The sequence below is a fragment of the Vibrio sp. TRT 21S02 genome (assembly GCF_050113675.1).
GTDB lineage: Bacteria > Pseudomonadota > Gammaproteobacteria > Enterobacterales > Vibrionaceae > Vibrio.
This window is the reverse complement of record NZ_JBNJOI010000006.1, coordinates 285,494-340,178: the sequence shown is the minus strand read 5'-3', so window position 1 is coordinate 340,178 and position 54,685 is coordinate 285,494. Positions and strand designations below refer to the sequence as shown.

The window sequence follows — 54,685 nt, the reverse complement described above, 5'->3', positions numbered from 1 at the left end:
TGAGAAGCCGTTTTTAAAACAAGCCTATCAAACACACATCAATCAACAAAAGTTGGCCACAGAGCTACCAACAAGCTCTCCTGAACACATACAGGACGTGAGGTTTATGCATGTTCTGTCAGAACAAGTTTATAAAGATCCGTATTACTTGCCTTTTTTTAAACGGCTTTACCAAGACAGTTACAACTCGATTGCTCGCGTGGGCATTTCCTCGACTCCAACGATCAGTGTTAGAAACTTACCTATCATAAAAACAGGTGCAAAGGTGTCGGGGGAACAAGGTACAGGTATTCCAAATTTCCATTTTGTCGATCGTCATGAGGATCGTGCGTATTACTTTTTTGGCAATGACGCCTTGCAACTGGATAGATTGATGCAAGCCAACAAGGTGCAAACCATGTTTGATCGCTTAGTCCATTTAAAAACACTCAATTGCAACGCACAGTACGATTGGAATGCACATATCAGCTATGACGGTTTAGTCAACCTAGGCGCTGGTGAAGCACTGCGTGATTTTGGGGAAAAGCGTTGTTTACGAGAGCTGGAAGAGCGTGCGCAAATAGAGCAGCAACTGACAGTGGTTCGGAATAAGTTGATTGAGGATGTGCAACGCTACCAACAAATTCCTTTTTGGGATATATACACAAAGCTGACACGCAAATGGAAGTTAAAGCAAGAACTTGAAGCTTATGCAAAACTCGATAATTTTGGGATGCCAGATTACACATTGATTTACAATCCTTGGCCGGATCATTTTGCGCATTTTGTTGGCCCATTTAGTGATGAAATCATCATGCCTTCCGGAGAGCTGAATCGTTTGGATTATTGGTTAGGTCGAGTCGAAAATACCTACAAGGAAGCGGGTGTTTATGAACGAACGCTATGGGGTATGGCAGGAGATCATGGTTTAGCACCAGTTTATTATTCGCTCAACCCAGAGAAGGCCATTTTTACACCATTAGAAACAAAGCTAGGCTATTCACTGATCATCAAGAAAATATCGTCTGATGAAGGGGAAGGCCCGAAAATTACTAATGCGCTTAACTCACCATCAAATAAGCATATTGATGTTGTGGTTGCCTCTACCGCTGGTGGTAATTTTATGATGGATTTCTTTAACTCATCATCCGGCTGGCAAGTCCAGCCAACATACGCAGAGCTAACGCAGTGGCGACCACTGAACGCAGCTAACAATAACGCCGTTAATATCGTGCAAGAAAGTCTTGATTACTTAAAAGATACGCTCGACTACATGGTTATTAGAGAGACGGCCTGCGATGACAAACAGTGTGAAATACGCTTGATCGCAAATCGTGATGGACAGAGGATTGACGAGCACATTATTCGAAAAGGTGAGCGATTCTACTATGGGAAGCTTGATGGCCGTTCAGGAGAACTGTTGCAAACTCAACAGTTAAATCATTACCTGCCACCTCCAACGGAGAAAGAGTTGAATCAGTTTAGTGAGTTGGTTGAACGATGTATTCAAAGGGTGAAGCAAGAAGATCCTATGACGTGGTGCACCGCGCAAGAGTGGCGCAATTTAACGCGTTACACGCCGAGACCAGACTCTGTGGTGCAACTGGCCTATTTATATGCGGAGGATCGGGCGGGCACCATCAACCTCTTTCCACGAGAAGGTATTGGCTATAATACCAAAGTTCCCGGCCGTCATGCTGGAGAAAGCTACTTAGAGAAGGATGCATTTATCGGTTTCTGGGGCAAGCCAATCGGAGCGCAGGCAATACCATTGATCTCTGAAGCAAACGGGTCACTCGCACCGACGCTTTATCAATATCTAACAGGAGAGCAAGTGCAAGTGGGTGAACGTGGCTGGGGATACCCATCTTTAATAGATAAGTTGGACATTCAATAGCTTAGAAAAAAATGCGTGTCTCCTTGTTCTGAGAGGTTGGTAGCTAGGGTATTGCCAACTAGACTGAGTAAGTAATACTCAGTCTAAACTTTCGTTCAGGGAGGTATCATGGCCACGCAAGATATTCATCATTTCTTCCATCCTGAATCCGGCACCATCAGCTATGTGGTGTCTGATACCAGTACTGGTGAAGCCATCATTATTGATCCTGTCGCTAACTATGACCCTCATAGTGGAAAAGTTACTTTTGAATCTGCTGATGAGATCATTGGGTACATAGAAGAAAACCAGCTGCATGTGACTGCCATTATGGAGACGCATGTTCATGCGGATCATCTTACTGGCGCTTTCTATTTAAGTGAAAAGCTTAGCGCACCAATTAATGTGGCTGAAGGGGTCAAAGATGTGTATTCGGAATGGAAAGATGAGCTGCTTCTGAAAGAGTTGTACGAATTTGAACATTTCCTTTTGGATCATGAACACCTAGAGTTTGGTGATTCTGACTTAGAAGTACTGACCACACCGGGCCATACACCTTCAGATTTGACCTTTAAAATTGGTAATGCCGTGTTTGTTGGTGATGCATTATTGCACCACGGGACAGGACGTGCAGATTTTCCCGGTGGAAGCGCACATAAGATGTTCGAGTCGATATCCCATCTCTATGAGATGGATGATAAAACCGATGTGTATCTTTGCCATGATTATCCGGAAGACCCTCACAGCTTGCACCACAAAACCACAATAGGTGAAGAGAAGCATGAGAATGTGTATCTAACAGAGGAAACATCTGAAGCGCAGTTTGTCCATTTAAGGGAAGAGCGAGACAGTCATCTACCTCCTCCAAAACTGCTCAAACCCGCACTGATTTACAATTTAACAGCCCATTTGCCTGAGTCAGATAAGCGTATTAACAACTAATTTTAACGTACTTGGGTTAGCAGAAAATAGATGGCGATTTTCAAAAATAAATTGAAAATGAATCAATTAAGGAGTGGTTTTTCTTATTTGTTCAGTTAGTTATTGTAGCGCAACAATTCGAACATTCATTCAGTTTCAAATTAATGGAGAAAATTATGAGCATTGTTCGCGCTGCACAAGCCCGCTATTCAACCAAAGCTTTCGATTCGAGCCGAAAAATCACCGACGATAAAGTGGCAGAACTAAAAGAGTTGATTCGCATGAGTCCATCAAGCGTTAACTCACAGCCGTGGCATTTTATTTTGGCGAGTACTGAAGAAGGTAAAGCACGAATCGCAAAAGCGGCTCAAGGTGGCTTCTCCTTTAATGAACGTAAGATCCTTGATGCCTCTCACGTGCTGGTTTTTTGTGCCAAAACAGATATCGATGAAGAGTATTTGCTAGAGGTACTACAAAGTGAAGAGGAAGCGGGTCGTTTTGCTGATGAAGAGTCAAAGCAAGCGATGCACGGTGGACGTTCGTACTTTGTAAATATGCACCGCTATGACTTAAAAGACGTAAAGCATTGGATGGAAAAACAAGTGTATCTCAATGTGGGTACCTTGTTACTGGGTGCAGCAGCGATGGATATTGATGCGGTTCCAATTGAAGGGTTTGATGCTAATGTACTTGATGAAGAGTTTGGTCTTCGTCAGCAAGGCTTTACTGGTGTTGTGATTGTTCCGTTAGGCTATCACAGTGAAGATGATTTTAATGCGAAGCTACCAAAGTCCCGTTTTGCTCAAGAGCAAGTTTTTACGGAGTGTTAAGCAATGGTTCATTTGTTAGCGGAAGTAAAGGCGCATAACGAACACATTGCCCAAGTTGAGGTATTACTCCGAGGGTTGCTCGAACCAACCCGCAATGAGAAAGGGTGTTGTCAGTATGAGCTGCATGCTGACTCAAAAATCCCTGGTCTTTTCTTGCTTCAGGAAATTTGGTGTTCTCAAGAAAGCTTAGATACTCACATGCAGACGGAGCACTTTCAAAGCTTTAAGCAGATCTGTGAAGATCGCGATCTCCTAGAATACGTTCAACTGCGTCCTTTGCAGTTTCTTGGTTAGATCTCCATGGTTGCCAGTACTTGTTTTCGTTGCTGGCAACACTTCTCTTGCACAAAATCACGAAACTTGCGGATTGTTGGGTTTAGCAGTCGGCGATCTGCACACATCATGTAGAGAGGCACAGGTCCACAATCCCACTCGGGCAAGACCCTAACCAAACGTCCATCCAAAATATCTTGGCTGATGTCCATTAGTGATTTATTGGCAATCCCTTTTCCTTTCAAAGCTTGGCGGTGAACGACTTCGCTGTCGTTACTGGTTGGATTTCCGCTGACAATCAGTGTTTCTTGATGGCCATTTTGTGTCAATGTCCATTTGTTATACAGAGTATCGGAAACCATATAACACAGGCAGTTATGTTCAATCAGATCTTGTGGTTGGGTGATGGTTGGATGGTTTGCTATGTATTCAGGTGAGGCACAGAGAATGCGTTCATTTTCATTACACACCGCAATAGCGACTAAATTGGAATCTGCTGGCTCTCCATAGCGTATCGCAATATCTACAGGTTTGCTGTACATGTCCGTTAAGCTATCGGAAAGCTCCAGTTTAATCGTCACTTTTGGATGGCTTTCGATGAACTCATCAATCCAATTGAGCAGCAGATTGCGACCAAAATCTGATGGGGCGGTAATGTAGAGTTGTCCGGCAAGTTCTCCGCGATGACAGGCGATTTGATCTAACCCTTCCTGCAGTATGCCGAGTGCCGTTTGGGTTTTTTCGAGAAAGATCTCTCCTTCTCCGGTCAGGCGCAAGTTGCGGGTAGATCGGACAAATAAAGGGAACCCAACTTGTTGTTCAAGGCGCTTAATTGTGGCACTAACAGCCGCAGGCGTGACATCTAATCTGTTGGCGGCTTTAGAAAAACTACCTTGGCGGGAAGTTTCAACAAAAATATTGAGATCGTTGAGGGCTTTCACAACCTGTCCTCAGAACGTAATAGCTTTAGTATAACCACACTATACGCTCACAAACGCTGGCTGCAAATAAAGATTAGTTGTTGCTAATGTTAATTATTTGTGAATCTCGATCATGATTTATCGTCACGTAACTTTACCTTATTTGTGACGGGGAGTAGGTTTAATGTTAGGTAATCCATAGGAGGTACTGCAATGACAGAACTCAGTGGTTTTAACCGAGCTATTGTAGAAAAGCGTATTGAATGGACGCCTGAGCTATTCAGTTTACGACTCAATGGAGCGCACCTCGACTTTAAGGCCGGCCAGTTCACTAAACTGGCGTTGCATGGTGAGGACGGCAAGGTGATTAGCCGTGCTTACTCATTAGTGAATGCACCTTTTGCCAGTTGTGATTGGCTCGAATTTCTTATCGTGGCAAACCCGCAAGGACAGCTCAGTCCCAAGTTACAAGAATTGCAAGAAGGGCAAACACTTTATGTGGGAGCAACGGCCCATGGAGAGCTAATTTTTGACTCGATACCTAAAACGACGAAAGACTTGTGGCTTATTTCAACAGGGACGGGGATTGGCCCGTTTCTTTCTCTATTAGACGACATCAATATGCGGCCAGGGTGTGACAACATTGTTTTGGTACACGGGGTGCGACACGAAAAAGACTTGGTGTATCGATACCTTATCGACCAACTGCTGACTCAATATGAAGGGCGCTTACAATACGTGCCTGTGATCAGTCGAGAGGCCCCACAAGGTGTATTGCATGGACGGATTCCAGAGCTAATTGCCAATGGTTCATTGAGCCGCTTTTCGGGTGTCTCCATGTTGCCAGAGCACAGCTTCGTGATGTTATGTGGCAACCCAGACATGATTCGTGATACCTCATCGGTGTTGCAGCAGCAGGGCTTACGTAAACACAGAAGGCGTGAGCCGGGCAACTTCATCTTTGAACGGTATTGGTGATAACGTTAGTTATCGAATGGCACTTGATTGAGTTCCCACATTTCTAACACATGTGTCGGATTATGACAGGTGCCAAGTAGAATCTGATATTTCGGATCGTATGGCTCGCCTATGTAGGTTGTACGAATGAGTTCGCCAGTTTTTAGGTCAATCTGCGTCACAACACGTCCTTTGAAGTTATGAAAAACGGCAAACTGTTCACTGGAATACAGGAGTTGTTCACGGTAAAACCAAAAATGATCGGCGGTTTGTGTCAATTCGCATTTCAAAGGCAGGGAATAAGGGTCGGCGGTGTTTGCCGGCGTGGATAAAAGCAGGAATGCCAACATGATGCTCTGCATAGAAAGTTCCTTTTCTATACCTTTATTGCATTAAGTATAGGCGTGCTTTTCTATTGTTGTAGCACGCATGGATACTAATTTTCTATTGCGCCTCTAATGTTGAATGGTAGCATCTTATGTTCGTTTTCAAGGAAGAGAGACGATGAAGATAAAAATTGACGATTTAACCCATGATGCAGTCGTTGCATTATTAGAAGAGCATCTTGCGGATATGAACGCTACTTCGCCACCAGAAAGTGTTCACGCACTTGATTTGTCGGCACTCAAAGTTCCTTCAGTGACATTCTGGACTGGGTGGGAAGAGGACGGATTATTAGGCTGTATTGCACTAAAAGCGTTAAGCCATTCCCATGCAGAAATTAAATCGATGCGGACAAGTCGAACAGCACGGCAACAAGGGGTTGCATCACGTTTACTACGACATGTTTTAAACTACGCAAAACAATCGGGTTACCAGCGCATTAGTTTGGAAACGGGAAGTATGTGCTTTTTTGAACCAGCTCGAGCGTTATATGAAAAGCATGGCTTTAGCTATTGTGAACCATTTGGTGATTATCTGCCTGATCCAAATAGTAAATTCATGACATTAAAGCTCGCTTAAGTGTTTGGAATAAAAGAAAGGCCAGTATCACGCTGGCCTTTATCATTCTGATGACTTACTGACTTAAATTAGAAGCCTTTGATGTTTTCCGCTTCTAGTTCAGAGAAGTATTTCACTGTTTTTACTTTCAGTTCTTGAGTTGCAGGCTCGTCACATACAATTACTGATTTAGGGTGTAATTGTAGCGCTGAAACTGTCCAAAGGTGGTTTACACAACCTTCAACTGCAGCTTCTAGAGCAAGCGCTTTGTTGTGACCTGTAACTAGAATCATGATTTCTTCAGCATCAAGAAGAGTGCCAACACCGATAGTTAGTGAGTATTTTGGTACTTGGTTCATGTCACCGTCGAAGAAGCGAGAGTTTGCGATGCGCGTATCTTCAGTCAGTGTCTTAATACGAGTACGTGAAGACAGAGAAGATGCAGGTTCGTTAAACGCAATGTGACCGTCGTTACCTACGCCACCCATGAATAGGTTGATTTTACCGTAAGACTTAATTTTGTCTTCGTAGCGTTGGCATTCTGCTTCGTGATCTTCAGCATTACCGTTTAGCAGGTTGATGTTCTCTTCCTGAATATCGATGTGGTTGAAGAAGTTAGTGTACATGAATGAGCGGTATGACTCTGGGTGGTCTGCTGGTAGACCAACGTACTCATCCATGTTGAAAGTAACAACGTGCTTAAAGCTTACTTCACCAGCTTTGTGCAGTTCGATAAGAGCTTTATAAGTAGCAAGTGGAGTACCACCAGTTGGCAGACCAAGTACGAACGGACGTTCTGCAGTTGGTTGGTATGCATTGATACGTTTAACAATGTGTGCTGCTGCCCATTTACCGACTTGTGCTGCGTTGTTTAACGGGATAAGTCTCATTTTTTGCCCCTAATAGTTGGAATTCGTTGCTCTAAGATAATTAATTCGCATTATAAAATAAGTTAAATGGAACCGCTATTGTTTTTGGTCAATTTTTCTCTGTTTCTTAGCTAAGTATTTTAAAGATGAGACAGCATTCGTTTGCTTGATTCAGTTTAGGCAAAGCCAATGGATTCAATGTGCGATAATTTTCTGTGCCAAATTAAGCCTAATCCCCTGTTTATACAAGGTTGCTTTCTCTACAAACACTATACTTGCTTAATATAGAGACGTATTGAGCGGGCTGTATCACTTTCCTGATGCATGAATCTCATCTTGTTCTCTTGCTGGGGTAACATAAGTACTTAATTTTTGACTGATGCTGCCGCTAATAGATAAAGCGGGGTGTGTTGGAACACGTATAGAGGCCTAACGGCTAGGAAGAAAGAAGTCAGAATGAATTTAATCGGGATCGCAATCGGTGCAACTGGATTACTCTTGCTGTTTATGTTCGGCTGGATGCTGGTGCTATCGCTGAGGAAAAAACGGTTGGAGCAGGAGCGGAAACAACGCGAAATTGCTTATCGCAAAGCGATTGAGAAAAACCGAAAGCAAGAGCAGGAAGAGCGAGTACACAAAGCCGAAAATGGCCACATTCCCACCATATTGTTTCTAGCAAAAGAAGCGGAACGAACCAATCCAAGAGAAGCACTTTACTGGTACAACAAAGCGGCAAATTTAGACAATGTGACTGGCATGTACGGCATATTACGCATCTCTGAAAAGATGCGTGATGATGCGATACTCCGCCAGCAAATTAAATATTGGAAAATATGTATTGCCGCACTTGAAGGTAGCGTGTCGTCTAAATTCGAAATGGGGCAGGCCCTCTTTTTCGGCCGAGGAACAGAAATTAACGTTGCAAAAGCAATACGTATTATTGAAGACGCTGCCAAACAGAACCATCTAGATTCAATGATCTTTCTTGGTGATTGGTACCAATCACCAAACAATCCTGAACGGGAACCAAATCAATCGATAGAATGGTATCGCAAAGCGGCGCAGCTAAAGAGTAATGAAGGACGCATGAAACTTGGTTTGTGCTATGTCCATGGTACTGGCGTGGCGGCGAACTTTGATAAAGGGTGTTATTGGTTAGAGAGGGCAGCGGAGAAAGGTTACACCGAAGCGATGTATAAAGCGGGTGAAACTTGGATGGATACCAGTACCAACGGGAATGCCATTGCCTATATTTGGTTGTTTCTTGCAGGCCAACTTGGCCATGATGGCGCGAGGATGCTTCGTGATCAGGTTGCGCTGAATATTGGTGTCGATACTGTCGTCGGGTTGCAGTCGCTTTCAAAGCCAATGCTAAAACGAATTAAGGAAAATAAAGTCGGTAAGCACTCGATTATCAAAGCATTAAACAAGCTTTATAAGCGTAAACTTCAGTTACAAGAGAGCGATGATGTTGTCACAGCAGAACCTGAGACGTCAATTATCGAAAATGAAGTCCATGAGTCAGTAGAGCCGGCATTGGCTGAACCTGAGAAAGCAGAGGCAGAGAAATTGGATTTCACCGATACCTCAATGGGAAAAAAGTAACTCAATAGCTGAAGCATATCGGTATTGGCTAGAAAAAAGGCTCGCATTGCGAGCCTTTTCTGATCATGTTGTGGGTTAACCTTGTTGCTTTTGTTTCGCTTTGCAAACCGCAGCAGTGAACACCACATCTGTCGAGCTATTGAGCGCAGTTTCTGCTGAGTCTTGAACTACACCAATAATAAAACCAACCGCAACAACCTGCATTGCAACTTCATTTGGAATACCAAACAGGCCACATGCCAGTGGGATCAATAACAATGAACCACCGGCGACACCTGATGCACCACACGCTGATACCGCAGCAACGATACTCAGTAGAAGAGCCGTAAGCAGATCAACTTCAATTCCCATAGTGTGAACCGCAGCTAACGTTAGAACAGTGATGGTAATTGCAGCACCAGCCATATTGATTGTTGCGCCAAGTGGAATGGAAACAGAATAAGTATCTTCATCCAGCTTTAGTTTTTCACAAAGTGCCATATTGACGGGGATGTTTGCTGCACTTGAACGCGTGAAGAAGGCAGTAACGCCACTTTCTTTCAAACATTTGAATACCAGTGGGTATGGGTTTTCGCCTGTTTTCACCAAAACGATGATTGGGTTAACGACGAGAGCAATAAACGCCATTGCACTAAGTAGTACAAACAGAAGGTGAGCATAGCCTGCAAGAGCTTCGAAGCCAGTCGTTGCTAGCGTTGAAGAAACCAGACCGAAAATACCAAATGGTGCGAGACGAATGATGAAGCGAACGATTTGAGAGACGCCATGGCTGAGATCTTCAAATACTGCTTTTGTTGTGCCGGAGGCATGGTGTAGTGCAAGACCAAGTCCAACAGCCCAAGCAAGAATACCAATGTAGTTTGCACTCATCAGTGCGTTTACTGGGTTATCAACCAGTTTAAACAATAGAGTATTTAGTACTTCACCAATGCCTTGCGGTGGCGTTGCACCCTCTGCACCGGCAACAAGCGTTAATGTGGTTGGAAAAAGGAAACTCAGTACAACTGCGGTAAGTGCAGCGGTAAATGTACCAAAAAGGTAGAGAACCACAATGGGACGCATGTAAGTGTGTTGGTTTTTCTTTTGGTTTGCGATAGAAGCTGCAACCAAGATAAAAACAAGGATTGGCGCGACGGCTTTTAGTGCACCTACAAATAAGCTTCCTAATAACCCGACGCTTTGAGCGGATTCTGGTGAAATAGTCGCTAATGCCACACCGAGAATAATACCGGCGAGGATCTGCAGTACCAGATTTCCACGTGCAAAACGGGCAAAAATAGAGTTGTGTTGCATAGTAATACCTGCAATGAATAGATTTATAAATTTATAGTAACTACAGTTATTTTTAACTGAGACCGCTAATACTATCGTGTTGAAATATTGTGTCTAGAATTAATTTAAAATTGGCGGAATAGTTTGAGTATTTGTTAATTGTGTGGCTTTTGTGTTGTTTGTGGCGTGATCTATGTAATAAAAAAGGGGCGAGTGCCCCTTTAGTGTTTTATATCAGTAACTAACATATTCTGATTAGTGGTTGTGCTTATGTTTCATACCACTCATGACTTTTTTTACGGGAGCGTTGAAGGTGAACTTTTGGCCGTTAGCAAATGTCAGTTGTACGTCGATATCATCACCTTCTACGAGCGGTTTTTTTAAATCAAACAACATGATATGTAGACTGCCAGGTTTTAGTTCGACTTTCCCTTTTGCCGGGATAGTGATTTTGTCGACTTGACGCATTTTCATCACATCACCTTCTTTGATAACGTCATGCAGTTCGACTTTTCCAGCAGCATCGGTGGTGGCTGAAACAATGTATCGGTCTTCTTGGCCACGGTTCATCAGCTCAGTGAAGACGGCACTGGTTTGTGCGCTTGGTGGCATCGCACGTGCGTAGGCGCCATGTGCCATAAAGTCCATTTTTGCATGTGCAAGTGGGCTAAGAGCAAGTGTTGCAAGCAATAGCGTTTTAAGCTTCATTATTATTTTCCTTTTGAAGTAATTGTTGTAATGGCTTCGACTAAAGGTGCTGGTGTTAAGGTATGAGGAACTTTGGTTATTAAGCTGCCATCAGGCTTTAAGAAATAAAAATATGAGCTGTGGTCTAATGTGTACTTTAGCTCTGAATTCTCTAATTCAGTTTTACGGAAAATGACGCCATAACGATGAGCAAGCGGCGTCGTAACAGTGAGTGGTGCCGATAAGCCTTCGATCATTGGATGGAAGTATTGAGCGTACTTATTTGCATCGTTAGGGGCATCGCGTTCAGGGTCTAATGATATGAACACCGGACGAAGCTGGCTTTTTGCCTGTTCGTCTATTTGATTGAGCGCACCAGCTAGCATTGCAAGTGATGTCGGGCAGACGTCAGGGCAGCGAGTAAAACCAAAATAAATAATACGAATCCGCGGATCTTGTGCGTCAAATAACTCGACGGGAGCCCCTTCTTTACCAAACAATACTGAAGAATTTTCCGTTGGTTCGGAGGCCTTTTGGACGGACTTTTCGGCATCTAGATAAGCTTTTAAGCCAAAACCTAATGCAAATGCGACAACTAAAATCAGAGACCAGTTTTTGCTCATCGTTCCATCCTTACGGCAGTATTGATTGTTGTTGCTCCATCGCTGATATGACCGATCCAAGTCATAGCATCGGTCGTACAGACAGGCAGTAAGATTTCACCAGAAAAAGTATTATTACCTGTTGGCGTGAGTAAGAATTTGGCTTGACCCATATCCATTTCCATCCCTTCAAGTTGAAGTTCCAAAAAGTCTTTTTGAGAGTCTGGCCATTCAACGCTGATCTTCGCAGGCATCAGAGGCTGGGCGACATCTCGATCTAAAGCGAGCTTTATTTCACCCTTCTGGCAGCCTTGAGTTGATAGTATACAGTACTCGTCTAGATCAATAGTTCGATTGGAAGCAGACAGCCAATTTGTAATGTCGCTAATGAAGAAGCCCGCTCCAAGCATGAGGCCAATGGCGATGATTTTTACAACGGAATGCATGTGATAAATCACTCACTATATTGTTTGAGACGGGATGGTAGCACAGTGAATTTGCTTGTTTGTGACCGCAGAATAAATCTGTGGTTAGTATCAAATAACACCGATGACTAACGGTTGGCATTGGCGATATAGCTTTGTTTATGTATCCCATAAATCGCATGGTTGAGGATTTGTCCATTTATATTTTCAGCATGAGTAATAATCCCTTCTAAGCTCATTCCTACACGCTTAGCAAGGTTGCGACTTGGGGTGTTATTTTCTGCAGCGGCTAGCTGGACTTTTTCCATTTGGAGCTCATTGAATGCGATATCAATGAGTTTAGAAACCACTTGTGTCATGATTCCTTTCCCTTGATGGTGGCACGAAAGCCAATAACCAACCTCAACCATTTTCCGTGAATGATCGATTCGATTAAAGCTGCAATTTCCAACAATTTCTCCTTTATAGAGGATGCTGCAGGTCATAGATGTACCGTCTGCATAGTCATGCAACATTTTTTGTGCGAACTCACGAAAGTGTTGCTCTGTGTGACAGTGTTTCGGCCAAGCAAGCCATTGTGCAAGATACGCTGTTTGAGTGGTTACTAAGGCTGCATACTGCTTTGCAAAAGCAGGTTGAATGAGAGCAAGGGATAAGTCTTTATTAATGCGTTTAGTAAACATATCGATTCCTTGATAATTATAAGAATAAAGTACACTTTTTGTGCATTATCTAAGGCATAAATGCATAACTCAATGTATTACAAACATTTTCCTGTGGCACGAATTAATTGCAGTAGCATGTTATCAAAATCACAAATTGTCATAATTCTCATAGAAAAGTTATGGGTTTTGTTAATGGTAATGTACTAATATATTTGAAAAATATAATAAATAATATGCAACCAGGTTGGTTTTAATGAGTGAATGTTTGAATGATGTAGGTGTAGACTTGCATCAAGTATTGATTGGTATCGCTAAAGCACTGGACTCTGTTGGACTGGATGAGATTAACCATGGTCACCGCGTTGGCTATATGGCGTATTGCTGCGCAAAAAGGATGGGTTGGTCTGAAGAAATTTCTCAAGTCGCACTTGCCGTAGGATTAATTCATGATTGTGGCGTGAGCCAGCAAAGTGAAAGAAGCGAACTTTTAACGCATTTGATCAGTAGTGATAGCCATCTGCATTGTTTACGCGGGTATGAGCGCCTTATTGAGTGTAAACCATTACAAAGTTTGGCTTTGCCTGTGTTCCATCATCATACATGGTGGCAAGAACTGAGAGAGATGTCTGCGGTATCTGAACAAAACAAACAATTGGCAGCGCTCGTTTTTGTCGCCGACAGAGTTGATTACCTCTATGCTCGAATGGAGCCAGATAACTACGGCAATATCACTCCCACAGCAAAGCAAACCATCATTCAAGAACTCACTCAAAATACCCATACCTTATTTGAACCCAATACGGTTCAACATATGTGTGAGCTGGTCGATAATGATGAATTTTGGTTTGCGATGAAGCGTGAATATATTGAGGTGATGATTTCTCAGCTTGCACCGTGTCCTTTCTTTGATGCTCACCTTACATTAGAAGACACAATACAACTCGCGGAACTGTCTGTGTATAGAGACTAGAGATATGAACAATAACAAAGAATAGGGATCGGGCGGGAATTTTTGGGAATAAGTGGGATCATAATGAAGCTAAATCTAGGAATGGCGCGGGGTTTGAGATTTGTAATCTTAAACCCCGCGTTTGTTTTTGGGTGTTGTGTGTAATCTTCTCGTTTTGAACAATCCTGTTTTGAATGTTTGATTTGGTCTACTAAATTGAACATTTGAATTCTTACTTCAATCGGCGTTTAAAAGACGTTTAAACATTTAAAATTTAGTCACCGATATCTTTGGCAATATGAACCACTTGACCCACAACATCAAACTGATGCTGCTCCTCTTTAGGAATATCTAACGCACTGTAAAAAGTATTGTCACTAATCAGTCGCCAAGTGCCGAGCATACTTTGGTATCGCTTAACGAACAGCTCGTCTCCATTCCTGAAAATGTAGATGTGGCCGTCTGCTGGTTTGTCTCTGCCTAAGTGAACCACTAGCGTATCATTGTTGTGGATCGTCGGCTCCATGCTGTCGCCTTTCGCCCATACGATCGCTAAGTCAGTTTCTTTGAATCCTCTATACTTCAACCACTTACGCCTAAATGCTAAATGCCTGGTCGGTTCTAATTGTTCAGGGTTAAGCGCACCATGACCTGCTGAAACTTGAACTCTGTAGCCAGGTATTAAAGCGAATTCCTCAGTGAAGTCTCGGTATAAGTCAACACCTAGATATGGCGTCATAGGTTCAGAAACTGTTTCGGTTATAGGCTCTTCCATCAGGCTTTGCTGTGTCTTTTTATCAAAGAGGCTAATGTGGTACTCCGTCGCTTTCGTCCCTTTCCTTCTCCGCTTAAGGTGTTCTTTTCCTTCCGCAAGCTTTGCTAAACTTTCTCTTGTCCATCTAGATGAAGTTGGAAAATCTCCATGCCCTGCAACTTCAGACGCTATGAACCAAAGCATCCGTTGACCCTCGTCACAAACGGATGATTGATCCGATTTGATATCATTAGCATCCTTTTCTTTTATCTCTTTGTTTTTTATACCTTTACTCACAATAAAGCCTCATATAACAATTTGGACAAACGGATGCAAAGGAAAAAATATCATCCGTTGCTATTGACCGTTTCGTCCTTTTGATCAAATAATGTAGTTACTAAGTCGGGCAACTCGTTGGAGTAACTAACATGAATAACGAAACAGTCTCTCAGAAAAACATTCAAGAAGGAAGTGATTGGCATCGAGCAGACATTGTTGCTGCTCTTAAGAAGCGTGGTCTATCAGTTCGTCAGCTTTCTCGTGAAGCAGGTCTTGGAGAAAACACTCTTTCAAACGCATTGCGTTCACCTTGGCCTAAAGGTGAACGAATCATTGCTGAAGCGATTGGCATGAAGCCAGAAGAGCTATGGCCTAGCCGTTACCGTTCACTTCGAGCTGTAAGCTAGGAGGCTTCACTATGTGGTATACAGCAAGTGAATTAGCTGGCGTTGCGGGCCTACCAAGCACAGAGCGAAATACTCGTGAGTGTTTGAAAAAACTAGCAACAGAAAAACCAGAGTTGGCTAGAAAACGTCAAGGGACAAGAGGTATTGAATACCACGTCAACCTTTTGCCACCTGCGACTCAAACTGCTTTATACAAGCGTGAAGGCAAAATCAAACTTGGCGATCAGGTTCTTGATCTTCCAAAAGAGAAAAACTCAAAAACCTATTGTCGCGAAGCCCTTTGGGCGCGTTGGGATAAAACCAACAACGCTGCTAAAAGCAGAGCGCAAGAAGCATTGAAAGCGGTTCAGACTGTTAATGCCTTGGTTAATAACGGAACGAAAAAGCTTGATGCTTACCACTATGTGGCCGAACAGTTTGACATGTCTTTATCTACCGTTCGTCGCGCTGTTGCCAAAGTGAAAGATATTGACGTGTGTGATTGGGCTCCGGCTCTTTTGCCTAAACACTTTGAAAGCGCACAAGTTAAAAAATCGAATAAGTTTGCTCACATCACGCCGGATGCGTGGGAGTTCTTCAAGGCTGATTACCTTCGACTAGAACAACCAAGCATGACAGCTTGTTATGAGCGCCTAAAAGATGCAGCGACTATGCACGGCTGGCAGGTTCCTAGCCTCAAAAGCCTAAGCCGTCGCATCGAACATGAAGTGCCTATTCAGCAACGCGTTATGTTGCGCGAAGGGCAACACGCTTTACACCAAATGTTCCCACCGCAGGAACGTACCGTCGAAGGTTTACACGCCCTTGAATGGATCAACGGTGACGGCTACCAACACAACGTCTTTGTGCGTTGGTTTAACGGCGAGATTCTACGCCCGAAAACATGGTTCTGGGCCGACGTCTACAGCCGTAAGATCGTAGGGTGGCGCTGCGACATCAGTGAAAACACAGACAGCATTCGCTTATCACTGATGGATGTATGCGAGAAGTACGGTATTCCAAAAGAAATTACGCTCGATAACACCCGCGCAGCAGCCAATAAGTGGATGACTGGTGGCGTACCAAACCGTTACCGATTCAAAGTTAAAGAAGACGACCCACTAGGCATTATCCCCATGATGGGAATAAAGCTGCATTGGACTAGCGTCATCCTTGGTAAAGGTCATGGTCAGGCGAAGCCGATTGAGCGCGCCTTTGGCGTGGGTGGCTTGGAAGAGTATATAGACAAACATCCTCTGCTCGCAGGTGCCTACACTGGCCCTAACCCAATGGCGAAGCCAGACAACTACGGCAGCAAAGCCATAGAAGCGGAAGACTTCCTTCAAGCGATCGCCAAAGGCGTCGAGATGTACAACGCCAAGCAAGGCCGCAACACCGAAGTTTGTAAAGGCTTTATGAGTTTTAACGAAGCCTTTAATGCCAGCTACGAAGTGGCACCAATCCGCAAGGCAACACAAGAGCAACTGCACATGATGATGTTGCAAGCCGAAGCGGTTCGCGTTTCTCGCCATGGCACGGTTTCTTTGGATGCTGGCGGCAGCTTGCAAGGCCGTAAGAATCGTTACTACCACAACGACATGATGGACTACATCGGCCAGAAGCTGGTCGCCAGATTCGACCCTATGAAGCTGCATGAGGCTATCGAGATTTACACGCTGAATGGTGTGCGAATTTGTACGGCTGAATGTTTAGAGAAAGTCGGCTTTGGCGATACGCAAGCAGCACGTGAACACAAACGCAAACGCACTCAGGTTACCAAGGCAAACAAGATAGCAGCAGAATCACAAATCAGCGTAGACGCTTTGGAACTCGCCGCAATGATGAAGCCGCTTGAGGAAGAAGTGATTCCTGAAACCAAAGTTGTGGAACCGTTCCGACCTGTCGCCATCGGCAATACCGCTGCGCGTGTTCAGGTTGAGGAAGAACTCGATGAAGACTATGAAGCGAACTTTGCCTCTAGCCTTAGCTTCCTCGTGGAACAGCGTAATAAAAACAAGCTTTAAACCCTTTTTAAACCACCCAAAAACGGAGACTAACCATGACCAACGTCGTTGAAATTGGCAAGCAAGAAGCCCAACAAACTGACGTTCTGATGCGTGTTCGTGCGCTAACAGAATCTAAGACGGTTCCTGCTTCAAAAATCGCTAAGGAAATCAGCGTTTCCCCTGCGACCTTAAGCCAAGTGCTGAATGGCACATATGGTGCCGACCCATCGAAGATGATTCAAAAGCTTGAGAACTGGCTTAACTACCGCGAAGAGAAAGCTTCAGCCCCAAGTGTTAACCCTGGCTTTGTCATGACGCAAACCGCGCAGTTGATTACTAACGATCTGACTTACGCACAAGTCACCGAATCTATCAGTGTTATCTATGGCGCGTCTGGTGTCGGTAAATCTGAAACCTTGCGTGAATACCAAAAGAACAACAACAACGTTTGGATGATTACCGCAAGCCCAAGTCGTTCAAGCCTGACTGAGTGCCTGTATGAACTCGCACTGGAACTAGGTCTTGATGATGCCCCGCGTCGCAAAGGAATGTTGGCTCGCGTTATCCGCCAACGCCTAATTGGCAGTGAAGGTTTGGTGATTATTGATGAAGCCGATCACCTTGATTACCCAACGCTAGAAGAGCTGCGCATTCTGCAAGAAGAGACCAGCATTGGCATGATGTTGACGGGGAACAATAAGGTCTACACGCAGCTGACAGGTGGCCGCAGAAACGAAGACTTTGCACGTTTGTTCTCACGTATCGCCAAGAAGCGCGGTATTCACAAAATCAAGCAAGCAGATGTTCACGCCATTGCAGAGGCATGGAACGTCCAAGGCTCAACAGAGCGCAGCCTAATGCTGCAAATCAGTGAGCGCCCTGGTGGCCTTCGAATTCTGAGTAAAACCCTAAAGCTGGCAACCATGTTTGCTAATGGAAAAAGCATTACTGAGCAAGTGCTGCGCAAAGCGTTTGCTGAACTAGAAACCAACGAGTGAGGTGTGTGATGGGAATTGGAGAGACTGCAAATTTCTCATTTGTTCACAGCAATATGAACTTCAAATATCCAGAGAAGCTGAAGAAACATCTTCTTACTGAAGCATTAGTTTCAACAATGAATGAAATGTCTGCTCAGGACGAAAAATGGGGAGCGGATCGCGAGCTGTCACCGTTCATGTGGAATGCCATTTTGGTTGAAGAAGTTGGAGAGGTATCAAAAGCCATTCTCGAAAAGGAAGGTTTGCGTGAAGAGCTTGTTCAAGTAGCCGCAGTGGCGCTGCAATGGATAGAAAACATCGACCGAAATCGAGGGACAGGAAGATGATGACCTCAACCGAAAAACGCCGCGCATTCAATAACGCGTTCGAACGCCTACGCCGAGAAGGTTCCGTGATTGTTAGCTGTAAACGCAAGGGTTTAGCTGTTCCGGTATTCACCATTGAAATGCCGCCAACGTGGTTATTGCCAAAAGCGATCCAAATGCGCCAAAGAATCAACGGCCAAATGCAAGAGATCGCCGTCGCTCGACTAAGTGGCTGTGTGGTTCGTTGGGTAACCAACCAACTGCCACAGGCTTACCAAATTACTCAACACCTAAACCAATACGCGCCAGAGTCCATCGCTCACTGGCCTGCGAATTTATAAGGAGCCAACAATGGCAAAGCTAACCAAAGGTGAAATCCAAGGCATTCGACTCATCGCTGATGTGTTTGTTCTTAACGACTTGCTGAAAAACTTTTTCGCAAAGGATGAGGACATGAAAGACCACGTTGAAGGGTTAAACGAGTCGGTAAAAAAGGCATGCCCTAAATTCGAGCTCGCTCAGCAAGAGCTTCAAAAACAAATCAAAGAAGTCCGCAAAGTCTGGTTTCAAGAACTAGCAAATAAATAGGAAATGAACATGACTAACCAAGCCCAACCACAAGACGGTTTCCGCTTTAACGCACAAGGTCACCAAGTGCCTGTTAGCCAAATCAAAGACATTGACCTGCTGCGCGATGATGTCGTTAAGCAGATTGTTGATTCTGCCAAAGTGCTTCAAGCGGAAATGGCAACATTCAAAACTAAAGCAATGAGCCAAGTCGCTGACTTTGTCGACCTTAGCGCTCAAGAGTTTGATGTGAAATACGGCGGTACCAAAGGCAACGTGACCCTGCTTTCATTCGATGGCAAATACAAAGTGCAACGCAGCATTGGTGAACACCGTGTATTTGATGAACGCATCCAAGCGGCCAAGGCCAAGATTGACGGCTGCATCAAGCGCTGGTCTGAAGGTTCCAGCGACCAAATCAAAGCACTGGTTGACCTAGCTTTCCGTGTCGACAAGCAAGGCAACATCGACGTAAACCAGGTTCTTTCCCTGCGCCAGCTCAATATCGATGACCCAGATTGGATCGAGGCCATGGATGCAATTGCAGATTCCATCAAGGTCGTCGGGAAAACACCATACCTGCGCGTGTACGAACGCCAAGGCGACGGCCAGTACAAACAGGTAGCACTCGACATCGCCAAGCTATAGCGAGGTGGTAGATGGAGATACCAACCCGATACGGAACTATTCGCGTCACCCTCCACGCACAAGAGCGATGGAAGCAGCGAACGGGGCTGAATGATTGGGACTTGATTGGGGCGGTGCTGAAAGCTCGCCGCCCAACTAAAAATCAATTACGCCGAATCATGAAGCGAGAAGCAGGCTGGCAACCTAAGCGAATACTGGAATGTAAGCAAGCCTACTTCCTATTGAGGAACAACCACATTGTCACTGTGTATGACAAACGAGAGGTTCAACATGGCTGAGTCAAATTTCTATATGGATGCTGCAACCAAAGCGGCAAAAGCCGAGCGCGAAGGGCGTTATTCGTTCGCAGCTCTGCTTTGGGATTCTGCTTCTTATTCAGCACTAAGCAAAGTCAATCGTCACTACGCCCAAAACCGCGTTGAGTACTGCCAAAAACAACATGAGGAAACGTCTCATGCATAACGAATTACAACGCTCTTTCACCACGCCTCACAGCTACAGAACGTTAGAGCGCGAAATTGAAATGGCAGAAGCACTGATTGAGCGCGATGGCACAGCCTTTCCTGATTCAACGTTTGAGGATGGCTATGTAGCAGCGCTGAGATTAGTGCTTGGTCAGCAAGGCTCTAACGTTCGCGAAGAGTATGAGGATCTACAAGATGAGCTCAACCACGAAAGCCAAGCGGCCTTGCAAACTAATTAAACACATCATGGTTCATCGACGCTGCGACCAACAAGAAGCAGAGGCATGGGCCGACAAACACTGCGGGGACTGGCGAAACACGCCACTCCCCAGAGCAAAACGAATCGAATCAATATCGAGTAACGAAAAGGAATGGGACTGATGAGTAATCCAAAAGTTCACGATCTTAAAATCACGCCAGATTATTTCGAGCAACAGTATCACGGCGTTAAGCGCTTTGAGCTGCGCCATAATGATCGCGATTACCAAGTGGGTGACATCCTGAATCTTAGTGAATGGGACGGACAAAGCTTCACAGGTAGAAGCATCACAGTTGAGGTTACTTGCATGCTCACCGCCGAGCAATTTGATGGCATCCTCGATCCAATGTTTGTCATCCTTGGCACAAGTGAAGAACTTGAGGTGGTGCTATGAAACTGACCCGCTGCCCTGTGTGCCATACCAACCTACATTTGGATGCACTCATTCAAGACCAAGCTGGTAAAGAACTGCTCGCTGATGTTTCAAACATGCCGGATTTTGTCGCGCGGCCGCTGCTGTCTTACCTCAGCCTATTTCGCCCTGCTAAGTCCGATTTATCGAACAGCCGAGCGCTGCGCCTGATGCGTGAAGTGACGGATGAGTACCGAGTCGATCACCTGCTTGCCACAGCGTTAATTGAATGCGTGCAAAAGCTTCGCGAGAAGCGTACGCAGTTTAACGACACGAAACCCATGGCAAACCACAACTACCTAAAGCAGGTGTACAAGACGCTGGCGGTTCGCAACAACGTGCAGATAAGCGAGCACAAACACAAAGACGACCCAGCCGAAGTAACCACCAAACCAGACAACAGCGCTTGGTACATCGAGCAAGCAGAGCGAATGCTCAACATTGGCCAAGACCCACTTGGCGAGAAAAGCTCGATAGCAAACAAGCTGCGTGAAATGAATTGGAGTCCAAGCAAGTAAGCGAAACAAGCAAGGTTCGCCTTGCTTGTCTGCCTAGCGTGGCGGCTAGGTACTGATGAGCAGCCAAAAAAATGGAGGGTTAAATTATGTTTGGTGAATACACGCCACTAATGAAGCCTAAGTTATTACAACGCCGCTTAGCCAGTGGCAAGGCACAAATTGACCCAATATTGGGGTTAGAAAAGTACTGCGCGCGCTGTCGTGAGTACTGGCCGCAAGACACCTTGTTCTGGACGCCAATGCGCACCAGACCAGATGGCCTACAAGACTGGTGCAAATGCTGCCAGCTTGAAGTGAGAAATGCAGCCAACCGTGCTAAAGCGCTAGCAAAGAAAGCGGCTTAGGAGGATTTATGAAAAATGTGATGAGTGAATTAGAGAATAACGTAAAAGCCAGCGCTGTAATGAACTTTGTCGAGACAATTCGAGGAGCGTACGGGGCAGGATTTATCGATAACAATCCAACGGTATACGACATCTACCGTTCGGCGCAAAATCACGTCAAAGACAATTACGGCATTGATACTGAAAATTGGGATGATGAGCTAGCAAAAGAAAGTAGAGCTGCGGGTGAGTTGGAGCGACTGCGCAAAGAGTTGGTAAAAATCGACCCGAAGCTCTTAGATGTTGAGGGCAGTATTGTTGAGGCATTTGAATCTGCGCAAGAATCAGGATGTCGCATAGAAGAATGCATTCATGATGCAATCGAGGAATATGGAAAAGCTGTTTTATCAAAGCTAAACAGTAAGGAGCAGTAAATGTCTAACTTACTTAAACTCATCCAAATCGGTAAGCGCGAACTGGCGCTTGATGATGACATGTACCGCGATATGCTAGAGCAAACTGTTGGCGTTCGCAGTGCTAAAAACCTTAGCCAGTGGCAACTTTCCAAGGTGCTCGATCACATGAAAGGCTTAGGCTTTAAACCAAAGCCAAGCAGCCAACCAAAACCGCGCGCACAAGAAGTGAGCAAGATTAAAGCGATTTGGATCACCATGCACAAACAAGGCTTTGTTCGTAATGGTAATGACGCCGCCATTGATGCTTACGTTCGACGAATGACAACAAGCATGAATGGCCGTGGCGTTGAGCGTGCGAACTGGCTTAAGTCTCACCAAGCGGCTGAGGTGTTAGAGTCTTTAAAGAAATGGCATTACCGCCTAATGTCTGAGGTGATTATTTCTAAGGAAGGTCGCATTCCAACAAACGATCGCGGAACAGACCACGCAGGCTATGATAAGTTAGCGGCATACTATAAGGAGAATTATTGTGGCTAAGTTGATTAAGGCTAACTGTACTGTGTTCATTGATGGTAAGGAACTTCCAGGGTTCAAACCACTTTATGAAATGTATGGCTTTAAAACCAATGAGGATTATGAAAACTTCCTTGTGTTAAAGGTCAGAGAAAAAGAACAGTACATCTATACCGAGTTGCGTGAGCGTGTTGGAGGAATGAGGCTATCTCTTGACGAATCGCACGATTCGATTACGCCATCACATTTAACACATCTTCTTGTAGCAATAACTCATGAATGGACAGTGAGCCAAAGAGAAAAATATCAGCAAACAAAACACGCTAGGTTGTTTGATGAAGGTGGACTTCTGTCCGATAGCCCAGAAATAGATTACATTCTAAAAATGGGATTTGATGATAATACGGATGAAAACGACTAAGGAACAAACCGTGAATAAACTAAAATTACTTTTAATGTCAGTGGCTTTGATGTCTTTTAATGTTGTTGCTGAAGACAAATTCGGCAATTGGTCATTTGATCAAGATTTCAACGCTTACACATCGACTGAAATTGTTCATAAAAAAATGACAGGCATGTTGAAAATTGGTTCGGACAAAACTCTAAAGTTTGGCATGTTTCTGCCTTATGATCAGTGTTATGTTTCAGAGGGATATTCAGAGCCGCTAGGTAAAATACTTGTGCTTGGTCAGTACCAAGACTTCCGCTTGCAATGTATTGGTGAATCTCAAGCAGTGGTTTTTGCTAATGAAATAAACGTTTCTGACGCAATCATTCGGAGCATGGTTAAAGATGGGAACATTTGCCTAACGATAGAGGAAAACAAATTTTGCTTTAGTGGCAATGGTGTTAAAGAACTAAAATCATTTGCAGCAAAATCCTAAACCCATCACAAGCCACCGCACCCTGTTGTATAGTGAAAACGCCTCCCAAATGGGAGGTGTTTTTGTATTTGGAGGATGCGATGAGACAGCAAGAAGAAAACCTAGACATGTTCGGAATGGAAGGCTTAAGCCTTGATGATGTGGATTCATTACTTGATGAGGAAGAGTCAGAACGTTGGCCTGAAGCCGTGCGCCAAATGTATGATCTGTTCCGTTATGAGTTACAAAAAGCTGGCGTTGATGAGTCAATTGCTATTAATCTTATCTCTGCCACTTGCCAAACCTTCGGTGGTATGCAATTTTATTTAGGCCGTGGCAAGGCGCTTGAGCGCCACTTGCGGGATTTGAAAATCTGGCACGAGTTCGATGGCAAGAACGTGCAAGAGCTTATCCAAAAATATGGGGCGTCTTATTCTCAGGTTTATCGAGTGCTTGCCAAAATGCGCAAACGCGAAGTGAAGAAACGCCAACCTGACCTATTCCAATTTCCCGATACTAACTAGTAGTTCCCGCTGCGACTCACCATAAACCTCACTCTCTAAGCACAATCAATTTATCGTTATTACGCAATTGGTTGTGCTTTTATGCTTTCAGATACTCCCCTAAATAACTGGCCTTTCAACACAGAAGGTTACTCTGAAGAGTTCTGTCATTCAGTGCTCTTTATCCTCACTGTTGAAGGTGGCCTTCGTGATGATGGCGGCTATGTAAACGACCCTGCTGACACAGGCGGCGAAACAAAGTTCGGCATTAGCAAACGAGCTTACCCAGACGTAGACATCAAAAACCTAACGATCGATGATGCGGTAGCCATCTACTACAAAGACTATTGGCTAAAGGCCAAGTGTGAAGAATGGGCTGGCCCTATCTCTCTTATTCAGTTTGACTCAGCCGTTCAGCACGGGCCAATCAAAGCAATCAAACTTCTTCAAGAAATCTCTGGCGTTCATGATGACGGCATCGTTGGCCCCGCCACTCGGAAGGCCGTTCAATCTCACGATGTGGAATACCTGTCTTCACGCTACCTGTTACGCCGTGGCCGTTACTACGCCCGCATCCTTAAGAAAAACCCAAGCCAAGGCCGCTTTATTGAAGGTTGGTATAACCGCCTTGTGCATGTCATGAATGCGGCTTGGGAGCTTCAGTAATGACTCAGCGCAGACTGTACAACTGGGAATATGCCCAAAAGCGAGGCCGCGAGAAGCGCCTCGAAGCGGAGCTAAACGCTTATAAAACAGGCTCCCCTGTACCGTCTGCCCCTCCACTTTTTAGCCACGATGCCACGTTGCAAAAGTACTTCAACATGGCATGGCAACGTGTTACCCAAAATGAAATTGAGCGTCATTTAGGCTTAGCCAAAACGCCACAGGGAACCGACCTTATTTCTAAAATCAGGAGTTTAAAACAATGTCACTTCTCTCAATCGCCGCGTTAGCGCTGAAGGTTGGCCCTGCGGCTATTCGCGGTATCTCAAGTTTGTTTGGTGGTAGCGATACTGCCGACAAATTGGCTGATGCGGTTCAAGAAGTTGATGCCGTTCTTGGCATGAGCAAAGAGCAAAAGGAGCTGGCTGTTACGCGCAAGCTTCAAGAGCTGTCGCCTGAGTCAATGGTCGAGCTGGAACGCATCAAGCTTGAAATGGAAAAAGAACTGACCCGCCGCATGGAGTTGGATCTAGGTGATAAACAAGCCGAGCACCACGAAACACAAACCACCATTCGTGCCGGTGATATGGCGCAAGATGAATACGTCCGACGGACACGACCAAAGCAAGCGCGTCAAAGCTTCTGGGCTGGCACCTTATATATCTTTTTAATGACGGCAGCTAAGGTTTTCGGCTTTTCGGAAACAGGGCCGGACGTCACCATCACACTAACTTTGTATGCCCTGTCGTACTCTTACCACGGTTTACGTACTCTGGATGGTTTTGCTCCTTATTCAAAGTCGAGTGGCGACAAAGTCATGGGTGTTATCGGCAATGTGATCAAGGGGCGTAAATGACCGACCAATTCGATAAGGCGCAGGAACTAGAGCAACTGTTCCGCGATAAAGCCATTAACCATCAACTAACTCAATGCTGCATAGAACAGCCAGATGAAGACGAAGACGGGAACCGATACTGCTTAAGCTGTGGTTCGGTAATCTCGCTAGAAAGAATTGAGGTGCAACCCAATGCGGTGCGCTGCGTCAGTTGTCAGTCTAGGAAGGAGCCCTAATGGAATACGAATGGGTAAAGACATGGTGGCCTATCGTGTGGGCTGGCGTTTTAACAGTGGTTCAAGTGATTCAGATCTTGCTATCCAAAACCTACGCCAGACGCGAAGAGGTGCAGGAAGTGAGGCGAGAAATGGACGAGCTAAAAGCGCAAGTTGATGCACTGCCAACGCGAGATGAGATCACGAAACTCACTCTTGAACTTTCAGAAGCGCGCGGAGAAATGAAAGAACTGCGCGCTCAAATACAACCTGTTGAGCACCTCGCTCAACTGCTTTTAGAGCAACGTTTAAATGATGATAGATAGAGGTTCACATGTCCTTTAAAGAAGTATTAAAAGAAGACCAGCGTCTTGTGATCTTGCGTTCATTGCACGAAATGGACGGCTTTGAGGCTAACGAGTCTATTTTAGATTCGTGCCTTGATGCTTACGGCCACAAGATTAGCCGCGACGCAGTTCGCACTCATCTCGCCTGGTTAGAAGAACAAAGCCTTGTCACACTGCGTGAAGTCGCCGATTGCCAAATTGCCACCCTAACAGGCCGTGGTGAAGATGTGGCAACAGGTCAAGCGCGTGTACCTGGTGTTAAACGCCCACGAGCAAAGTAAAGGGGCTGCTATGAAAAAGGCCGTTAACCGCAAGTCAAAAATCGAGCTGCTACCAGAAGAGATCCGCGCCCAGCTTAATGTGCTTATTCGCAGTGGCGACATGACACAGAAAGATATTCTTGAAGCCGTCAATGCCATGATTGAAGAAGCGGGCCTGTCAGATGAAGCCAAGTTAAGCCGTTCGAGCTTTAATCGCTACGCCAAACGTATGGAAGATATGGGCCAGCGCTTGCGCCAGTCTCGCGAGGTGGCCGAAGTGTGGATCACAAAACTTGGCGAAGCACCAACATCCGATGTGGGTAAGCTGCTGCAAGAGTTTGTGCGAACCATGGCGTTCGAAACTTCGATGAAGCTAATGGAAAGTGCTGAACAAGATGGCGAAGTGATCGCGCCAAAAGCACTAAACCAACTTGCACTTGTGGTTCAGCGTATCGAGCAAGCGGCCATGACCAGCCACAAAGTAGAGAAAGAAATCCGCAAAGCCTTTGCTGACGAGATGGCCGACAAAACGGAACAGGTCGCGAAGAAAGCGGGACTCACATCAGACACAGTGAAGATGCTAAAAGCAGAGCTGTTAGGGATTGCCTAATGACAGACCAATCCAATGTCAACAAAGTTACCGAAGCCGTCCTTGTCAAGTTCGACAAGGATGAGCTTTTACTTGGCTACCAAAAGCGCTGGATAGCCGATGACTCAGTGCTCAAGATAGCCGAGAAGTCACGCCGTACTGGTTTGACGTTTGCCGAAGCGGCCGATTCTGCACTCAGTGCTGGAGCAGCCAAGGGCGAAGGTGGCAACAACGTGTTCTACGTTGGTTCGAATAAAGAGATGGCGCGCGAGTTCATTGATGCTGTGGCATTGTGGGCCAAGACGTTCGACAAGGCCGCAGGCGAAGTTCAGGAAGATATTCTCAACGATGAAGACAAAGACATACTCACCTTTGTTATTTACTTTGAGTCTGGCTTTAAGGTGCAAGCGCTATCGAGCAATCCATCAAACCTACGTGGTATGCAGGGGACGGTTATCATTGATGAGGCCGCATTCCATGAACGCCTAGCGGAAGTACTGAAAGCTGCCCTCGCTTTAACCATGTGGGGCTCTAAGGTTCGCCTTATCTCTACCCATAACGGTATTGATAACCTCTTCAATCAGCTAATCCAAGACAGCCGAGCAGGAAAGAAGCGTTACTCGATCCACACCATCACGCTCGATGATGCGTGTCTGGAAGGTTTGTATCAGCGTATTTGTCAGGTCACTAAGCAAGAGTGGTCACAAGAAAAAGAAGACGAATGGAAAGCTAACCTACTCAAAGACACGGCAACCGAAGAAGATGCACTGGAAGAATACTACTGTGTGCCTAAGAACGGTGGCGGTGCTTACATCAGCCGAAGCTATCGAGAGCGTGCTGCCAGCCTCGATGCGCCAGTTGTGCGCTTCACGGGTACAGCTGCTTTCAACCAAGCGGGTGAAGGTGAGCGAATGCGCGAGATGCAAGAGTGGCTGGTTGAAAACGTTGGCCCATTGCTTAGAAAGCTGCCATCGAGCCTGCGCCATGCGCTTGGGGAAGACTTCGCCCGTAACGGTGACTTAACCGTGTTCGCACCTATCACCGTTGAAGACGATACTAAACGCACGGTGCCATTCTTGGTTGAGCTGGCGAACGTCCCGTTCAAACAGCAAGAGCAATGCCTTTACTACATTTGTGATCGCCTGCCTCGCCGAGATGGCATCAAGCTCGATGCGCGTGGTAACGGCCAATACCTAGCCGAGCAGGCGCGCTACAAATACGGCGCAGAAGTAGAAGAAGTGATGCTCTCTGTTGCGTACTACCGCGAGAACATGCCGCGCTTTAAAGCCGCCTTTGAAGATGACGAAATCAAACTGCCTAAGCATGAGGACGTCATCACCGATTTAGGCCAGATCCAAATCTATCGTGGTGTGCCTGGTATCGATGACAGCCGCACCAAAGGAAGCGATGGAAACAAGCGCCACGGCGATAGTGCGATCGCTATCTTCCTTGCTTACTTGGCATCCAAAGAAGACATTACCCGTTACGAACTGCACACCATCCGACCTGAAGGCGACGAAGCGCAGCGCCGATTCTTTGGAAGCGCAAAAGACAACAACCGATTTGACGACATGCCGCGCACAGATATGCGTGGTAAAGGGATTCGACTATGAGCATTCAACTTGTTGACCACCGTGGCAACCCAATCAAGGCCGATAAAGAAATACTGTCAGACGACATTGCGCGCGCCTACACCACTGGCGTTCGTAACCCTCGCCCTGCGAGTGTGGCCTCTACCTTAGCGCCTCATCGTTTGGCGTCACTGTTACGTAGTGTCATTGAAGGCACCAACCCAGAAGACTACATGACGCTAGCCGAAGAGATGGAAGAGCGAGACTTACACTACGCCGCGCAGCTTCGCACCCGTAAGCTGGCCGTTGCCGCGATTGAGCCGACCGTCGAAGCCTACAGCGAAGACAAAGCCGACATGGAAATGGCCGAGCGCGTTCGCCAGTTGATGAACGACGACAAAATCCCAGAGCTATTCTTTGACTTACTCGATGGCCTTGGCAAAGGTTTGTCTGTAGTGCAGATTTTGTGGAACACCAAGAAGACCCCGTGGAAGCCCTTCGACTACAAATGGGTAGACCCACGTTACCTGCGCCAAGACCAAGAAACCCTAGAGCAGATCTTACTGATTAGTGAAGACGCACCAAGCGGTGAACCACTAGAGCCGTACAAGTTTATGGTTCATACTCCTCGATCTAAATCTGGCAGCGTATGGCGCAATGGCCTAGCCCGTTTGGTCGCGGTGATGTACATGCTCAAGTCCTACACCGTGCGCGACTGGTGGGCGTTTGCTGAGGTGTTCGGTATTCCGGTTCGCGTTGGTAAGTACGGCGCGAACGCCAGCGAAGAAGACATCAACACTCTGATTAATGCCATTGGCCGTATTGCCAGTGATGCAGGTGCGGTGATCCCAGAATCGATGAAGATGGAATTCATCGAGAGCGCCAAAGGCAACAATGGCGATAGCCTATTCGAGAACATGGCCCGTTGGTGTGATGAGCAAATCTCTAAGGCGGTGCTAGGTCAAACCATGACGGCCGATGATGGCAGCTCTCAGGCTCAAGCCGTAGTGCATAACGAGGTGCGCCTCGATATCGCCAAGTGGGACGCGCGCCAGCTTCAATCTTGTGTGAACGAGTACCTGGTCAAGCCGTTCATTATCCTCAATTGGGGTGTGCAAGAGCATTACCCGAAAGTGAAGATCAACATTCCAGAACCGGAAGACTTGAAGCTGTTGGTTGAGAGCGTAACGCCATTGATTGACCGTGGCATGAAAGTGCCTGCTTATGCACTGCGTGATAAGTTTGGTATCCCAGAAGCAGAGGAAGAAGAAGAGCTGCTTATGCCAGTGAGCCAAGCTTCAATGCAGGGTTTTAAAACCGACTTAGAAACCAGTTTAAACCGCAGTCGAATTGCGATTAACCGTGTATCTAAAACCGCTGACCAAGAAGTTGAGACGTTAACGGATGAAGCCATGGATGAATGGGAAGAAGTCGCCACCGACTTTATGAACCCGATTCTTGAACTCGCTAACCAGTCAGACAGCTACCAAAGCTTTGTCGATGCGCTGCCGCAGTTACAAGAGCAACTAGGTGCGGAGCAGTTCGTCGAGCAGATGGCGCAGTTTATGTTCCAGATGCGTGGCTACGGAGACGCCAAAGATGCCTAAAGACCCTTCGTCTCAAAGTATGGTGCCAAAAGAATCACTCGATTGGTTCAAGCGCAAAGGCATTGAGCCAGGCTTTGATTACCGGGACGTTTGGCGACAAGAACACAACAACGCTTTCACTGTGGCAAAGATGCTAAATGCCGATCTACTCGTTGAAGTAAAAGCCATGGTGGAAGATGCCATTGAGAGCGGCCAAACCTTCGAGCAGTTCCGTGATGCACTTAAACCACTGTTGGTGAAGTCCGGTTGGTGGGGAATTCAAAGCATGGTTGATCCACTAACAGGTGATGACAAGCCCGTGCAGCTTGGTAGCGAAGGCAGAATCAAAACCATCTATCGTACCAACATGCGCACCGCGCGTGCTGCTGGTCAATGGGAGCGAGTGGAAAGAACCAAGCGCGCCTTGCCCTATTTACTGTACCAACTGGGCCCGTCGCAAGAGCACCGAGTTGATCATGTAAACTGGAAAGGAATACTGCTACCCGTTGATGACCCATGGTGGAATAACCACATGCCACCCAATGGTTGGGGCTGCAAATGTTGGATACGTCAGGTATCTAAGTTCGAAGCCGATAAACTCATCAAAGAGAAGAAGGTGTCAACAACTGCTCCTGATGATGGAACAAAGCAGTGGGTGAACAAGCGAACGGGTGAAGTGGAAGTGCTGCCACAAGGTATTGAACCAGGTTGGAATTACAACCCTGGCAAATCACGCGAACAAGCCCTCGATGATGACCTTGCCAAAAAAGAAAGCAGAATGCGTCAAACGCTCTCTAACGGCTCTTAACTGGTTTTGAGCTACGATGAATCGTTTAAAAATGTTTAAACAAATCTGGAGCGATTTAAACAGGGTTTAAACATGGTCTTGCCTGTTTTGGGTGGTTGGTTATGGCGTTTCGCTTGCCAACCTCTTTTTTTTAGGTGAAGATTACCCCGCTGGCAGATCCTCTTTTGTCAGCTTCCAATCTTATTTTCCAAACTCTCTATCTCAGTTACCGATGCAATTCTCGTTGCAGCGGCGAACTCGCGCATTCTGAACTCCACAACTTAGTTTTCCATAACAGCTCACCAACAAGGAGGTTGTTATGTAACGTTAATCATCGGAGTTATGAATGACAGGTCCAGTTACCACCGCACTATGTTTCAGTATGTCAAAGGCAATGCAAGATGAATCAGAATCTGGCATGTGGCTGCCAATGATACCTGCTGGATTGTTTGCTGGTGTCGATGGGCGCATGTGGAACAACAGCCATCCCGATGCTGTTGTTGCAAGCTTTCAGAAAAAACGACCTTTCGATGTAGAACACTCCACTCAACTTAAAGCCCCAAAAGGTGAGCCAGCTCCAGCTGTCGGTTGGATATTGAAGCTAGAAAACCGCGACGGTGAAATTTGGGGTTACATAGAATGGAATGAAGACGGTGATGAGTACGTAAATGGCAAGAAGTATGCCTTTTATTCACCCGCTTTTGACCACCTAAAAGACGGCACTGTTACCGCATTAGCGAGCAGCGGCCTAACGAACGACCCAAACCTGAATGTTCCATCACTTAATCGTAAAGAGGCTAACGATATGACGCTTTCAAAAGCTATTCGTGAAGCGCTTAACCTTGATGAAAACGCAACCGAGCAAGATGTGGTTACCGCTATTTGTTCTTTGCAGTCTGAAAAGGAAACGGCACTAAACAGCGTAATGAAAAATTACGTTCCTAAAGAAACTCACCAGATGGCTCTAAATCGCGCCCAGTCCGCCGAAGATGAGTTGGCTGGAATTCGATCGCAAGAGATTGATGCTCTTGTTCAAGGCGCTATCGATGATGGCAAAGTCGCACCAGCTAACAAAGATATGTATGTATCTCTTTGTCGCACTGAAGGTGGTGTTGATCAATTCAAGTCTTTCTTAGGTACGGCTCCTGCTATTGCCTCTGATGCTCAGGTTAAAACGCCGAAAGATCCAAGCGGCAACCAAAAGCTCGAAGAGCACGAAGTGGCACTGTGCCGCAAGATGGGTGTGACGGAAGAAGAATTCCTCACAGCGAAAGAACAAATGAACGTAGGAGCTAAATAATGGCGACTGAAGCTCAAGTAATTGAAGCGCTACAGGCAACGATGTCGGCAGCGTACACACGCGGCCTAAACGCAGCTAACCCTCAATGGTCAATGGTAGCAACGCGAGTTCCAAGTTCTGGTGCTCAGAACTTCTATGGTTGGTTGAAAGATTTACCTGGCATTGTTGAGTGGACAGGTGACCGTCAGCTGGCTGACCTAGGCAAACATGGTTACGCCATTCCTAACAAAACATGGGAAAGCTCGATCTCGATTTCTCGTGATGAAGTGGACGATGACCAAATCGGTCACTACAGCGTTATTGCGCAGAACTATGGTGATCAAGTCGCGTACTTCCCTGACACCTTGGTCTATCCACTACTTGCTGCTGGCTTCACTACGCTTTGCTATGACGGTCAGAACTACTTTGATACTGATCACCCTCTTGAAACTACACCAGCAACAACGTTCTCCAACGTGGTTGGTAACCCAGCAACAGACACTGGCGAACCGTGGTTCCTGATTGATGATACGAAAGTTCTTAAGCCTATCGTGTACCAAGAACGTCGCCCGTTTGTGTTCAAGAACATGAACCCGAATGAAGAGTACACCTGGTTTAACAACAAGTACGCAGCTGGTGTCGATGGCCGTTGTAACGTTGGCTTCTCATTCCCTCAGTTGGCGATTGGCTCTAAGGCAGCGCTAACAGAAGCGAACTATGAAGAAGCGAAAAAGCTACTTCAAACCATGAAGAAGGTAGACGGCACGCCAATCGGTGTTCGTGCAACCAAATTAGTGGTTGGCCCAGGTAACGACGCTGCTGCTAAGAAACTGATTTCTCGCATGTTGATCGAAGGCGGCGACTCGAACATTTATTACAACGATGTAGAGATTGTTGTTTCACCACTGATTAGTGCATAAGACGTAACCGCTTATCAGCCATAAGGCGATGACGAGCTGGCGGTGTTCATTCACCGCCACGTTTAACCGGAGACAAAGATGAGCACCAGAATAGAAATTAATCCAGACGACTGGACGCTAATCTCAAACGCAGCTGCGGGATTTATGGAGAACGAAGGCGGAAGCGTCGCCAAGTATCGTGTTGAGGATGCAAAGCCATCAGCTCAGGAAAAGTGGGGACACAACCTAAAGCGTGAAAAAGGTATTGGTTGGTCACGCGCTGTGGCTAAACCAATCTATGCACGAAGCGTTACCGCTAAAACTCACCTGATTGTTACCGAGGGTTAAGCATGTTTTTTGTAGGTCCTCCACTTATCACACAAAGTGCCGCGCCAGTACCAGCGTCTGTTTTGCTGATGCGTGCAAGCTATGTGACCCAAGATGCTAATGACCTCAAGCAAACACTGGCGGTAAACGATACGCCTGAGACCATTCAGTTCAATCAGATCCCTTTGGCTTCTTCAGATCTAGATCTGGACTTGCTTACTGGTGAAGTCACTGCATTGAAGGACTTCAATGGTATGGCGAGTTTGAATGTATCAATCCTTCGTGAGCTCTCTGGTGCTGGAAATACTGACTGGGGAATGTTCATCGAAGTCTTTGATTCTGGAAGCGGTCTATGGGTGCCTTATGAAGGTAGCTTGCGTCCCATTACGTTGGACAGTCAATCCACGAATGAGAAGCGCTCTGTCGATTATTCCGTCGCAGTGTCGGTGCTTGCAGGTCAGAAGTTCCGTTGGCGTCATTCTACAAATGATGTCAGTAGAACTGTCTCAATCGTCTCATTTGCGGCGGCTAATGGGTTGCCTGCATCAGCGGGTGCAATCATGAGTTTCTGGGGCATTAAGCCTTAATCAAATTTTGTTTAAAAGGAGTTCACTGTGAGTGAAACAGCTAACCAAGAAAAGCGCAAACCTCGCGCCCCAAAGTCCACCGCTGGAGCAGATAAAGAGCCAGTGGAAAAAAGTGCTGAAACCCAACCAACGCAAACCGAACAGGACGCGTTGAAAGCTGAAAAGGCCAAAGCTAAAGCTGAGGCAGAAAAACAAGCTAAGGCAGAAGCGGATGCTAAGGCTAAAGAAGCCAAAGCAAAAGCAGATGCTGAAGCTCATAAAGAAGGAAATAGTAATGAAAATGGTGAAGGTGAAACTTCAAGTGATGGCTCTATCACTTCTGATGATAGTGATGGAGATGCTCTCGGTATTCTTGGTGCCTTTAAAGTTCGCTCTAAATCAGATCAAGGCTTTTGGCGCAGTGGTGTTCAGTTTCTGCGTACCAAAGAAACCGTGGTGCTCGTGGTTGACGAAGAGCCGAAAGACCAGCCTCAAATCTTGGCTCAGGAAGGTATCGAACCAGAGCTTGTTCTGTTCATGTCTAAAGAAAAAGCAAAGCGCGTCTATGACGAACCGAACCTCGTGGTTGAAGACGTCGAGCTGTCTGACGTAATCGACATCAAAGACGATTAAGTAAAAGGTAAACCCAATGGCGACCTACGCAACCAAGCAAGACCTGATAGACCGTGATGAGCAAATGCTGTGGAACTTTGCAATTGACCGCACCACAAACCAGCTTAACGACACATGGATTAATCAGGCGTTAGACCAAGCCGACGAAGAGATTGACTCTTTCTTAGGTCGTCGGTTTGTGCTGCCGCTTGAAACCGTACCAGGCATCTTGAATAAGGTCGCCATTACGATTGCCTTTTACTGGTTAGGTGACCGCGATAACCAAGTCACCGACCTATTAGAAAAGCGCTATGAAAAAGCACTGACGACCCTAAAAGAAATTGCCAGTGGTAAGCGTGAACTTGGCTTGCCTACCATCGAAGCACCAGTGGAAAGCAGTGTCGGCAAAGTCGAGCTAGTTCAAGATAACGAGCGCTTATTCACCCGCAATAGCTTGAAGAGCATTTTGTAATGGGTATCTGGGTTGAGGTTAAAGGCGATCAAGAATTTGAACGCTATCAGCGGCTGATAAAAACGCTGTCTGATCCTCGCCATAAAAAAGACTTGCTGCATGCATTAGGCGCAGTGGTTGAGAGCCAAACAAGAAGACGTATTTCTGATGAAAAAAGTTCACCTGATGGTACCCCCTGGTCTGACTGGTCACCTAGCTACGCAAAGACTCGTCACGGCAATCAATCACTGCTTCAGGGTGAAGGTGGTTTGCTCGATTCCATCCAGTTTGTGGTCGATAGAAACCAAGTTCGAGTTGGTTCGCCATTGGCCTACGCGCGAGTGCATCAAGAAGGCTTTAACGGTGCGGTCAGTGTGTCGCCGCATACGCGCCTTGTTACCCAAGCCTTTGGTAAGGCGTTGCGGTTTCCGGTTTATCAGAACGTAAGCGGCTTTACCCGAATGATGAACATTCCACAGCGTGAGTTCCTTGGCCTTAGCCAAGATAACCAAAACGAAGTTTATGCCGTGATTGGCGACTTTTGGCAGGAGTTATTGCAATGAGTACCAGACCTGATTTCTCGGTATTAGGCTCAACCGTTTATGCCTGCGAAGAAACCGTGAACTTTTTGAAGCCCAAGCTTGAAGGCGGTCTCGATGATATTGACAAGGTGCAAGTGGTTGAACGCCACATTGGCCGTTTCGACAAAGAAGAAGATCTCAAGCGCTGGATGAGCAACCGAGATGGCGGCGTTCGAGTAGCCGCACTTCGAGTCTCTAATTACGACAACATCGGTGGCCGTGTCATCGGCACAGTCGAATTTGCTGCTTACATCTTTACCGCTGACCAGTGGGGGTACTCAAAAGACACTCGCGCTGAAGTGATCGCTGGCAAGTTAGTTAAGGCTATGTTCGGCAGAACTGCTCCACCCACAGCTTACGGAAAGGCACAAGCATTCAGAGCCGACAATATGTACAGCGGCAGCATTGATAAAAAAGGCGTTGCTATTTGGGTGGTGACATGGCGACAAGATTGGTATCTCGATGAACCAATTGATCTGACCACATTAAACGATTTCGAAACCTTTGGCCTCACAGGTGAGCTGGATGAAAACTCACCGAAGATTGAGGGTGAAGTTCAACTTCCACAATAGAGGGCAGCAGAATGACCGCTCAATTAATTCTGGTTAAACCCGCCAAGCCAGGCGTTAAGGTGCGCAAAGAAGATGGCAAGCACCTAAACGAAAAAGGCGAAAAGGTAAAACGCACCGGCTTTTGGATTCGTCGCATTAAACAAGGTGATGTGATCGACGTTGAAGCGCAAAGAAAAGCCTCAATGAAAAAAGCCCGCGAAGCGAAAGCGGCCAAAGCCAAGGCAAAAAAAACGCCTGCTGCTGAACCAGTGACTGAGCAGCACGATAACTCAGACGTTAAAGGAGAATAACCATGCCATTGGGAAACATTCCTAACGACATCAAAACGCCATTGGTGTTTATCGATTTCGATAACTCTCAGGCACTAGAAGGTACACCTGCGCAGGTTCACCGAGTGCTGGTGATTGGTCAGCAATTAGCTGGCGGCTCGGCAACACCACTAGAGCTTACCCGCATCACCACAAGCGAAAGCTATATGGACAGCCTCTATGGCAAAGGTTCTATGCTTGCTCGTATGCTGAAGAAGTTCCGCTTCAACAACAGTTACACCGATGTTTATGCATTGGGAGCAACGATTACGGGTGGGACGGCAGCCGATTGGTCACTCGTGCCAACGGTCACAACCGTCAAGGCTGGTGTGATCTACTTGCTGATTGGTGGTGACAGCGTTCAGGTTACTGTGAAGGCTGATGATGCGCGTGATGTGATTTGTGATGCGATTGTCGCAGCCATTACTGCTGATGAAAACCTACCCGTGACAGCGGCCAAGTCTGGTGCGGCTGGTTCAGAGCAGGTAGACATCACTTGTAAATGGGCTGGCCTAACGGGTAACGACATCGATATCCGCTGGAACTACTATGACGGTGAAGTGCTGCCAGAAGGTATTAGCCTTGTGCTTACCCAAACCACCCAAGGTGCAGGCACGCCAGACATGACAGAGATTATCTCTGCCATTCCTGATGAATGGTACAACCACATGGTGATGCCGTTTAACGACACCCAAAGCATGAACACCCTACGTGACGAGTTGATCGAGCGTTGGGGCCCACTGCAAATGATGGAAGCGATTGGTTACAGCGCCTTCCGTGGTACGTTCGCTGAAACGGGTGCCTTTGGTACGGCGCGTAATGACTTCTTGTTTACCAGTATTGGTACCAACTTGTCACCAGAGTCGCCTTATGAATGGGCGGCAGCGTATGCGGCTATCGGCTCTTACTACCTAGCAATTGACCCAGCGCGCCCACTGCAAACTCTGGTTCTGCGTGGCATTAAACCACCGTCAAAGGCAGACCGTTGGCCTCAGTTCCCAGAGCGTAACCTGCTACTTGGTGACGGCGTTGCAACCTTCTTTGTTACACCAGGTGAAGAAGTGGCGATTGAGCGTGAAGTCTCGATGTATCGCGTGAACAGCTTTGGTGATCCGGACCCAAGCTACATGGACATCACCACACCTTCAACGCTTGGCTACCTGCGCTATAGCTTGCGCACTATGGTGACCAACCAGTTCCCGCGTCATAAGCTGGCGAACGATGATGTGCTCGATGACCTTGACCCAGGTCAACCAGTGGTGACGCCTAAGCTGATGCGTCAAGCCATTATCAACTTGGCGACGACCGATTGGGTACCGAAAGGTTTAATCGAAGATTTAGAAGGCTTTAAAGAGTCTTTAGAAGTCTACCGTGACACCAGTGATCAAAACCGTCTGAACTGTATCTTCCGTCCAGACCTTGTTAACCAGTTGCGTGTATTCGCAGCGCTGAACCAATTCAAGCTTTAAGGAGAAGTTAGATGGCTATTTTGGGGCAAGTAACCATTCGCGTGAATGGTAAGCAAATTAAGTCAAAAAAAGGTTGGACGCTAACGCCAGCAGGTTACAACACCACTGAGCACAATGGGCCTGGTCGTTCTTGGGGAGTGTCGCGTGAGTACCAAAACCCGTCACTCAGTGGGCCGATTGCGGCGGCAGAAGATGTCGATGTGTTGGAAATCAACAATATCACCGATGCCACTATCGTTTGGGAAGGTGATAACGGTATTGACTATCTGATTACGGGTTGTGCGCCACAGTCTCCTTTCACGCTAAGCGACTCTGGTGACATTCAAGGCACATTCCGTGGCAATAAAATGGAGCGCATCTAATGGCTGTTCTCACATTTGAACTTGAAGATGGTTTGAAGTTCGGAGAAAAGACGCTTCGCAACGTTGGACTTCGAGAGTTGACGCCACAAGATGTCTTTGATGCGCAAATTGCCTCAGAAAGACTGGGCTTGATTGAAGGTCGTCCTTATGCATACACAAGCAATGTTCAAATGGGAATGGAACTGCTTTGCCGACAGGTTGAGTTTATTGGCGACATCCAAGGGACATCTGTCAAAGAGCTGCTTACTCTTTCTCAAAATGATTTTGAGCTTCTTCAGAAGAAGGCTAAAGAACTTGATAAGGCGATGGTGCCAGAAGAAGTAACGGAGGCATTGGAAGCGCGGGGGCGAGATTGACTCGCTGACTAAGCCACTCAAGACCTTGCTCCTAAATATGGGGGCAAGGTATCCAGTCAGCGAATTAAAGCACCTTCCTATCCGCCATATATTCGAGATGCTGCTGTTATTAACCGAAGGAACACATCATGGCTAATAAACTCGAAACAGACATTGTTCTGAATCTTCAAGGCAACCTCGCCGCAAAAGCTCGTCAATACTCAAATCAAATGTCAACGCTAGGCTCTCGTAGTCAGAGAGCTTTTGCAATGATGGAACAATCCGCCAAGGCTGCAAGTCAAGGGATTGATACTTGGGGTAATCGAACTGTTATTGGTGCCGGTGCGGTGGCCTTTGCTTTTGAGCGTACTTTCATCAAAACCGCCGCAGAGTTTGAACGCTATCAAGTCATGCTCAACAAACTTCAAGGCTCGGAAGAAGGAGGAGCAAAAGCCCTACAGTGGATTGAGGATTTTACCCAAAATACTCCTTATGCGGTGAATGAAGTTACGCAAGCTTTTGTGAAGCTGAAAGCGTTTGGTCTCGATCCTATGGATGGCACCATGCAAGCTATCGCTGACCAAGCTGCCATGATGGGAGGTACGGCGGAAACGGTTGACGGCATCGCGCTTGCGCTTGGTCAGGCATGGACGAAAGGCAAGCTGCAAGGAGAGGAAGCATTGCAGTTGCTGGAACGTGGTGTGCCAGTTTGGGATTACTTGGTTCAAGCCAGTAAAGATTTAGGCAAAAACAACGGTATTGGTTATACCGCCGCCCAATTACAAGAAATGGCAAGCAAAGGACAATTAGGAAGAGAAGCCATTGCAGACTTAATCAAGGTTATGGGACAGATGTCTACGGGTGCTGCAAAAGAGCAGATGAACACTTGGAATGGCATGGTTTCTAATATGGGTGATCATTGGAAGCTTTTTCAAAAAGACGTCATGGAAAGTGGTGCGTTTGATGTCCTCAAAGACCAGCTTGGTGAGTTCTTATCTATGCTCGATGAGATGAAGAAAACTGGCGAATATGACGAATTTGTAGAGACCATCGGCGAAGACTTAGTAAATGGTTTCAAAGCAGCGGCTGAAGCTGCAAGAGAAATTAAAACCGCAGGTCAAGAAATTATGCCTGTTGTAAAAGAAATTGCCTCTATGGCGGGTTCAATGGTTGATATGGTTGGTGGGTATGGAAACCTCGCAAAAATCATGGCCTCTATCTATGCCATTAACAAAATGATTCGGGTTAGCTCTCCACTGCTTAAAGCAGGTGCTGCTACAGGTGGTTTCATTTTGGATAAGGTCACCAAAGGTAAAGGAAAAGGTGGCGCAATCGGGCAAGCGGCTTCTACTCTTGGTGCAACACCAGTGTGGGTAGTAAACATGCCTGGTGGTGGCATGGGTGGAGTTGATATTAATGGTGCTAATAAACCAGGCTCTAAGGTTCCTAAAAGTGGTAAGTGGTCTACAAAAGCTTTAATTGCCGCAAATAGTGCCTTTGATATTGGTTCAAGCTATGCAAAAACATTTGGACCAGCCGCTGCGCTAATGTTGCTCGCTAATGCAAATGAATATGATCCATCCAATCCGACTTTTAAGCCGATAGACTTCGGTCAACAGCAAAAGCCAGAGCCTGAAACCCCAAAAACAAAAGCCGCAATGGATCGCTTTAATGAGGCATTTAAGCGTCCTGATTCTCCTTTCGCGCTCGCCGGACAAAGTCCACTAGGCAACATTCATTTACAGGTTGATGTGTCAGATGACCGCGTCAAAGTCACGCCAAAATATGTGCCGCCTGGTTTCAGTATTGACCCAGACACTGGCGCGAATTAAAGAGGTGATAAATGTCGTTTGAAGAACGTTTAATGGCCTCGATTCGAGGCGTTGAATTTGAATTGGAAGATGTGTCTGGTGACATTGGTCGCCGTGCGATCCCTCACGCCTACCCGAAGCGTGATCAAGGCTATACCGAAGACAATGGTCGCGTTCTGCTTGGTGAGCAAATCAGTGGCAAGGTGGTGGGCGTTGATTACCAATCGCGTTTGCTCGATGTTATCGAGGCGATAAATACACCAGGGCCATGTGAAATGATTCACCCTTGGTTTGGTGTGCGTAAAGTTCAGATTGGCCGTGGCAGCTACCGATTAGTGAACCGCCAAGAAGGTGTTGCAACCTTTAGCTTTGAAGTGTTTGAGACGGGCGAAAACCTGTTTCCTACTTCAGAGATAGATACCTCAAGCAAGATGGCGCAGGATGCACAGGCAAGCCAAACCGCCGCCAATGAAGCATTCGAGAGTGCCTATGATGAGACGGCCACCAAAGGCGTTGGCGATATGGTTGATCAATACCTCGATGACCTAGACGAATTTACTCGCGGGTTGCCATCACTGCCGACAGAACTGCGTGAATGGACAGACCGCTTGCAACGCACCAAAGATTCCGTTGGCAAATTATTAGCCTACCCAGGAGAGTTAGCGCGTGAAACCATGGGCATTCTGGAAGATGTGAAAAGCGTGGTCAAAGACCCCATTCGCGCACTTGAAGTTTATGACAGTGTCGCTAACCGATGGAACGGCATGCGCGCTGAATTGGCCGTTACAGGTGGTTTGAGCCGTAATATCGTCAGTGATTTTGATTCAGCCTCATCGGTATCCCAAACCTCAAACCCCGCTGAACAGCAAAAGATTTTGGCGAATGCTGATGCCTATAAGAATTTGATTGCGAGCTCTGCGGCTGTCTCTAAAGCGTCTGCTTTGTCTGATGCAACCTATCAAGCCTCTCTGATTGACCAGACTCAAACCATCGAGAGTTTGACTGGTTCAGAGCGTCAGGCCGTAGTGACAGGCCAGCAGCTTAGAACTATCGGCAATAAATTGGCGTCGAATCTTGCTGAGTTGTCTGCCGATGCAGTAGAACGCGGTGACTCTGCGCTGTGGCGTAACCTTCGCCAACTTCGCCAGTCTGTATTGCAAGACACCAAAGCCCGCGCCGAGCAGCTACCGCAACTGAGTGTTGTTACACCAACCACTACGGTTCCTGTTGCTCTGATTGCATGGCAAGAAACAGGCGATACGGAGAAACGTAATAGCATCGTTCGTCGTAATGGTTTGGCAAATCCTGCCTTTGTGATGCCGAATATGGATATCGAGGTGATCAATGGCCGATAAAATCACCCTAAGCGCAGGCGGCAATATTTACAGTGGCTGGACTAAAGTTTCCGTCACTCGATCATTGCAAGCGATGGCAGGTTCATTTGATTTGGAGCTGACCTATAAGTACCAGGGCGACGAGGAGCGTTATCAAGCCTTCATGAAACCCATCAAACAAGGTGAACCTTGCGTTGTGAAGATTGGTGATGACCGTGTGGTCACAGGTTTTGTAGACGATTGGGTGCCAAGTTACGACGAGAGCCAAGTCATTATTGCCGTCTCTGGCCGTGATAAAACCGCAGACTTGGTTGATTGTTCTATCGAGTATCCGTCCGGTCAGTTCGTCAACCAAACCTTTACACAAATCGCGAATACAGTATGCAAGCCTTTTGGTATTAAAGTGATCGTCAATACTGATGTGGGCGCAGCGTTTGAGCGCATTCAAATCGAGCAAGGTGAAACCCCTCACGAGCTTCTTACTCGCTTGGCTCGCCAGCGTGGCGTGTTGCTCACTACGAATGGTTTCGGTGATCTGGTGGTGACTCGTGCTAGCAAAGAGAAAGCGGGCGTGTCGCTTATTTTAGGTGTAAATATTAAAGCCGCCCGTGGCCGTTTCAGTTGGCGTGATCGCTTTAGTCAGTTCACGGTGAAAGCGTCAGGGGCAGCATTTGGATCATGGGATTCCAATGGCTCATCAAATATCGGTGGATTTAAAGCGACGGTTTCCGATGAGGAGATCACTCGATACCGTCCAATGATTATCGTCAATGATGAGATCACCACGGCTGAAGGCGCAGCGAAGCGCGGTCAGTGGGAACGTCAGCGCAGCATTGCTCAATCAAACAGTGCGGAATATACGGTGACAGGTTGGCGCAATCCAAACACGGGGAAGATTTGGGACATTAACAAAATTGTTCCGGTTAAAGATGAGATTATGGGCCTTGATGAGGAAATGCTGATTAGTGGCTTTATGCTCGATGAGGGTGACTCAGGCCGCTTGGCCGTGTTGAGTGTGGTTCGCCCTGAAGCACTGGACATTCCAGCGCAAGCAGAGAAGCGCACAACGATTCAAGGGGGCTGGTAATGAGTGAAGTGATGAAGCGTTACGTTGACCGCCTTCTTCGCCCCATTACGCGTCGGCTTTCATCAATGCTGGTGCGCGCAATTGTGGTTGAAGTAGCAGAAAATTTACAACGTCAAGGGCTTCAGTTGCGTATGGACGACGACGAAAGCGGCGATAACATCGAGCGCTTTCAACAATATGGTTTTAGCTCCGTGCCTCCTAGTGATTCAGAGGCCATTGTGGCTGCGCTGCGTGGCAACTTGGGCCAGCGTATCGCCCTAGCGGTAGAGAAAAAGGAATTGCGTCCAAAAGGTGACCCGTTGGATGTTTTCATCTATCATGCTGAAGGCCACTCAATGCGTCTTACCAAAGATGGTAAACTCCTTATCTCAGTTACCGATGCAATTCTGGAAGCCAGCAACAGCTTCACTATTATTTCCCCACAAACATTAATTGATGGACCACTGCATGTGACAGGTGGTATTTCAACCGACTTGGGGATTTATGCGAGTGGCGTTATTGCCTCTGATACCGATTTAACCTCTGGCGGCTTTAGTTATTTAGGCCACAAACACAGAGATGCGGAGAACAGGTTAACAACCCCACCCGTGAGCTAATCATGAGCGTGAGCATCTTGTTAGACTTGGCGAAAAACGCCAGCATTATTCTAGAGGGCACTGTGCCGGAAGACTCCGTCGCTGTCCTCGTTTTGATCTCACTCTTTACCGACGCAAGAGCAGAAACCTCAGATACTATTCCAGACGGAACGACTGACCTGAGAGGTTGGCCTGGTGACAGTTTTTATGATGCGCCATGGGGCTCTAAGTTGTGGCTTTTGTATCGTGAAAAACTCACTACAGATGTCATGAATCGCGCGGTGAAATACGCCCTTGATGCGCTAAGCTGGATGACCCAAAACAATGGCAACGGCCAAATGGCAAAAAGCGTTGATGTGGTTGGTTCAATTCCTCGCTTTCAAACCCTTGCACTGACCACCACCATCACCAAACCGGACGACACTGTGATTTCATTTACCGTACTAAAACGATGGGAGGCTCAACGTGCCGTATGAGGTTCCAACGCTAAGAGAGCTGGTTGAAAGCGGTTTAATCGATATTGAATCGTCATTAGATAAGGTTTTAGAAAAGTATGGTGTCGAGCAAGCACTGAACGTTTCCGTGAGTGGTAGCGTTCGTGACCTGTACGACTATCAGACTTGGATCGTTCGCCAAATCATTCCGACGTCTGAATCTGAAGACCAGACCATTGTCGATGTCGCGCGCGCTGAAGGTGTGCCCCGCAAGCAAGCAGCACCATCTACTGGCCCTGTTACGTTTGTTGGTACTTCACCAATCCCTCTAGATACACTGATGACCCACCAGAACGGCCTGACTTATCGTGTGATAGAAGCACAAGAGCCAGATGCAGGTTCAGTTGTGGTCACTGTGCTGTGTGAAGAGACGGGGCCAGACGGTGACTTGCTCTCTGGTCAGGTGTTGACCTTGGCCTCATCCGTGCCAGGTGTACAACCTGAAGGCATCAGCGGTGACATTTCTGGTGGTGCTGACATCGAGAGCATTTCCTCTCTCTTAGAGCGCCTGTTATTTCGTAAACGTAACCCGCCTATGGGCGGCGCAGTTTATGACTATGTGGCTTGGTGTCGAGAAGTCGCTGGTGTTACCCGCGCTTGGGCTATCGATGCTTATCAGGGCGGTTCGACAGTGGGTTATGCGTTCGTGTTCGATAACCGTGAAAACATTCTTCCCACAGTGACCGATCGCGACAATATGGCGCAATATATCTTTCGTCACCCAGACCCAGCAACAGGAATAGATGTAGGTAGACCAGGTGGCATTGAAGCGATCTATATTCCCTTAACGCTCAAGGTGACAGACCTTGCGATTATTTTAACTCCAGACAATCCCGATAACCGGACCGCAGTAATGCAAAACCTGGAGGCATACTGGCGTTCGTTGTCTAATGGTTCAACGTTATATGTGAGTAAAGTGCGCACCGCCATTGGTGAAGTTGATGGCGTTGAAGACTATCAACTTGATTTAGTCGCAGACGTAACTGCAACAGATGAACAGCTTCACGCATTGGGAGACGTCACATGGGCCATTCCGTAGAGCAGTGGACAAACTCGATCGTTGCGCAGCTCCCACGTGGTGTGTTGTGGCAACGTGATACCAATTTAGACCTATACAAATACGCAGCAGGTTACGCGCCAAGGCTTGAAGCTGCCGAAGTAAGCGCCGAAGGTTTACTACTTGAAATGCGCCCTGAAACCACTAATCAGCTATTACCAGACTGGGAAGAGTACTTAGGGTTGCCAGAGTGTGCAGACGTCAAACAAACCGTAGACTCACGTCGTGATGCTGTAACAGAAAAGTATTATCGCAAAGGTGGCTTGCAAACGTGGAATATTGAAAAACTTGCTGCTGATTTGGGCTTTGATATAGAGGTTCAAGAACTGTTCCCTCATCACTGTTTGCGAGGCTGTACCTATCCACTTTATGAAGAAAAGTATCGCCACATTTTACGTATTTACGTCAAAGGCATTACACAGGCTTACGCTACCTGCCTAGACGATTGTTTAACCCCACTCGTAAGCGAAACCGCCGCCATTCTTGAATGCACACTGAATAAGTTCAAGATGGGCGGGAAATACTACGAGTTTATCTATGAGGAGAGCGTGTAATGCATAAGCTCCGTAATGGCTCGCAAGTCACTGTAAGGCCAGCACGCAAGCCAGTAATTGGAACGCCTGGATATTTTAGCGAAAGTAACGATGAAGGCGCACCAAGCATTCCAGGTCAAGATTGGTTTAATGACTGCATCGATGAGTTTTTGAATGCGCTGGCGGCTGCTGGCATAACATACGATCCAAATGTTCTAACCAACCTTTCGCAAGCTATTTCAGCATTAGGTAAAAACGCCGTTTATGACGAACTGGTTGGCATGATACTTCCAGATTCCACTATTCAAGTTTCGCGAGACCGCGCATTTCTAGCTGATGGTTCAGAATACAATCGTGCCGACTATCCTAAGCTCTGGAATAAAATTAGCGGTACAGGGATTTTAGTGTCTCAAGCTGTTATTAATGCAGACCCTGAAACGAATGCCGCTAAATACGGTGATGGAGATGGCTCAACTACATTCACACTGCCAAATTATGGATTGCGCCCTCACTTAGCAGCTGCTGGAACGCTTGGTTCTGTTGGTACCACTATTGAAGATCAGATTCAGAATATTACGGGTGCATGGGAAAGTATTAATTTCTCATCTACAACGAAATATCAAGGTGCTGTTGATGGAACCATAGAGCAAACAGGGATTGTTGGTTCGGGTTCATTAAGATACATAATGAATCATAATTTCGATGCCTCTCGTGTTGTGAGAACAGGAACCTACACTGAAGTTAATTCATCATTTCTTAACTTCTATATTATTCACGGAGAATCAGCATGAGTGAGTCATTAACCTTATATGTAACATCACATAAAACAGGTGAGTTACTTGGTCAACGTGAAGCAATTAGCGATATTAAACAACCAGATCGCTTTGTTATTCCTCCATACCAAACTCCGGTAGAGCTTCCGGAAGATAGCCTTGCAGAGAATGAGTATTGGGCCTTTTTAGATCAAAACGACAAACCAGCTCGTGACTATACATTGGGCGCATGGTTTAAAAAGAAAAAGTACCATGAAGTAACGGCTTATCATAAGCAAACCAAACACCCAAAAGAGTTTGACGATGTGTCACTAGTTGATAATGAGCATACAATCAACGTGCCACCACCTCATTCAATCTGGCAAAGTGGTAATTGGGTTCAACAAGTCGATTTATTAAAAGAAGCCAAGCGGAAAGAAATAAATCATTGGCGCGACACCCAAGAGGCTAATGCAGAGCAAAAGGTGGTCGTGAGTTCCATCGAGTGGGATGCAGGTCCAAGTGACCGTATTCGAATTGAATCAACGTTAGCAGGCGATTTTATCCCACCATTTTGGACTGATGCTAATGACATTGACCAACCAATTGGTCGTGACAGCTTGAAAGCTATTCACACCGCCATAGTCCAACGCGGGTTCGAGATTCACGCAAGGCAACGTGAAATGAAATGTGAGATTGAAACCATCACTGACTTCTCAACCTTGGAAGCTTACCAAGTAGATTGGCCTCAAGTTTAAACCCTCTTTAAACACACTAAACCCTAGTATTTTGAACATTAAATTAAATGCTCACTATACTAGGGTTCTTATGTTCATTTCTCTCGGCGCGCTACAGTCTGCCAAAATCATTGATGCTAAGAGCTCCTTTACGTTTGATCATTCTTTTCATGTGGCAAGGCTATCTGAGTACCTTGGGTACAAGATGGGATACTCTGAGACGATGCAAAGAATGCTATACCTTGCTGGGCTTGTACATGATATTGGCAAGTTAGATACCCCAGTAAGCATTTTACATAAGTCGTCTGAGTTAACTGATGCGGAGTACGCCTGTATTAAGCGGCATTCAACCGACACTCGTTATGCACTGCAAGCGATGCTCAAGTCTGAACAAATCATTGAGTGGGCGTCTAATCACCACGAAAGGTTAGATGGTTCTGGTTATCCTGCTGGTAAACATGCGTCTCAGTTGGATAAACCGAGTCGGATTATTGCCGTTGCCGATGTTTTCCAAGCGCTGACTCAATCTCGACCTTATCGTCATGGTTTAGATCTGAATGAAGTTCTGAATTTGGTGTATGAGTTAGTTGAAGATAATAAGTTAGATCGAGAGGTCTATGAGTGTATTGCAAGCAATGCTGCAGCGTGTTATCGCATCTCGACAGGAGAAGAACCGATACAGCAAAGTGCATGAAGAAAAGGGCAGTTAACCCTTTTCTATTCTATCTTATTGTTGGTTGATAAAAGCTTTAAAACGAGCTTTTGTCTTTTCGTCTGCTTTTTCATACCAGAAATGCAGCATTTCTTCTGCTGTATCTGCTTTGGCCGTTTCGGCTTTTTGAATCTTTGCAGGTAAGGTGACAGGATGAACCGTAACAACTGATTTACTCCAAGCTGCTGGTCCCCCTTTTTGATTGTAGAGGCTGATCTCTGTGCGATAATCGCGACCGATTTGCATTCCTTTTTTAACTAGCTTGTCTTGCTTTACGTTTAAACTTTGGCCTGATGTGTCAAGCATCGACCATTCAAAGTTTCTGATTTCGGTTTGAGCTTGTCGTTCATTTCGGTATTTCGGGAGTTGGAAAGTAAGGGCTTGATCACTGGCATTAAAGGTAGCGATGATTGGGTCGCTTTCTACAATGACGCGATCATTTCCTTTGTCAAAAAATGTACGGTAGCGAAACAGAATCTGACTCTCTCCATTTGGCAAGGTCAAGCTCTTCTCTGACGCAAAGAAACCACCTTCCAATTCGGGTTTCTGTTCGTTCGCGGCCAGTAATTCAATATTATCAGTCACCTTTAAAGTGACATCAGCGTGAGCAATCCCTGATACGCTTAAGACGAGAGCAGCAAGCAACATTTTTTTCATGATCGGGTTCCAGTAGTAGGCAGAAAGTAAAAGACTGCCTAGGTATGAAACGCAATTCAATACTATTTTGTGAGAGTTATGAAAAAATCATATTAACAATCCCAAAATATCGATAGTTTGGGGTTACTGATCTATATCAGTAAAAAGTTATTTTTCGATAAATAATAGTTATTATGCGCCAAAGATAACAAAATGCATGTTGATTCATATTTGCTCAACATGGATTAACCTCCCAAAATATGACCTCCATTCAGAATTATCCTTTGTCTACAACAGGTTGTGCGATTTTTCCAGCTGCATTCATGGGTTGTGTTTTTTTTTGACTCCAAGTCAGGTTTGTAATGTAACAAGGTGATAACACCCTGGATTTTTATGGGTTATCACTCGAAAAGCCCTTTAAATTTTCGTATCTAAAAAAAAGTCTTTCGAATACTGAAAGTGATGTTCTTCAACGCAGTACCGCAAGAACAGCAACAAATAAAAAAAGTGAATATTCAAGGGATGAGAGAATAGGTATGAATCGTATTACTTTGTGCGCCGCAAGTATCGCTATGGCACTGTCTGGTGCTGCGATGGCTGCACCAACTGCTCCAAGCGTTGATGTGTATGGGTCAAACAATCTTCAATTTTCGAAGATTGAATTGGCAATGGAAACCACTGCTGGCTACAACCAAATGGTTAAGTACCATGAGCAAGCAGATATCACAGTTAAGTTTAATCAGTGGAGTGGCACGACAGGTGACACTTACAAAATCTATTTTGACGGAGTTCAGGTAGCGACAGGCCCAATCACAGGTGGCCAAACTGCTGCAAACTTCAAATATGGTCAAGGTGGCTTGTACCAAATGGAAATTGAAGCGTGTGATGCGACAGGTTGTAGTAAGAGTGCACCTGTAGAAATCACAGTTGCAGATACTGATGGCTCACACCTGAAGCCACTAGTGATGAATGTTGATCCAAACAATAAGACTTACAACACTGATCCAAACACAGTAGTAGGTACTTACTTTGTTGAATGGGGTATTTACGGTCGTAAGTACACTGTTGACAATATGCCTGTCGACAACCTAACCCATATTTTGTATGGATTTATTCCAATTTGTGGTCCGAACGAGTCAGTTAAATCTGTAGGTGGCAACAGCTTTAATGCTCTACAAACTGCATGTCAAGGTGTGCCAGATTATGAAGTTGTTATCCATGACCCGTGGGCTGCTTATCAGAAGAGTTTCCCTCAGGCTGGTCATGAATACAGCTCTCCAATCAAGGGTAACTACGCAATGCTAATGGCATTGAAACAACGTAACCCAGATCTAAAAATCATTCCTTCTATCGGTGGCTGGACGCTATCTGACCCATTCTATGATTTCGTAGATAAGAAAAATCGTGACGTATTCGTTGCGTCTGTGAAGCGCTTCCTGAAGACATGGAAGTTCTATGACGGTGTGGATATTGACTGGGAATTCCCTGGTGGCGGCGGTGCTGCTCCAAACCTAGGTGACCCTGTAAATGATGGCCCGGCATACATCGCATTAATGCGTGAACTTCGTGCGATGCTTGATGAACTGCAAGCTGAAACAGGTCGTACGTACGAGCTAACTTCTGCAATTGGTGTTGGTCACGATAAGATTGAAGACGTGAATTATGGCGATGCAATCCAATACATGGATTACATCTTCGCAATGACATACGACTTCTACGGTGGTTGGAACAACGTACCTGGTCACCAAACGGCACTTTACTGTGGTACCTTCATGCGCCCTGGTCAATGTGACGGTACTGGTGTTGACGAAAATGGTGAACCGTACAAAGGCCCTGCTTACACATCTGATAACGGTATTCAATTGCTACTTGCACAAGGTGTTCCTGCGAACAAACTGGTTCTAGGTACAGCAATGTATGGTCGCGGATGGGAAGGTGTTACACCGGATACGCTCACTGATCCAAATGATCCAATGACGGGTACTGCAACAGGCAAACTGAAAGGTAGTACAACTCAAGGTGTCTGGGAAGATGGCGTTATTGACTACAAAGGCATCAAAACTTACATGCTAGGTGATGCTCACACGGGTATCAATGGCTTCGAGTATGGTTATGATGACCAAGCGAAAGCACCTTGGGTTTGGAACCGCACAACAGGTGAGTTGATCACATTTGATGATAAATTCTCTGTTCAAGCGAAAGGTGAGTACGTTCGTTCTCTTGGTTTAGCTGGTTTGTTCTCTTGGGAAATTGATGCGGACAATGGCGACATCTTGAATGCAATGCACGAGAGCCTTGCTGGTGGTACGGTTACACCTGTGAACAAGAAGCCTGTTGCGGCAGCTGGTGCAGACCAAACAGTAACGGGTCCTGCTTCAGTCGCGCTAGATGGTAGTGCTTCTAAAGATACTGACGGTACCATTGCTAGCTACCTATGGGAGCAAGTATCAGGCTCTCCAGTTGTCCTTGCTGGTGCGAATGCAGCTCAAGCGAGCTTCGATGTTGCTGAAGTAACTCAAGTTAAAACGCTAAGCTTTAAGTTGACGGTTACAGATAATGAAGGTGCTACAGCTACGGATACAGTTGTTGTAACTGTGAATCCTAAGAATGTAACACCAGTAAATGAACCGCCAGTTGCAGTAGTAACAGCTCCTGCTTCAGCGAATGCTGGTGATGTTGTTGTGGTTGATGCGTCAGCATCGACTGATCCAAATAACGATGCACTGACATTTACATGGGATGTACCTGCTGGCTTGACTGCTACAGTCGATGGAGCAACAGTGACATTTGTTGCACCGGAGTACTCAGTAGACACTTCTTTAGCGTTTACAGTGACTGCTAGTGACGGCAAGTTAACGTCTTCAGCTTCTGCTACAGTTGTGGTTGCTAAGACTACGACAGGCAACACTTGTACTAACCTTTGGGATGCAGCTGCTGTGTACAACGGTGGTGACCAAGTAACTTGGGCTGGCAAAGTCTGGGAAGCGAAGTGGTGGACTACAGGTGAAGATCCAAGCAAGTCTGGTGAATGGGGTGTTTGGAAAGAGGTGGGTGTTGCAGATTGTGCAACTAACTAATCAGTACACTTTATGTTGATACTAAAAAGCTCTGCATTTGCAGAGCTTTTTTATTTTCTGTTTTAGTTAAGTTGATGGTGTTTTTTAATGCATGAACCAAGAAATCAAAACTAGAGCACCAAAACCAAATGTAGTGATGAGCGCCATAGTGCCACCTCCAGCAGTATAGTCATGCTCAGTTACGGCAAAAGTGGTTTCATTTTTGCGAACTTTGAGAGTCATGGCGATTGGTCCCCAAACAGCAAGAAAAACCAAAATCATCCCAGCGTAATCCAGCATGCTCACAAACTTATCAGAGAATGTGTTTGCAATCGCAAGCGGCAAAACAAAGGTGAGTGCGTAAGCGATCGTTTTGTTGTTGGTAATGGCATCTATGTTTTGGTCGAATAACGCCATAGAAACGCCAAGGAATGATGTAATCAATGCAAGAGCGGAGAAAATAGCGATCAATGTGCGTAGCGTTGATTGCTCACTACTAAACTCAGCAATGAGCTCTGAAATGGAATTAAATTGGCTAATGGCTTCAGTGCCTAGGTTGCCGATAATTGCACATAACCAAGTAAGGTAGCAGATGAGTGGGATCACTGAGCCTAACAGTACCATATTGCGTAATTGCTTTTTTGATGCTTCTCGGTTGTATAACACCAAGGATGGGATAACGACCATAGATGCAAAACTGGTAAAAATGACCGCACTATAACGAATCACTTCATTAGTATGAAAAGCCGGGGTTTCAATCAAATAGTCCAGTTTAATATTGGAGAACAGAAAGCAGATCACGACAAACAACATGATCACCATAATGATGAATAATCCACGATTGAGTTTATCGACGTATGTTTTGCCTGCGGCAACAATAACCCCAGTTAAAAGACTGAACAAAATGTAGCTGAGTTGTGCAGAAAGATTGAGTTGGACGGAAGAAAAGAGTTTATGAAATAAGTCCCCAATACCGATCAAGTAAGCGATCATCATACAAACTAGAAGTAAGTAGAAACATGTGTTGATGAAATACTTCCCTTGCTTGCCTAACGTTGCTTCCGCAACGCTGCTCATCCCATTGTTGTCTTTCGTCTTAGAGCATACTTCCGTGAGTAATAGGGCTGAATAGGTGGTACCAACAAAGATCAGTAACATTAGTACTGTGCTGATGATAAACCCAAACTGCGCTAATACCATTGGGATTGCTAACATCCCTGCTCCCAATGCAGTTCCTGATAAAATAAGTGAACTGCCAAAGAGTTTCATATTCAAAGGAAATATCCTCGTTGTTTTTAGTTAATTGTGTGAATTTGTTCCGCTAATTGGACAAATGATAGGCAGGTTAACAAAGCATATGTAAAAAAAGAGGTCTGATATCAGGATCTTTCTCTTTCTGTCTCAGTGTTGATATTTTTATCATTCGCAGGGTGACTGATTTTTGGCTAAGGATAGGCGGGTATAATAAAACCAGCCGAAGCTGGTTTTATTATTTGAGTAATGGGTTAGTGATTGACGGCTCGAACTTTGCCATGCTTCAGGTCATTGAGTACCTGAGCCTTTGGACCATCAGCAATAATGCAGCCTTTCTCCATCACGATCAGCCTGTCAACGACGTCTAACATCGATGTTTTGTGTGTGATGAGAATGAGTGTCTCAGAAGGTTTCATTTGCGCAAGCTGTTGCTTGATATGCATTTCTGAACGATTATCCATTGCGCTGGTTGGTTCATCTAACAATAGGACAGGTGGGCGACCTAGAATAGCGCGAGCGATTGAAACTGCTTGACGCTGACCGCCGGATAATAACATTCCGCCTTCACCTACTTGGCGCTCTAGCCCTGCTGGGTCTTGCTGAGTAAAAACAGTAACACCTGCGCGGTTTGCTGCGTCCATTACGTCACGGTCGTCTGCTAAAGGGCGACCTAGAGTGATGTTGTCACGGATAGTTCCATAGAATAGTTGGCTGTCTTGAGGCACACAGCCAATGTTACGACGAATATCAATGTGGTGCAGCTGCTGAATATCGGTGTCATCTATCCTTACGTGACCTTCCGTTGGTTGGTATAAGCCCATGATAAGGCGTTCAAGCGTTGTTTTACCTGACCCAATCCGGCCAATAATGGCCACTTTTTCACCAGGGTTGATGGTCAAAGAAACATCTCGAATAGAGGCGATCGGTGAGTCTGGGTAATGGAACGTTACTTTATCCAGTTCAATTTTGCCGTGGACAATAGGTCGATGGATATAACGTTTACCTTCTTCTTGTTCGTCTGGCATCGTCATGACTTGTTCAATGATGGTCATGGATGATTTTGCTTGATTGTAGCGTGTAGAAAGTAGAGACAGTTGAACCATAGGTCCAATAGCTCGCCCACTTAACATGGTGGCAGCAATAAGTCCCCCCATCGTTAGCTCACCTTCTGCGATTAAATACACACCTAATATGATCATGCCAACGTTTGAAGCTTGCTGAACAAAGCCCGCAGTATTTTGGATCCCATCTGTAATGCGACGACTCTTAATATTCCAATTGGCCATGTGAGCCACAGCTTCTTCCCAGCGATATTGGAACTGGCTTTGTGCACCAAAAAGCTTGACGGTTTCAAGGCCAGCAAGGCTTTCAATTAGGTTTGCATACTTTTGGGAAGCGAGTCTTGAGCCTTCCTCAATGGCGTGACGAAGTGGCCCTTGAATAAGAATTGAATAGACGATGAGTATAATCACACCGACAATTGGAACGAGGACCAAATTGCCTGCCATTAACCAGATCAATAGCAAAAAGAGCAGTGCGAAAGGCAGGTCAATCAAGGAACCTATGGTTGCTGAAGTAAAGAACTCACGAATTGACTCAAATTCTTGGAGGTGTCGTGCAAAAGCACCGACAGATGGAGGGCGGGACTCCATCCGTATACCTAAAACTTTACTGAATAACTTGGATGAAATGAGAATGTCAGATTTCTTCCCCGCCACGTCAATGAAATAACTTCGTAGCAGCTTTAGTGAAAGGTCAAAAAGGAAAATCACAAAAATACCACTCGCAAGCACCCAGAGGGTTTCGAATGCTAAGTTTGGCACCACTTTGTCATACACTAAGCGGGTAAACATGGGGGCGGCTATCGCAAATAAATTGATCAGTATGGAAGCAATCAGGACATCGCGATAAATCTTCTTCGATTGCCAGATTGTGCTCCAAAACCAATGACCCTCACGAGTCTTCAAGACTTCTGGTGAACGTTCGTCATAACGAAACTGTTTTTTGACCAGAAAGTATCGACCCAGATAAAGCTCTTCAAGTTCCT

Annotated in this window: 70 protein-coding genes, 1 other RNA gene and 1 pseudogene (2 of these 72 cut by a window edge); 60 read left to right on the top strand and 12 right to left on the bottom strand. The window is 46.0% G+C overall.

What is annotated here, in order from left to right:
* The 4 genes from ACQEXU_RS11060 to ACQEXU_RS11045 form a co-directional block, all read left to right on the top strand.
* Window positions 1-1,876 carry the 3' portion of an alkaline phosphatase family protein gene (locus ACQEXU_RS11060; protein WP_427010856.1) on the top strand. The gene continues 1,004 nt to the left of window position 1, outside the view, so 1,876 of the gene's 2,880 nt are visible here — the last part of the coding sequence; its start codon lies off the left edge, out of view; it ends in the stop codon at window positions 1,874-1,876.
* Window positions 1,877-1,984: 108 nt separating this feature from the next.
* Window positions 1,985-2,797, top strand: a complete 813-nt coding sequence (locus ACQEXU_RS11055) for an MBL fold metallo-hydrolase (protein WP_367990395.1) — start codon at window positions 1,985-1,987, stop codon at window positions 2,795-2,797.
* Between the two features lie 155 nt (window positions 2,798-2,952).
* Window positions 2,953-3,606, top strand: a complete 654-nt coding sequence (nfsB, locus tag ACQEXU_RS11050) for an oxygen-insensitive NAD(P)H nitroreductase (RefSeq protein WP_427010855.1) — start codon at window positions 2,953-2,955, stop codon at window positions 3,604-3,606.
* A gap of 3 nt (window positions 3,607-3,609) precedes the next feature.
* The gene (locus ACQEXU_RS11045; protein WP_367990393.1) at window positions 3,610-3,900 is read left to right on the top strand and encodes a putative quinol monooxygenase; all 291 of its coding nucleotides are present in this window, start codon (window positions 3,610-3,612) and stop codon (window positions 3,898-3,900) included.
* On the opposite strand, the gene ACQEXU_RS11040 is transcribed toward ACQEXU_RS11045, so the two are convergent.
* The gene (locus tag ACQEXU_RS11040; RefSeq protein ID WP_427010854.1) at window positions 3,897-4,820 is read right to left on the bottom strand and encodes a LysR substrate-binding domain-containing protein; all 924 of its coding nucleotides are present in this window, start codon (window positions 4,818-4,820) and stop codon (window positions 3,897-3,899) included. The genes ACQEXU_RS11045 and ACQEXU_RS11040 overlap by 4 nt on opposite strands.
* 192 nt (window positions 4,821-5,012) lie before the next feature.
* On the opposite strand from ACQEXU_RS11040, the gene ACQEXU_RS11035 reads away from it, so the two are divergent.
* Window positions 5,013-5,777: a ferredoxin--NADP reductase gene (locus ACQEXU_RS11035; protein ID WP_427010853.1), complete on the top strand. Its 765-nt coding sequence runs from the start codon at window positions 5,013-5,015 to the stop codon at window positions 5,775-5,777.
* A gap of 5 nt (window positions 5,778-5,782) precedes the next feature.
* Here the strand turns inward: ACQEXU_RS11035 and ACQEXU_RS11030 are convergent, their stop codons facing one another.
* Window positions 5,783-6,118, bottom strand: a complete 336-nt coding sequence (locus ACQEXU_RS11030) for a hypothetical protein (protein WP_367990390.1) — start codon at window positions 6,116-6,118, stop codon at window positions 5,783-5,785.
* A 142-nt stretch (window positions 6,119-6,260) separates the two neighbouring features.
* Between ACQEXU_RS11030 and ACQEXU_RS11025 the strand changes: the two genes are divergently transcribed.
* Entirely contained in the window at window positions 6,261-6,719 is a 459-nt protein-coding gene (locus tag ACQEXU_RS11025; protein WP_427010852.1) for a GNAT family N-acetyltransferase, read from the top strand.
* 68 nt (window positions 6,720-6,787) lie between these two features.
* Here the strand turns inward: ACQEXU_RS11025 and nagB are convergent, their stop codons facing one another.
* A complete protein-coding gene (gene nagB, locus ACQEXU_RS11020; RefSeq protein WP_367990388.1) occupies window positions 6,788-7,588 on the bottom strand; it encodes a glucosamine-6-phosphate deaminase in 801 nt (266 codons plus the stop codon).
* 435 nt (window positions 7,589-8,023) lie between these two features.
* Between nagB and ACQEXU_RS11015 the strand changes: the two genes are divergently transcribed.
* A complete protein-coding gene (locus ACQEXU_RS11015; protein WP_427010851.1) occupies window positions 8,024-9,172 on the top strand; it encodes a tetratricopeptide repeat protein in 1,149 nt (382 codons plus the stop codon).
* A 75-nt stretch (window positions 9,173-9,247) separates the two neighbouring features.
* Here the strand turns inward: ACQEXU_RS11015 and sstT are convergent, their stop codons facing one another.
* The 5 genes from sstT to ACQEXU_RS10990 form a co-directional block, all read right to left on the bottom strand.
* Window positions 9,248-10,465 (bottom strand): serine/threonine transporter SstT, encoded by a 1,218-nt coding sequence (sstT, locus tag ACQEXU_RS11010; RefSeq protein WP_427010850.1) that lies wholly within the window; start codon window positions 10,463-10,465, stop codon window positions 9,248-9,250.
* A gap of 234 nt (window positions 10,466-10,699) precedes the next feature.
* Window positions 10,700-11,152, bottom strand: a complete 453-nt coding sequence (locus ACQEXU_RS11005; protein ID WP_427010849.1) for a copper chaperone PCu(A)C — start codon at window positions 11,150-11,152, stop codon at window positions 10,700-10,702.
* Window positions 11,153-11,154: 2 nt separating this feature from the next.
* A complete protein-coding gene (locus ACQEXU_RS11000) occupies window positions 11,155-11,754 on the bottom strand; it encodes an SCO family protein (RefSeq protein WP_427010848.1) in 600 nt (199 codons plus the stop codon).
* On the bottom strand, window positions 11,751-12,179 hold the full coding sequence (locus tag ACQEXU_RS10995) for a hypothetical protein (protein WP_427010847.1): 429 nt from the start codon (window positions 12,177-12,179) through the stop codon (window positions 11,751-11,753). Before ACQEXU_RS10995 ends, ACQEXU_RS11000 begins: the two co-directional genes overlap by 4 nt.
* A gap of 107 nt (window positions 12,180-12,286) precedes the next feature.
* Complete coding sequence (locus ACQEXU_RS10990; protein WP_427010846.1) at window positions 12,287-12,841, bottom strand: GNAT family N-acetyltransferase; 555 nt, start codon at window positions 12,839-12,841, stop codon at window positions 12,287-12,289.
* A gap of 235 nt (window positions 12,842-13,076) precedes the next feature.
* Here ACQEXU_RS10990 and ACQEXU_RS10985 point away from each other — a divergent pair, with 235 nt between their 5' ends.
* Complete coding sequence (locus ACQEXU_RS10985) at window positions 13,077-13,793, top strand: HD domain-containing protein (protein WP_427010845.1); 717 nt, start codon at window positions 13,077-13,079, stop codon at window positions 13,791-13,793.
* Between the two features lie 253 nt (window positions 13,794-14,046).
* Here ACQEXU_RS10985 and ACQEXU_RS10980 read toward each other — a convergent pair whose 3' ends face one another.
* On the bottom strand, window positions 14,047-14,823 hold the full coding sequence (locus tag ACQEXU_RS10980; RefSeq protein WP_427010844.1) for a S24 family peptidase: 777 nt from the start codon (window positions 14,821-14,823) through the stop codon (window positions 14,047-14,049).
* Between the two features lie 131 nt (window positions 14,824-14,954).
* On the opposite strand from ACQEXU_RS10980, the gene ACQEXU_RS10975 reads away from it, so the two are divergent.
* The 51 genes and pseudogenes from ACQEXU_RS10975 to ACQEXU_RS10725 all read left to right on the top strand — a co-directional run.
* Window positions 14,955-15,212, top strand: coding sequence for a helix-turn-helix domain-containing protein (locus tag ACQEXU_RS10975; RefSeq protein ID WP_427010843.1), 258 nt, complete (start codon window positions 14,955-14,957; stop codon window positions 15,210-15,212).
* A gap of 11 nt (window positions 15,213-15,223) precedes the next feature.
* Window positions 15,224-17,215: a transposase domain-containing protein gene (locus ACQEXU_RS10970; protein ID WP_427010842.1), complete on the top strand. Its 1,992-nt coding sequence runs from the start codon at window positions 15,224-15,226 to the stop codon at window positions 17,213-17,215.
* A 35-nt stretch (window positions 17,216-17,250) separates the two neighbouring features.
* The gene (locus ACQEXU_RS10965; RefSeq protein ID WP_427010841.1) at window positions 17,251-18,195 is read left to right on the top strand and encodes an AAA family ATPase; all 945 of its coding nucleotides are present in this window, start codon (window positions 17,251-17,253) and stop codon (window positions 18,193-18,195) included.
* 8 nt (window positions 18,196-18,203) lie between these two features.
* On the top strand, window positions 18,204-18,521 hold the full coding sequence (locus tag ACQEXU_RS10960; RefSeq protein ID WP_427010840.1) for a MazG-like family protein: 318 nt from the start codon (window positions 18,204-18,206) through the stop codon (window positions 18,519-18,521).
* Complete coding sequence (locus ACQEXU_RS10955; RefSeq protein ID WP_427010839.1) at window positions 18,518-18,841, top strand: hypothetical protein; 324 nt, start codon at window positions 18,518-18,520, stop codon at window positions 18,839-18,841. The genes ACQEXU_RS10960 and ACQEXU_RS10955 overlap by 4 nt, the downstream gene beginning before the upstream one ends.
* Before the next feature lie 10 nt (window positions 18,842-18,851).
* A complete protein-coding gene (locus ACQEXU_RS10950; protein WP_427010838.1) occupies window positions 18,852-19,088 on the top strand; it encodes a hypothetical protein in 237 nt (78 codons plus the stop codon).
* A 9-nt stretch (window positions 19,089-19,097) separates the two neighbouring features.
* A complete protein-coding gene (locus ACQEXU_RS10945; protein WP_427010837.1) occupies window positions 19,098-19,715 on the top strand; it encodes a DUF3164 family protein in 618 nt (205 codons plus the stop codon).
* Between the two features lie 11 nt (window positions 19,716-19,726).
* Window positions 19,727-19,993, top strand: a complete 267-nt coding sequence (locus tag ACQEXU_RS10940) for a hypothetical protein (protein WP_427010836.1) — start codon at window positions 19,727-19,729, stop codon at window positions 19,991-19,993.
* Window positions 19,986-20,177: an ANR family transcriptional regulator gene (locus tag ACQEXU_RS10935; RefSeq protein ID WP_427010835.1), complete on the top strand. Its 192-nt coding sequence runs from the start codon at window positions 19,986-19,988 to the stop codon at window positions 20,175-20,177. Before ACQEXU_RS10940 ends, ACQEXU_RS10935 begins: the two co-directional genes overlap by 8 nt.
* Window positions 20,170-20,418, top strand: coding sequence for a hypothetical protein (locus ACQEXU_RS10930; RefSeq protein ID WP_427010834.1), 249 nt, complete (start codon window positions 20,170-20,172; stop codon window positions 20,416-20,418). The genes ACQEXU_RS10935 and ACQEXU_RS10930 overlap by 8 nt, the downstream gene beginning before the upstream one ends.
* 141 nt (window positions 20,419-20,559) lie before the next feature.
* Complete coding sequence (locus ACQEXU_RS10925; RefSeq protein ID WP_427010833.1) at window positions 20,560-20,832, top strand: DUF3850 domain-containing protein; 273 nt, start codon at window positions 20,560-20,562, stop codon at window positions 20,830-20,832.
* Window positions 20,829-21,368, top strand: coding sequence for a hypothetical protein (locus tag ACQEXU_RS10920; RefSeq protein WP_427010832.1), 540 nt, complete (start codon window positions 20,829-20,831; stop codon window positions 21,366-21,368). Before ACQEXU_RS10925 ends, ACQEXU_RS10920 begins: the two co-directional genes overlap by 4 nt.
* An RNA gene (locus tag ACQEXU_RS10915) (hammerhead ribozyme type II) lies at window positions 21,367-21,437 on the top strand. Before ACQEXU_RS10920 ends, ACQEXU_RS10915 begins: the two co-directional genes overlap by 2 nt.
* A 17-nt stretch (window positions 21,438-21,454) precedes the next feature.
* Complete coding sequence (locus ACQEXU_RS10910; protein WP_427010831.1) at window positions 21,455-21,712, top strand: hypothetical protein; 258 nt, start codon at window positions 21,455-21,457, stop codon at window positions 21,710-21,712.
* Window positions 21,713-21,720: 8 nt separating this feature from the next.
* Window positions 21,721-22,125, top strand: coding sequence for a hypothetical protein (locus tag ACQEXU_RS10905; RefSeq protein WP_427010830.1), 405 nt, complete (start codon window positions 21,721-21,723; stop codon window positions 22,123-22,125).
* The gene (locus ACQEXU_RS10900; RefSeq protein ID WP_427010829.1) at window positions 22,126-22,644 is read left to right on the top strand and encodes a gp16 family protein; all 519 of its coding nucleotides are present in this window, start codon (window positions 22,126-22,128) and stop codon (window positions 22,642-22,644) included.
* Window positions 22,637-23,041: a hypothetical protein gene (locus ACQEXU_RS10895; RefSeq protein ID WP_427010828.1), complete on the top strand. Its 405-nt coding sequence runs from the start codon at window positions 22,637-22,639 to the stop codon at window positions 23,039-23,041. Before ACQEXU_RS10900 ends, ACQEXU_RS10895 begins: the two co-directional genes overlap by 8 nt.
* 10 nt (window positions 23,042-23,051) lie before the next feature.
* Entirely contained in the window at window positions 23,052-23,504 is a 453-nt protein-coding gene (locus tag ACQEXU_RS10890) for a hypothetical protein (protein ID WP_427010827.1), read from the top strand.
* Between the two features lie 80 nt (window positions 23,505-23,584).
* Window positions 23,585-24,007 (top strand): Mor transcription activator family protein, encoded by a 423-nt coding sequence (locus tag ACQEXU_RS10885; RefSeq protein ID WP_427010826.1) that lies wholly within the window; start codon window positions 23,585-23,587, stop codon window positions 24,005-24,007.
* Window positions 24,008-24,088: 81 nt separating this feature from the next.
* On the top strand, window positions 24,089-24,652 hold the full coding sequence (locus tag ACQEXU_RS10880) for a glycoside hydrolase family 108 protein (protein WP_427010825.1): 564 nt from the start codon (window positions 24,089-24,091) through the stop codon (window positions 24,650-24,652).
* Window positions 24,652-24,939 carry a hypothetical protein gene (locus ACQEXU_RS10875; protein ID WP_427010824.1) on the top strand — a complete coding sequence of 96 codons (288 nt, stop codon included), beginning with the start codon at window positions 24,652-24,654 and terminating at the stop codon, window positions 24,937-24,939. Before ACQEXU_RS10880 ends, ACQEXU_RS10875 begins: the two co-directional genes overlap by 1 nt.
* A complete protein-coding gene (locus ACQEXU_RS10870; protein WP_427010823.1) occupies window positions 24,912-25,505 on the top strand; it encodes a hypothetical protein in 594 nt (197 codons plus the stop codon). The genes ACQEXU_RS10875 and ACQEXU_RS10870 overlap by 28 nt, the downstream gene beginning before the upstream one ends.
* Complete coding sequence (locus ACQEXU_RS10865) at window positions 25,502-25,720, top strand: TraR/DksA C4-type zinc finger protein (RefSeq protein ID WP_427010822.1); 219 nt, start codon at window positions 25,502-25,504, stop codon at window positions 25,718-25,720. Before ACQEXU_RS10870 ends, ACQEXU_RS10865 begins: the two co-directional genes overlap by 4 nt.
* The gene (locus ACQEXU_RS10860; RefSeq protein WP_427010821.1) at window positions 25,720-26,025 is read left to right on the top strand and encodes a DUF2730 family protein; all 306 of its coding nucleotides are present in this window, start codon (window positions 25,720-25,722) and stop codon (window positions 26,023-26,025) included. Before ACQEXU_RS10865 ends, ACQEXU_RS10860 begins: the two co-directional genes overlap by 1 nt.
* A gap of 8 nt (window positions 26,026-26,033) precedes the next feature.
* Window positions 26,034-26,327, top strand: coding sequence for a winged-helix domain-containing protein (locus tag ACQEXU_RS10855; RefSeq protein ID WP_427010820.1), 294 nt, complete (start codon window positions 26,034-26,036; stop codon window positions 26,325-26,327).
* A gap of 10 nt (window positions 26,328-26,337) precedes the next feature.
* The gene (locus tag ACQEXU_RS10850; protein WP_427010819.1) at window positions 26,338-26,916 is read left to right on the top strand and encodes a DUF3486 family protein; all 579 of its coding nucleotides are present in this window, start codon (window positions 26,338-26,340) and stop codon (window positions 26,914-26,916) included.
* On the top strand, window positions 26,916-28,508 hold the full coding sequence (locus ACQEXU_RS10845) for a terminase large subunit domain-containing protein (protein ID WP_427010818.1): 1,593 nt from the start codon (window positions 26,916-26,918) through the stop codon (window positions 28,506-28,508). Before ACQEXU_RS10850 ends, ACQEXU_RS10845 begins: the two co-directional genes overlap by 1 nt.
* Entirely contained in the window at window positions 28,505-30,073 is a 1,569-nt protein-coding gene (locus tag ACQEXU_RS10840) for a DUF935 domain-containing protein (protein WP_427010817.1), read from the top strand. The genes ACQEXU_RS10845 and ACQEXU_RS10840 overlap by 4 nt, the downstream gene beginning before the upstream one ends.
* Window positions 30,066-30,860, top strand: coding sequence for a phage minor head protein (locus tag ACQEXU_RS10835; protein ID WP_427010816.1), 795 nt, complete (start codon window positions 30,066-30,068; stop codon window positions 30,858-30,860). Before ACQEXU_RS10840 ends, ACQEXU_RS10835 begins: the two co-directional genes overlap by 8 nt.
* A gap of 325 nt (window positions 30,861-31,185) precedes the next feature.
* On the top strand, window positions 31,186-32,139 hold the full coding sequence (locus tag ACQEXU_RS10830) for a phage protease (protein WP_427010815.1): 954 nt from the start codon (window positions 31,186-31,188) through the stop codon (window positions 32,137-32,139).
* Window positions 32,139-33,038 (top strand): Mu-like prophage major head subunit gpT family protein, encoded by a 900-nt coding sequence (locus tag ACQEXU_RS10825; protein WP_427010814.1) that lies wholly within the window; start codon window positions 32,139-32,141, stop codon window positions 33,036-33,038. Before ACQEXU_RS10830 ends, ACQEXU_RS10825 begins: the two co-directional genes overlap by 1 nt.
* 78 nt (window positions 33,039-33,116) lie before the next feature.
* Window positions 33,117-33,365 (top strand): hypothetical protein, encoded by a 249-nt coding sequence (locus tag ACQEXU_RS10820; protein ID WP_427010813.1) that lies wholly within the window; start codon window positions 33,117-33,119, stop codon window positions 33,363-33,365.
* A gap of 2 nt (window positions 33,366-33,367) precedes the next feature.
* Entirely contained in the window at window positions 33,368-33,931 is a 564-nt protein-coding gene (locus ACQEXU_RS10815) for a hypothetical protein (RefSeq protein WP_427010812.1), read from the top strand.
* A gap of 27 nt (window positions 33,932-33,958) precedes the next feature.
* The gene (locus tag ACQEXU_RS10810) at window positions 33,959-34,543 is read left to right on the top strand and encodes a hypothetical protein (RefSeq protein ID WP_427010811.1); all 585 of its coding nucleotides are present in this window, start codon (window positions 33,959-33,961) and stop codon (window positions 34,541-34,543) included.
* A gap of 16 nt (window positions 34,544-34,559) precedes the next feature.
* Window positions 34,560-34,994: a gp436 family protein gene (locus tag ACQEXU_RS10805; protein WP_427010810.1), complete on the top strand. Its 435-nt coding sequence runs from the start codon at window positions 34,560-34,562 to the stop codon at window positions 34,992-34,994.
* Window positions 34,994-35,536 (top strand): phage virion morphogenesis protein, encoded by a 543-nt coding sequence (locus ACQEXU_RS10800; RefSeq protein ID WP_427010809.1) that lies wholly within the window; start codon window positions 34,994-34,996, stop codon window positions 35,534-35,536. Before ACQEXU_RS10805 ends, ACQEXU_RS10800 begins: the two co-directional genes overlap by 1 nt.
* Entirely contained in the window at window positions 35,533-36,126 is a 594-nt protein-coding gene (locus ACQEXU_RS10795; protein WP_427010808.1) for a hypothetical protein, read from the top strand. Before ACQEXU_RS10800 ends, ACQEXU_RS10795 begins: the two co-directional genes overlap by 4 nt.
* A gap of 11 nt (window positions 36,127-36,137) precedes the next feature.
* A complete protein-coding gene (locus tag ACQEXU_RS10790; protein ID WP_427010807.1) occupies window positions 36,138-36,416 on the top strand; it encodes a DUF2635 domain-containing protein in 279 nt (92 codons plus the stop codon).
* Between the two features lie 2 nt (window positions 36,417-36,418).
* Window positions 36,419-37,903 carry a phage tail sheath subtilisin-like domain-containing protein gene (locus ACQEXU_RS10785; protein ID WP_427010806.1) on the top strand — a complete coding sequence of 495 codons (1,485 nt, stop codon included), beginning with the start codon at window positions 36,419-36,421 and terminating at the stop codon, window positions 37,901-37,903.
* 11 nt (window positions 37,904-37,914) lie between these two features.
* The gene (locus ACQEXU_RS10780) at window positions 37,915-38,265 is read left to right on the top strand and encodes a phage tail tube protein (RefSeq protein WP_427010805.1); all 351 of its coding nucleotides are present in this window, start codon (window positions 37,915-37,917) and stop codon (window positions 38,263-38,265) included.
* Complete coding sequence (locus ACQEXU_RS10775) at window positions 38,265-38,621, top strand: phage tail assembly protein (RefSeq protein ID WP_427010804.1); 357 nt, start codon at window positions 38,265-38,267, stop codon at window positions 38,619-38,621. Before ACQEXU_RS10780 ends, ACQEXU_RS10775 begins: the two co-directional genes overlap by 1 nt.
* A gap of 128 nt (window positions 38,622-38,749) precedes the next feature.
* Window positions 38,750-40,432, top strand: coding sequence for a tape measure protein (locus tag ACQEXU_RS10770; RefSeq protein WP_427010803.1), 1,683 nt, complete (start codon window positions 38,750-38,752; stop codon window positions 40,430-40,432).
* An 11-nt stretch (window positions 40,433-40,443) separates the two neighbouring features.
* Complete coding sequence (locus ACQEXU_RS10765; protein ID WP_427010802.1) at window positions 40,444-41,766, top strand: DNA circularization protein; 1,323 nt, start codon at window positions 40,444-40,446, stop codon at window positions 41,764-41,766.
* On the top strand, window positions 41,756-42,832 hold the full coding sequence (locus ACQEXU_RS10760; RefSeq protein WP_427010801.1) for a phage baseplate assembly protein: 1,077 nt from the start codon (window positions 41,756-41,758) through the stop codon (window positions 42,830-42,832). The genes ACQEXU_RS10765 and ACQEXU_RS10760 overlap by 11 nt, the downstream gene beginning before the upstream one ends.
* Window positions 42,832-43,428 carry a phage baseplate assembly protein V gene (locus ACQEXU_RS10755; RefSeq protein ID WP_427010800.1) on the top strand — a complete coding sequence of 199 codons (597 nt, stop codon included), beginning with the start codon at window positions 42,832-42,834 and terminating at the stop codon, window positions 43,426-43,428. The genes ACQEXU_RS10760 and ACQEXU_RS10755 overlap by 1 nt, the downstream gene beginning before the upstream one ends.
* Window positions 43,429-43,430: 2 nt before the next feature.
* On the top strand, window positions 43,431-43,883 hold the full coding sequence (locus ACQEXU_RS10750) for a phage GP46 family protein (RefSeq protein WP_427010799.1): 453 nt from the start codon (window positions 43,431-43,433) through the stop codon (window positions 43,881-43,883).
* Window positions 43,873-44,940 carry a baseplate J/gp47 family protein gene (locus ACQEXU_RS10745; RefSeq protein ID WP_427010798.1) on the top strand — a complete coding sequence of 356 codons (1,068 nt, stop codon included), beginning with the start codon at window positions 43,873-43,875 and terminating at the stop codon, window positions 44,938-44,940. The genes ACQEXU_RS10750 and ACQEXU_RS10745 overlap by 11 nt, the downstream gene beginning before the upstream one ends.
* Entirely contained in the window at window positions 44,925-45,512 is a 588-nt protein-coding gene (locus tag ACQEXU_RS10740; RefSeq protein WP_427010797.1) for a YmfQ family protein, read from the top strand. The genes ACQEXU_RS10745 and ACQEXU_RS10740 overlap by 16 nt, the downstream gene beginning before the upstream one ends.
* A complete protein-coding gene (locus tag ACQEXU_RS10735) occupies window positions 45,512-46,282 on the top strand; it encodes a hypothetical protein (RefSeq protein ID WP_427010796.1) in 771 nt (256 codons plus the stop codon). The genes ACQEXU_RS10740 and ACQEXU_RS10735 overlap by 1 nt, the downstream gene beginning before the upstream one ends.
* Window positions 46,279-47,001 carry a DUF4376 domain-containing protein gene (locus tag ACQEXU_RS10730; protein ID WP_427010795.1) on the top strand — a complete coding sequence of 241 codons (723 nt, stop codon included), beginning with the start codon at window positions 46,279-46,281 and terminating at the stop codon, window positions 46,999-47,001. The genes ACQEXU_RS10735 and ACQEXU_RS10730 overlap by 4 nt, the downstream gene beginning before the upstream one ends.
* Before the next feature lie 100 nt (window positions 47,002-47,101).
* Window positions 47,102-47,674, top strand: a pseudogene (locus tag ACQEXU_RS10725) (HD-GYP domain-containing protein); the annotation flags it as partial.
* Between the two features lie 33 nt (window positions 47,675-47,707).
* On the opposite strand, the gene ACQEXU_RS10720 reads toward ACQEXU_RS10725, so the two are convergent.
* On the bottom strand, window positions 47,708-48,349 hold the full coding sequence (locus ACQEXU_RS10720) for a DUF2057 family protein (RefSeq protein WP_427010794.1): 642 nt from the start codon (window positions 48,347-48,349) through the stop codon (window positions 47,708-47,710).
* A gap of 515 nt (window positions 48,350-48,864) precedes the next feature.
* Between ACQEXU_RS10720 and ACQEXU_RS10715 the strand changes: the two genes are divergently transcribed.
* Entirely contained in the window at window positions 48,865-51,405 is a 2,541-nt protein-coding gene (locus ACQEXU_RS10715; RefSeq protein ID WP_427010793.1) for a glycosyl hydrolase family 18 protein, read from the top strand.
* An 84-nt stretch (window positions 51,406-51,489) separates the two neighbouring features.
* On the opposite strand, the gene ACQEXU_RS10710 is transcribed toward ACQEXU_RS10715, so the two are convergent.
* Window positions 51,490-52,653, bottom strand: a complete 1,164-nt coding sequence (locus ACQEXU_RS10710; protein WP_427010870.1) for an amino acid permease — start codon at window positions 52,651-52,653, stop codon at window positions 51,490-51,492.
* A 236-nt stretch (window positions 52,654-52,889) separates the two neighbouring features.
* Window positions 52,890-54,685, bottom strand: partial view of a type I secretion system permease/ATPase gene (locus ACQEXU_RS10705; RefSeq protein ID WP_367990378.1) — the 3' portion only. Its footprint extends 322 nt past the window's final position; 1,796 of the gene's 2,118 nt are visible here — the last part of the coding sequence; its start codon lies beyond the right edge, outside the window; it ends in the stop codon at window positions 52,890-52,892.

Coding starts and splice junctions, on each gene's coding strand:
- ACQEXU_RS10875 (WP_427010824.1), top strand. CDS start 24,652: ATGACTCAGCGCAGACTGTACAACTGGGAATATGCCCAAAAGCGAGGC.
- ACQEXU_RS10865 (WP_427010822.1), top strand. CDS start 25,502: ATGACCGACCAATTCGATAAGGCGCAGGAACTAGAGCAACTGTTCCGC.
- ACQEXU_RS10935 (WP_427010835.1), top strand. CDS start 19,986: ATGGCTGAGTCAAATTTCTATATGGATGCTGCAACCAAAGCGGCAAAA.
- ACQEXU_RS10995 (WP_427010847.1), bottom strand. CDS start 12,179: ATGCATTCCGTTGTAAAAATCATCGCCATTGGCCTCATGCTTGGAGCG.
- ACQEXU_RS10830 (WP_427010815.1), top strand. CDS start 31,186: ATGACAGGTCCAGTTACCACCGCACTATGTTTCAGTATGTCAAAGGCA.
- ACQEXU_RS10965 (WP_427010841.1), top strand. CDS start 17,251: ATGACCAACGTCGTTGAAATTGGCAAGCAAGAAGCCCAACAAACTGAC.
- ACQEXU_RS10785 (WP_427010806.1), top strand. CDS start 36,419: ATGCCATTGGGAAACATTCCTAACGACATCAAAACGCCATTGGTGTTT.
- ACQEXU_RS10955 (WP_427010839.1), top strand. CDS start 18,518: ATGATGACCTCAACCGAAAAACGCCGCGCATTCAATAACGCGTTCGAA.
- ACQEXU_RS10800 (WP_427010809.1), top strand. CDS start 34,994: ATGGGTATCTGGGTTGAGGTTAAAGGCGATCAAGAATTTGAACGCTAT.
- ACQEXU_RS10975 (WP_427010843.1), top strand. CDS start 14,955: ATGAATAACGAAACAGTCTCTCAGAAAAACATTCAAGAAGGAAGTGAT.
- ACQEXU_RS11025 (WP_427010852.1), top strand. CDS start 6,261: ATGAAGATAAAAATTGACGATTTAACCCATGATGCAGTCGTTGCATTA.
- ACQEXU_RS10790 (WP_427010807.1), top strand. CDS start 36,138: ATGACCGCTCAATTAATTCTGGTTAAACCCGCCAAGCCAGGCGTTAAG.
- ACQEXU_RS10750 (WP_427010799.1), top strand. CDS start 43,431: ATGAGCGTGAGCATCTTGTTAGACTTGGCGAAAAACGCCAGCATTATT.
- ACQEXU_RS10825 (WP_427010814.1), top strand. CDS start 32,139: ATGGCGACTGAAGCTCAAGTAATTGAAGCGCTACAGGCAACGATGTCG.
- ACQEXU_RS10860 (WP_427010821.1), top strand. CDS start 25,720: ATGGAATACGAATGGGTAAAGACATGGTGGCCTATCGTGTGGGCTGGC.
- ACQEXU_RS10960 (WP_427010840.1), top strand. CDS start 18,204: ATGGGAATTGGAGAGACTGCAAATTTCTCATTTGTTCACAGCAATATG.
- ACQEXU_RS10805 (WP_427010810.1), top strand. CDS start 34,560: ATGGCGACCTACGCAACCAAGCAAGACCTGATAGACCGTGATGAGCAA.
- ACQEXU_RS10920 (WP_427010832.1), top strand. CDS start 20,829: ATGAAACTGACCCGCTGCCCTGTGTGCCATACCAACCTACATTTGGAT.
- ACQEXU_RS10770 (WP_427010803.1), top strand. CDS start 38,750: ATGGCTAATAAACTCGAAACAGACATTGTTCTGAATCTTCAAGGCAAC.
- ACQEXU_RS10755 (WP_427010800.1), top strand. CDS start 42,832: ATGAGTGAAGTGATGAAGCGTTACGTTGACCGCCTTCTTCGCCCCATT.
- ACQEXU_RS10925 (WP_427010833.1), top strand. CDS start 20,560: ATGAGTAATCCAAAAGTTCACGATCTTAAAATCACGCCAGATTATTTC.
- ACQEXU_RS10990 (WP_427010846.1), bottom strand. CDS start 12,841: ATGTTTACTAAACGCATTAATAAAGACTTATCCCTTGCTCTCATTCAA.
- ACQEXU_RS10815 (WP_427010812.1), top strand. CDS start 33,368: ATGTTTTTTGTAGGTCCTCCACTTATCACACAAAGTGCCGCGCCAGTA.
- ACQEXU_RS11000 (WP_427010848.1), bottom strand. CDS start 11,754: ATGAGCAAAAACTGGTCTCTGATTTTAGTTGTCGCATTTGCATTAGGT.
- ACQEXU_RS10850 (WP_427010819.1), top strand. CDS start 26,338: ATGAAAAAGGCCGTTAACCGCAAGTCAAAAATCGAGCTGCTACCAGAA.
- ACQEXU_RS10970 (WP_427010842.1), top strand. CDS start 15,224: ATGTGGTATACAGCAAGTGAATTAGCTGGCGTTGCGGGCCTACCAAGC.
- ACQEXU_RS10840 (WP_427010817.1), top strand. CDS start 28,505: ATGAGCATTCAACTTGTTGACCACCGTGGCAACCCAATCAAGGCCGAT.
- ACQEXU_RS10950 (WP_427010838.1), top strand. CDS start 18,852: ATGGCAAAGCTAACCAAAGGTGAAATCCAAGGCATTCGACTCATCGCT.
- nagB (WP_367990388.1), bottom strand. CDS start 7,588: ATGAGACTTATCCCGTTAAACAACGCAGCACAAGTCGGTAAATGGGCA.
- ACQEXU_RS10835 (WP_427010816.1), top strand. CDS start 30,066: ATGCCTAAAGACCCTTCGTCTCAAAGTATGGTGCCAAAAGAATCACTC.
- ACQEXU_RS10905 (WP_427010830.1), top strand. CDS start 21,721: ATGAAAAATGTGATGAGTGAATTAGAGAATAACGTAAAAGCCAGCGCT.
- ACQEXU_RS11030 (WP_367990390.1), bottom strand. CDS start 6,118: ATGCAGAGCATCATGTTGGCATTCCTGCTTTTATCCACGCCGGCAAAC.
- ACQEXU_RS11005 (WP_427010849.1), bottom strand. CDS start 11,152: ATGAAGCTTAAAACGCTATTGCTTGCAACACTTGCTCTTAGCCCACTT.
- ACQEXU_RS10795 (WP_427010808.1), top strand. CDS start 35,533: ATGAGTACCAGACCTGATTTCTCGGTATTAGGCTCAACCGTTTATGCC.
- ACQEXU_RS10735 (WP_427010796.1), top strand. CDS start 45,512: ATGCATAAGCTCCGTAATGGCTCGCAAGTCACTGTAAGGCCAGCACGC.
- ACQEXU_RS10945 (WP_427010837.1), top strand. CDS start 19,098: ATGACTAACCAAGCCCAACCACAAGACGGTTTCCGCTTTAACGCACAA.
- nfsB (WP_427010855.1), top strand. CDS start 2,953: ATGAGCATTGTTCGCGCTGCACAAGCCCGCTATTCAACCAAAGCTTTC.
- ACQEXU_RS11035 (WP_427010853.1), top strand. CDS start 5,013: ATGACAGAACTCAGTGGTTTTAACCGAGCTATTGTAGAAAAGCGTATT.
- ACQEXU_RS10760 (WP_427010801.1), top strand. CDS start 41,756: ATGGCCGATAAAATCACCCTAAGCGCAGGCGGCAATATTTACAGTGGC.
- ACQEXU_RS10855 (WP_427010820.1), top strand. CDS start 26,034: ATGTCCTTTAAAGAAGTATTAAAAGAAGACCAGCGTCTTGTGATCTTG.
- ACQEXU_RS10820 (WP_427010813.1), top strand. CDS start 33,117: ATGAGCACCAGAATAGAAATTAATCCAGACGACTGGACGCTAATCTCA.
- ACQEXU_RS10720 (WP_427010794.1), bottom strand. CDS start 48,349: ATGAAAAAAATGTTGCTTGCTGCTCTCGTCTTAAGCGTATCAGGGATT.
- ACQEXU_RS10940 (WP_427010836.1), top strand. CDS start 19,727: ATGGAGATACCAACCCGATACGGAACTATTCGCGTCACCCTCCACGCA.
- ACQEXU_RS10780 (WP_427010805.1), top strand. CDS start 37,915: ATGGCTATTTTGGGGCAAGTAACCATTCGCGTGAATGGTAAGCAAATT.
- ACQEXU_RS10985 (WP_427010845.1), top strand. CDS start 13,077: ATGAGTGAATGTTTGAATGATGTAGGTGTAGACTTGCATCAAGTATTG.
- ACQEXU_RS10730 (WP_427010795.1), top strand. CDS start 46,279: ATGAGTGAGTCATTAACCTTATATGTAACATCACATAAAACAGGTGAG.
- ACQEXU_RS11015 (WP_427010851.1), top strand. CDS start 8,024: ATGAATTTAATCGGGATCGCAATCGGTGCAACTGGATTACTCTTGCTG.
- ACQEXU_RS10740 (WP_427010797.1), top strand. CDS start 44,925: ATGGGCCATTCCGTAGAGCAGTGGACAAACTCGATCGTTGCGCAGCTC.
- ACQEXU_RS11055 (WP_367990395.1), top strand. CDS start 1,985: ATGGCCACGCAAGATATTCATCATTTCTTCCATCCTGAATCCGGCACC.
- ACQEXU_RS10910 (WP_427010831.1), top strand. CDS start 21,455: ATGTTTGGTGAATACACGCCACTAATGAAGCCTAAGTTATTACAACGC.
- ACQEXU_RS10765 (WP_427010802.1), top strand. CDS start 40,444: ATGTCGTTTGAAGAACGTTTAATGGCCTCGATTCGAGGCGTTGAATTT.
- ACQEXU_RS10885 (WP_427010826.1), top strand. CDS start 23,585: ATGAGACAGCAAGAAGAAAACCTAGACATGTTCGGAATGGAAGGCTTA.
- sstT (WP_427010850.1), bottom strand. CDS start 10,465: ATGCAACACAACTCTATTTTTGCCCGTTTTGCACGTGGAAATCTGGTA.
- ACQEXU_RS10710 (WP_427010870.1), bottom strand. CDS start 52,653: ATGAAACTCTTTGGCAGTTCACTTATTTTATCAGGAACTGCATTGGGA.
- ACQEXU_RS10930 (WP_427010834.1), top strand. CDS start 20,170: ATGCATAACGAATTACAACGCTCTTTCACCACGCCTCACAGCTACAGA.
- ACQEXU_RS10775 (WP_427010804.1), top strand. CDS start 38,265: ATGGCTGTTCTCACATTTGAACTTGAAGATGGTTTGAAGTTCGGAGAA.
- ACQEXU_RS10715 (WP_427010793.1), top strand. CDS start 48,865: ATGAATCGTATTACTTTGTGCGCCGCAAGTATCGCTATGGCACTGTCT.
- ACQEXU_RS10880 (WP_427010825.1), top strand. CDS start 24,089: ATGCTTTCAGATACTCCCCTAAATAACTGGCCTTTCAACACAGAAGGT.
- ACQEXU_RS10900 (WP_427010829.1), top strand. CDS start 22,126: ATGTCTAACTTACTTAAACTCATCCAAATCGGTAAGCGCGAACTGGCG.
- ACQEXU_RS10845 (WP_427010818.1), top strand. CDS start 26,916: ATGACAGACCAATCCAATGTCAACAAAGTTACCGAAGCCGTCCTTGTC.
- ACQEXU_RS11045 (WP_367990393.1), top strand. CDS start 3,610: ATGGTTCATTTGTTAGCGGAAGTAAAGGCGCATAACGAACACATTGCC.
- ACQEXU_RS10870 (WP_427010823.1), top strand. CDS start 24,912: ATGTCACTTCTCTCAATCGCCGCGTTAGCGCTGAAGGTTGGCCCTGCG.